Origin of the sequence: Nocardioides sp. GXQ0305, from assembly GCF_050880345.1 — a bacterium.
Classification (GTDB): domain Bacteria; phylum Actinomycetota; class Actinomycetes; order Propionibacteriales; family Nocardioidaceae; genus Nocardioides.
On the sequence record NZ_JBNYXG010000002.1, the window covers coordinates 219,798 to 275,451 of the forward strand.

The following is a 55,654-nucleotide window of genomic DNA, read 5'->3' on the forward strand; positions in this document are numbered from 1 at the left end:
CTGCCGACGATCGAGCGCGACCTCGGGGCGACCGGTTCTCAGCTGCAGTGGATGGTGGCGGCGTACCCGCTGGCGTTCGCGGTGGCGCTGGTGACCGGCGCCCGGCTCGGCGACGCGTTCGGTCGCAAGCGGCTGTTCCTCGTCGGGCTGGTGACCTTCACGCTGATGTCGGCCGTGTGCGGGCTGGCGCCCGACGCGCAGTGGCTGGTCACGGCGCGAGCCCTCCAGGGGTTCGGCGCCGCGGCCATGATCCCGCAGGTGATGTCGAGCATCCAGGTGATGTACCCGCCCGAGGAGCGGGCGAAGGCGATGGGCGCGTTCACCGGCCTCGCCGGCCTGGCCACGGTCGCCGGGCCCGTGCTCGGATCGATCCTCACCGAGGCCGACATCGCCGGCTCCGGCTGGCGCCCGATCTTCCTGGTCAACATCCCAGTCGGGATCCTCGCGATCGTGGCGGCGATCCGCTTCATCCCCGAGTCGCGCGCGGAGCGTCGCCCCGACCTCGACCCCGCCGGCGTGCTGGTCCTCGGCGGCGGCCTGCTGGCGGTCCTCTACCCGCTGACCATGGGCCGCGAGGAGGGCTGGCCGGCCTGGGTGTTCGCGATGATGGTGGTCGGCGTCGCGGTGCTCGTCGCCTTCGGACGTCGGCAGCACCGGGCCGAGCAGCGGGGCGAGGAGCCGCTCGTCGCGCTCTCCCTCTACCGCAACCGCGGCTTCGCCGGTGGCTCGCTCGTGCTGCTCGTGCTGTTCGTCTCGATGTCGGCGTACTTCATCGCCCAGACCATCTGGTTCCAGGCCGGGCTGGAGTGGTCGGTGCTCAAGGCGGGACTGGTCGGCGTGCCGTTCGCGGTCACGACAGCGGTCTGCGCCGGTGTCGGCGTGACCGTGCTGGCGCCCCGGATCGGGCGGCGGGTGCTGCAGCTGGGCGCGACCGTGCTGGCCGCGGGTGCCCTCGTCACCGCCGCGACGGTGCAGGTGGCGGACCCCTCGACGACGTGGTGGGTCTGGCTGCCGGCCCTCGTGGTCACCGGCGCCGGGTTCGGCCTGATGGTCGCGCCGATCGGCATGTTCACCATCGCGGACGTCCCGGTGGCGAAGGCCGGCGCCGCCTCCGGCCTGTTCAACACCACCACCCAGCTGGCGAACGCGATCGGCGTGGCGGTGCTCGGCACGCTGTTCTTCGAGGTCGCCGAGCGGCAGCTCCCCGCCGTCCCGGTCGACCTGTTCGGACCGGCCTACCAGGTCGTGCTGCTGGCCGTCGCGGTGCTGATGGTGACGGCGTACGCCGCGGCGCGGGCGCTCCCGCAGTCGGCGCCCGAGGAGCCGGCCGAGGTCGCCTGACCCGACGACCGCCCGCCACCCGTGCCGGGTGGCGGGCGGCGGCGCGCTCGGGGCGACGGGCCGCCACCGGTGCGTCCTGCCCCCCGGGTCGTAACGATTCGCGGACGATCCCGACCCACGCTGCGGTGAGCCGATCCTGGGAGGGGACATGCCCGCATGAGCCGGCGCGGCAGGCTCACGTCCGGCGGGAGCGACCGCCGGCTGCGCCTCCTCGCGGCAGCCGCGTGGTGGTTCTTCGCCGGCGCGCTGCTCAGCCGCGGCGTGCTCGCCCTCGCCACTCCTGGGGGCGTCGACGGTGACGCGGTCGCCGACGGCGTGGTCGTGATGCTGGTCCTGCTCGCGTTCCCGCTCGCGGGAGTGCTGATCCTGCGGCGGCAGCCGCGCAACGTCGTGGGGTGGATGCTGTCCGCCATCGGTGTCGTGTGGGCCATCGGCGGGTACGCCGACGGCTACGCGTACTACGGCCTGGTCGTCGACCCGGGCTCGCTCCCGGCCCCGACGGTCGCGGGGCTGGTCGCCAACGGCATCTGGGCGCCGGCGATCGGGTTGACCGGCACCTTCCTGTTCCTCCTCTTCCCGGACGGTCACCTCCCCGGCAGGCGCTGGCGACCGCTCGCCGTCGTCTCCGGTGCCGCGGTGGTGCTGGTCACCGCCTGCGTGTACGCCTCACCGGGCCCACTCGTCGAGGGACCAGCCGCCGGCCTCCCCAACCCGTGGGGGATCGAGTCACTGGGTCGCGCCCTCGCCGTGGCGCTCGACGTCCTGATCCCGATCTTCGCCGTGTGCATCCTGGCGAGTGCCGTCAGCCTGGTCGTCCGGTTCCGGCGATCACGGGGCACCGAGCGCCAGCAGCTCACCTGGCTCGCCGCCGCAGCCGCGACCGTGGGCACCGTGTTCCTCGCGGGCATCGCCAGCTCGCTCGCCTTCCCCGACCAGGCCGACAGTGCATGGCAGGAGACGCTGGACAACCTGGGGTTCCTGCTGCTCGGCCTGCTGCCCCTCACCATCGGCCTCGCCGTCCTGCGGTACCGGCTCTTCGACATCGACGTCGTCATCAACCGGGCGCTGGTCTACGGGTCGCTGACCGTGTGCCTCGCCGGCGTCTACCTCGGCTCCGTCCTGCTGCTGCAGCTGGCGCTGCGGCCGCTGACCGCCAGCTCGGACCTCGCCGTCGCGGCCTCCACCCTGGCCGTGGCCGCGATGTTCGGACCGGCGCGCCAGCGGATCCAGAGCGCAGTCGACCGCCGCTTCTACCGGAGCAGGTACGACGCGGCTCGTACCCTGTCGGCCTTCGGCACCAGGCTGCGTCGGGAGATCGACATCGACACGATCGGTGACGACCTGGTCCGGACCGTGCACGAGGCCGTCCAACCGACGGAAGCCACCTTGTGGCTTCGCGGCGCTCCCGGGCGGGAAAGGCGTCACAGCCGACCGTAGGGTGGCGCGGGTGGACCCGACCGAGCTGCTGCTGGTGCTGGGCGCGGGTCTCGTCGCTGGGGTGATGGCCTCGACCGTGGGCGTCGCGTCGCTCGTCAGCTTCCCGACGCTCGTGGCACTCGGGCTGCCGCCGGTCACCGCCAACGTGTCCAACACCCTCGGGCTGGTGCCCGGCGGGCTCAGCGGCGCGTACGGCTACCGCGAGGAGCTGCGGGCGCACCCGCGGCTGGGCTGGCAGATCCTGTCGTGCTGCGTCGTCGGCGCGGCGGCCGGCGCCGCGCTGCTGCTGGGGCTGCCGCCGGGTGTCTTCGAGGCCGTCGTCCCCTGGCTGATCCTCTTCACCTGCCTGCTGGTCGGTGCCCAGCCGTGGATCTCGGCGTGGCTGCGCCGCACCCACGGTGACGGCACGGAGCCGGAGCTGCGCCACCACCTGTCCCCCACGACCACCTTCTTCGCCACCGTCACCGGGGTGTACGGCGGCTACTTCGGCGCCGGGGCGGGCGTGATGATGGTCGCCGTCCTGGGCCTCGGCACCGACCTGGAGTTCAAGGTGATCAGCGGCCTGCGGACGCTGTCGCTGATGGTCGGCAACGTGGTCGCCGGACTGATCTTCGTCGTCGTCGCCGAGCCCGCGTGGGACGCCGTGGTGCTGCTCGCCGCCGGCTCGGTCGTGGGCGGCTACATCGGCGCCCGGGTCGGCCGGCGGATCCCCGACCGCCTGTTCCGGGTCCTCGTCGTGGTCGCCGGCGTCACCGCCGCCATCACGATGATGTGACCCCCGGGCGGGCGCTCACAGGGTGTCCCAGCGGAAGAGCCTCGCGGCCACGGCGGTGACGACGACCGCGAAGCCCAGCAGGATCGCGCACGGGAGCAGCACCGCGGTCCAGGGCTCGCCACGCACCATGACGTCGAGCATGCCGTCGTTGAGGTGACGCAGCGGCAGGGCCTGGGAGACTCCCTGCAGCCACGTGGGGGCCGCGTCCAGGGGGAAGAACGACCCGCTGAGGAAGGCCATCGGCAGCACGATGAAGTTGGCCATGTTGACCGCCCCCTCGGTCGTCCTGGCCACGGCACCGGCGAGCAGACCGACCGCCATGAAGCACAGCGTGCCGACGACGAGGAGGGGGATCGCGGCCGACCAGGCGCCGGTGAGCCGGAGGCCGAAGGCCGCGGCGCCGAGGCCGAGGAAGATCGCCATCTGTACCAGCGCGACGGCGACCGTCACCATGACCCGCGCCCCCACGACGGTCGAGTTCGGCACGGGCGCGAGCTGCAGCCGACGCAGCAGCTTGGACTGCCGCCACCCCTGCAGGGTCGCGGCGGCCCCGAACGCGGCACTCATCGCGACGGCCCAGCCGAGCAGCCCGGGGGTGACGAACTGGATCGTGCTGAGCGAGTCGTCCTCGACCCGCTGGGTCTCCAGGGCGAACTGCGGCTCGGTGCCGGTGGCGGCGATGTTGGCGTTGTCGACGAACGCGCGCAGCGTGCCCTGGGTGATCGCCGCCTTCACCTGGTCGGTCTGGGTGTAGTGGGCCACCAGGGTGTCGCCGTCCTGCTCGATCGCGACGTCGGCGTCGCCCCGGCGTACCTCGGCGAGCGCAGCGTCGCGGTCGTCGGTGTGCGACACCTCGAAGGTCTGCCGGAACGCCCCCTGCGCCCCGTCGGGCAGGTCGTCGACCAGCGCCACCTCGCCGACCTGGACGAGGTCGACCTTGGACTGGGTCTGGTCGCCGAAGATCCCGCCGAAGAGCACCAGGAACATCAGCGGGAACACGATCGCGAAGAAGACCGAGGCGCGGTCGCGGACGAAGCCCTTGGTGATCGCGACCGCGAGGCTGAAGAACGCCCGGCGGTTCGTGCGGGTGGTCATGCGCGGTACTCGCGGCCGGTGAGGTCCAGGAAGACGTCCTCGAGGGTGGCGGTGCGGACCGACACGCCCTCGAGCCGTCGTTCGGCCGCCAGCCGGGTCAACGCCTCCGCCGGGTCGGTGGTCTCGAGGGTCTCGCCGTCGGCGGTGGTGATCCGGGTCGGCGCGGCCAGCCTCGCGATCAGTGCGGCCGGACTGTCGAGCTCCAGGATCCGCCCGTGGTCCATGATCGCGACCCGGTCGCAGAGCGCCTCCGCCTCGTCGAGGTAGTGGGTGGTGAGCACGACGGTGCGGCCGCTGTCGTTGAGGCCGGAGAGCAGGTCCCACAGGTTGCGCCGCGCCTGCGGGTCGAGGGACGCCGTCGGCTCGTCGAGGAAGACGACGGCGGGGTCGTGGACCAGGGCGCACGCGATCGACAGCCGCTGCCCCTGACCGCCCGAGAGCTGCTCCACGCGGGTGTCGGCCTTGTCCACGAGGCCGACCCGCTCCAGCCACGCGTCGGCCGCGGCGACGGGGACGTCGTACAGCGCGGCGAAGGTGTGCAGCTGCTCGCGGGCGGTGAGCCGCTCGAAGAACGACGACGTCTGGAGCTGCACCCCGATCTGTGGCAACAGGTCCTGGTTGCGCGGCCACGGGGACGTGCCCAGGACCGTCACCGACCCTGCGTCGGGACGGCGCAGCCCCTCCACGATCTCGAGGATCGTGGTCTTGCCGGCCCCGTTGGGGCCCAGGATGCCGAAGAACTCGCCCTCGGCGACCTGGAAGCCCACCCCGTCGACGGCCCGCAGGTCGCCGTAGGACATGGTCAGGTCACGCACCTCGATCGCTGCCATGGCTTCACCCTGTCGAGCCGTCCCGGCGGCGTTCAACCGACTTTGGTCGCCGGTCCGGCGACCTTCGGACACAGTCCGCTCAGCCGGCCGAGAGCAGGCCGCGGACGACGCGCAGCCCCACCGACAGCCGGGCCAGGTCGGCCTGGTCGTCGGCGGTGATCTCCTCGAGCGTGGCGGCTGCGCGGCCCACGGCGACCTCGTCACCCTCCTCCCAGGTGGCGATCCGGGCGGGTGCCGTGTCGCTGTCGGGTGTGGCCGCGAGCACCTTGGCGGTGAGCTCGCCGTGGACGGCGTAGAGGTCGTCGCGGATCGCGGCGCGCGCCATCGTCTGCCACCGGTCCTCGCGCGGGAGCGCGAAGATGCGCTGCATCACGGTGGACAGGCCGAGCCGCTCACCGAGCGCGTAGTGGACCCGCGCGACGTCGGCCGGGTCGAGGCCGTCACGCGTGGCGGTCTCGACGATGCCGAGCAGCGAGTACGACGGGTCGAGGACGGCGACCCGCATCGCGAGGTCCTCGGGCACCCCCCGGTCGACCAGGGTGTCGCGACGGGCCAGCAGCTGCTCGGCCTCGTGTCCGGTCATCAGCTCGGGCAGCCGGGCCATCAACGCCTGCACCGGCTCGCGGAAGTGCTCGACGGTGCCCTCGCTGTCCAGGGGTGGCCGCCGGTTGGTCACCAGCCACCGGGAGGCCCGCTCGACGAGGGTGCGCATCTGGATCCGCATCCGGGTCTGCACGTGCGCGTCGATCTTGTTGTCCCAGGTCTTCAGCTGCTCACGCAGGGCGAGCGACCCGAAGATCTCGCGCGCCACGAAGTTGGCCCGGGTCAGCTCGGCGGCGGTGGCGCCCGTCTCGCCTGCCAGCCGTGGCACGAAGGTCATCCCGGCACCGTTGACCAGGTCGTTGACGACCTGGGTGACGATGATCTCGCGGCGCAGCGGGTGCTCGCGGAGCTGCCGGGCGAACCCCTCCTGCATCGGCCGAGGGAAGTACGCCGCCAGGTCGAAGTCGAGGTAGGGGTCGTCCGGCAGGTCGGAGGCGAGCAGCTCGTCGGCGAGGACGATCTTGGTCCACGACATCAGGACGGACAGCTCGGGCACCGAGAGCGCACCGCCGCGGTCGAGCCGTCGGCGTACCTGCCGGCTGGTGGGCAGCGCCTCGAGCTCCCGGTTCAGCACACCCTGCCGCTCGAGCGTCTTCATCCAGTCCTCGTGGACGTGGAGCAGCGACGGCGAGTTGACGACGGCGTTGGCCAGCGCGAGGTTCTGCTCGTAGTTGTCGCGGAGCACCAGGTCGGCGACCTCGTCGGTCATCTCCGCCAGCAGCGCGTTCCGGCGCTCACCGGTCAGGTCGCCGTCGGCCACCACCCGGTCGAGCAGGATCTTGATGTTGACCTCGTGGTCGGAGGTGTCGACACCGGCCGAGTTGTCGATGAAGTCGGTGTTGATCCGGCCCCCCTCCATCGCGTACTCGATGCGTCCGCGCTGGGTCAGCCCCAGGTTGCCGCCCTCCCCCACGCACTTCACGCGCAGGTCCCGGCCGTCGATCCGGATCGCGTCGTTGGCCTTGTCGCCGGCGTCGGCGTGGGTCTCGTCGGCGGCCTTGACGTAGGTGCCGATGCCGCCGTTCCAGAGCAGGTCGGCGGGTGCCTGCAGGATCGCCTTCATCAGCTCGGCAGGGGTCATCTTGTCGACGCCCTCGTCGATCCCGAGGGCCTCGCGGACGGCCTTGTGCACCGGCACCGACTTCTTCGAGCGGGAGAAGACCCCGCCGCCCTCGGAGATCAGGTCGCGGTCGTAGTCCTGCCAGCTCGACCGGGGCAGCTCGAAGAGCCGCTTCCGCTCGGCGTACGACGTCGCCGGGTCGGGGTCGGGGTCCAGGAAGATGTCGCGGTGGTCGAACGCGGCCACCAGGCGGGTGTGCTCGGAGCACAGCATGCCGTTGCCGAAGACGTCGCCGGACATGTCGCCGATGCCGACCGCGGTGAAGTCCTCGCTCTGGCAGTCGACGCCCATCTCTCGGAAGTGGCGCTGCACCGACACCCAGGCGCCGCGGGCGGTGATGCCCATGGCCTTGTGGTCGTAGCCGACCGACCCGCCGGAGGCGAACGCGTCCCCCAGCCAGAAGCCGTAGTCCTTGGCGACGCCGTTGGCGATGTCGGAGAACGACGCGGTGCCCTTGTCGGCGGCGACCACCAGGTAGGAGTCGTCGCCGTCGTGGCGGACCACGTCGCGGGGCGGGACGGTGCGGCCGTCGACCAGGTTGTCGGTGATGTCGAGCAGGCCCGAGATGAAGGTCGTGTAGCAGGCGATGCCCTCGGCCATCCAGGCATCACGGTCCGAGGGGTCGGGGAGGTTCTTGGCGAAGAACCCGCCCTTGGAGCCCACCGGCACGATCACGGTGTTCTTCACCATCTGCGCCTTGACCAGGCCGAGCACCTCGGTGCGGAAGTCGTCGCGGCGGTCGGACCAGCGCAGGCCACCTCGGGCGACCGGTCCGAAGCGCAGGTGGACGCCCTCGACCCGCGGGGAGTAGACGAAGATCTCGTACTTCGGGCGCGGCTCGGGCAGGTCCGGGATCGCCGACGGCTCCAGCTTGAACGACATGTAGGCGTGCTCGCTGCCGTCGCCGGTGCGCTGGAAGTAGTTGGTGCGCAGCGTCGCGCCGATGTGGGTCAGGTAGGCACGCAGGATCCGGTCGTGGTCGAGGCTGGCGACGTCGTCGAGCGCGTGCAGGATCCGCTTCTCGACCTCGGCCTGGGCGAGCTGGCGGGTGACGTCGTCGTGGTCGGCCGCCGGGTCGAACCGGGTCTCGAACATCGTCACCAGCAGGCGGGTGATGTCGACGTTGCCGGCGAGCGCGTCCTCGATGTAGTCCTGCGCGAACGGGGTGTTGCCCTGCCGCATGTACTTCGCGTACGCCCGCAGCACGGTCGCCTGCCGCCAGCTGAGTCCGGCGTCGAGCACCAGCCGGTTGAAGCCGTCGATCTCGTTGAACCCGTCCCAGACCGCGCGCAGGGCGTCCTGGAACCGGTCGGGCGAGTCGTGGTCGGCGGGCCGGTCGTAGCGCAGCCCGAACTCGTAGATGTACGCGGGGTGGTCGAGCCCGACCAGCACGTAGGGTCGCTCGTCGACGACCTCGACCCCCATCGAGGAGAGCATCGGGAGCATGTAGGACAGGGACAGCGGCGCGCCGGTGCGGAAGACCTTGAGCCGGCCCTCACCGGAGTGGACGTCGCCCTTGGGGTAGAGGCGCATCTCGATGCCCTCGGCGCCGACCGCGTCGAGCAGCTCGAGGTCGGCGGCGCCGATGGCGGCGGGGAAGTCCTCCTTGTACGCCTCCGGGAACGCCTCGACGTAGGTGCGGGCCAGCTCGGCGCCCCGGTCCTCGCCGTACTGGTCCATCGCGGCCGTGACGAAGTCGTCGCGCCAGGAGCGGGAGGCCTCGGCGAGCCGGCGCTCCACCTCGCTGCGGTCGCAGTCGATCAGCTCGCCACCCGGCGGCGGATGGACGACGAAGTGCACGTTGGCCGTGGGCGACTCGCCGAGCCGCACCGAGAACTCCACGCTCTCGCCGCACAGCTCCTCCAGCAGGATCGCGGAGAAGCGCTCGCGGACCGCGGTGTTGTAGCGGTCCCGCGGCAGGTAGACCATCGCCGAGACGTACCGGCCGTAGGTGTCGGGCCGGATGAAGATCTTGACCTGTCGGCGCTCGCGGGCCTGCATCACGGCGACGGCGATCGGTGCCAGGTCGTCGACCGGGGTGTGGAAGAGCTCGTCGCGCGGGTAGGTCTCCAGGGTATCCATCAGGGCCTTGCCGGCGTGGCTGCGCGGGTCGAAGCCGGCCCGCTTCTGCACCTCGCGGGCCTTCTCGCGCAGCAGCGGCACCCGGAGCACCGACTCGGTGTAGGCGGCGCTCGAGAAGAGGCCGAGGAAGCGCCGCTCGCCCACCACCTCGCCCTGCTCGTCGAAGGTCTTGATGCCGACGTAGTCGAGGTACGCCGGACGGTGCACCGTCGCCCGCGAGTTGGCCTTGGCCAGGACCAGCAGCGTCTTCTCGCGCGCCTTCGCTCGCACCGCGGCCGGGAGCTTGCCGAAGGACGTCGACATGTCCTGGTCGAAGCGCAGGATGCCCAGCCCGGTCCCCGGCAGCGCCCGGAGGGCCTGGTCCTCGTCGCTGCCCTCGAGGCGGTACTCGCGGTAGCCGAGGAAGGTGAAGTGGTCGCCCGCCAGCCAGCGCAGCAGGTCCTGGCCCTGCGCGATCTCGTCGCCGCGCAGCGGCGGGGGGTCGGTGTCGAGCTCGTCGACGATGGCCCGGACCTGCTCGTTCATCTTCGGCCAGTCCTCGACCGCGACCCGGACGTCGCCGAGGACCCGCTGCAACGCCTCCTCGACCTCAGCCGCCCCTTCGCGGTCACTCACCCGTGAGACCTCGACGTGCATCCACGACTCACGGATCGCGTCGCCCTCCGGCACCACCGAGCCGTCCGGGACGCCGCGGACCGACTGCAGCTCGCCCGTGATGTCGCGGACGACGTCCATCTGCGGGTGCACGACCAGGCGGACGTCGAGGTCCTGGCGCACCAGCTCCATGGTGAGCGAGTCGACGAGGAAGGGCATGTCGTCGGTGACGACCTCGACCACCGAGTGACCGCCCGCCGACCAGCCGTCGTCGGGCCCGGGCGTGAGCATGCGGACCCGGGCCGTGCCCTGGGGCCGGCTGCGGGCCAGCTCGAGGTGGGAGACCAGCGCCCCGAACAGGTCGCCGGAGGTCCGCTCGGTGACGTCCTCGGCCGCGACGTTGCGGTAGTAGGGCCGCACCAGCGGCCCGGCGGACACCGCGTCGTCCTGCGGGCCGTGTCCTTCCGGCTCGGGGTGGTCGGCAGCCTCGTCGAGGAGGGCCAGCTTCTCGTCGTCGAGCGTCATGGACACGACTCCGACACTAGGACCACCGGGCGGGGTGGACAACAGAGGGTCGGAGCTGTGTCGGGGGTCGGTGGTCCCCCGCCCGCCGGGTGTGACGTCCCCGGCACGGCGTCCGCCATGATGGCGGCATGCCGAAGCGGATCAGCTACCAGATGACCTACGACGCATCCCTCACCGACGTGGCCGCGATGCTGGCCGAGACCGACTTCCGGATCGCCGTCTGCGAGCGGCAGGGCGCGATCCGGTCGGACGCCGAGGTCACCCTCGAGGGCGAGGGCAAGCAGGTCCGGATCGAGCTGGTCCAGCCCGCCACCGGCATCCCGTCGTTCGCGCAGAAGTTCGTCGGCGACGAGATCCACATCGTGCAGGAGGAGTCGTGGGGGTCCGCCGACCGCGCCGACGTCACCGTCACCATCCCGGGCAAGCCGGGCGACATGACCGGAAGCGCCGTCCTGGTCGAGTCCGGCGGCACCACGACCGAGACGGTCGACCTCACCGTGAAGGTCGGCATCCCGCTGGTCGGCGGCAAGCTCGAGGGCCTGATCGCCGGGCTGCTGCTCAAGGCCCTCGAGAAGGAGGAGCAGGTGGGCCAGGAGTGGTTGGCGCGCCGATGACGGGGGCCGACACCCTTCCCGTCGCGTACGGCGCGCTGGCGTCCGTCGTCGGCTCGCTCGCCGACGACGCCGGCTGGGAGCCCACGGGGTGCCGGGGCTGGGCGGTCCGGGACCTGGTGTTCCACCTGCGCGCCGACTGCGTCCGCGCCCTGGTCGCGCTGCACACGCCTGTGAACCGCCCCGCCGACTGCGACGCGGTCGCCTACTGGCGGCAGTGGGGGTCCGACGCCGAGACCGACGAGGAGATGCTGAGCGGCACCCGGATCGAGGCCGGCCCCTACTCCTGGCCGGGTCTGCGGGCGAGCTACGTGGAGGCCGCCGCGGCCGCCGTCCACGCGGTCACCACGACCGACCCGGCGGTCGTGGTCGGCACCCAGGGCCACGCCCTCACGGTCGACGACCTGGCCAGCACGCTGGCCGTCGAGGCCTCGCTGCACCACCTCGACCTGGTCCGGCACCTGCCCGACGCCCCGGGGCCGACCCTCGAGGGGCTCGCCGAGGTCCGCCGGGTCACCGAGGCGCTCCTCGGCCGGGACCTCGCCGGCTGGCCCGACGAGCGGGTCGCCCGGGTGACGACGGGCCGCGCCGAGCCGACCGACGAGGAGCGCGCAGACCTCGGCGACGCCGTCGTCCCCGTCTTCACCTGACCCCAGGGCCGACCCTCAGCGGCGCAGCGGGCGACCCGGGTGCTCCTCCCCGGCCCCGGCCCGGTCCTGTCGCCGCCGGACCCAGATCACGATCCCGAGCAGCACGAAGGGCCCGAACGCCAGCAGCAGCGTGAGCCACTGCTCGACCGGGTGCAGCGGGCCGAGGTGGAGCGGGATCATCGCATCCAGTGTCTCACCGCGGTCGGGCGCGTCAGCAGGGCGCCGGCCCACGTCTCCCCGACGGTGAAGCCGCCCACGCGCGTGAACCCGCAGGACTCGTAGAACGCCACCAGCCGGCCGCCGTTGCCCGCGTAGCAGTCGACCCGGACCTGCTCGACTCCCTGCTGCCGGGCGAGGGCGACGGCGTGCTCGAGCAGCACCCGGCCGGCGCCGCGGGCGGCGGGTTCCCGGCAGGTGACCAGCGCCCGGACGTAGAGCTCGGGGACCTCGGCGGGTGGCACGTGGTCGATCGCTTCCCCGACGCCGAGGAACCCGACCGGCGTACCGTCGGCCTCCGCGAACCAGGCACCGTCACCGCCACACCACTCCGCGGCGAGGGCGCGGCGACGCGGTTGCCCCGACCACGGCTGCTCACCCCACTGACCGGTGAAGCCCTGCGAGACCAGCCACTCGACCGCCCGGTCGAAGAGCCCGAGCACGGCCCCCTCGTCGCCCGGGACGCCCCTCCGGAGCGTCAGGTCGGCCGTCACCCCATGTAGGGGTAGCGGTAGTCGGTCGGCGGGTCGAAGTTCTCCTTGACCGAGCGGGAGCTGGTCCACCGCAACAGGTTCTGCGGCGCCCCGGCCTTGTCATTGGTGCCGGACGCCCGGGCGCCGCCGAACGGCTGCTGCCCGACGACGGCGCCGGTCGGCTTGTCGTTGATGTAGAAGTTGCCGGCCGCGAACCGGAGCTCGTCGCGTGTCCACGCGATCGCCTGCCGGTCCTGGGCGATCACCGCGCCCGTGAGGGCGTACGACGCGAACGACTCCATCTGCCGCACCACCCGCTCGTAGCGGTCGTCGTCGAAGACGTGGACGGCCAGGATGGGGCCGAAGTACTCGTCCTTGAACATCTGGTCGACCGGGTCGGTCGACTCCACGATCGTCGGGCGCACGAACCAGCCCACCGAGTCGTCGAGCTGGCCGCCGGCGAGCAGGGTGAGGTGCTTGTTGGCCCGCACCCGGCCCAGCGCCTTCTTGTGCTTGGCGAAGGCGCGGTCGTCGATCACCGCACCCATGAAGTTGTGGAGGTCGGTGACGTCGCCCATCGCGATCGACTCGGTCTCGGCGATCAGCTGGTCCTTCATCTTGTTCCAGACCGACCGCGCGACGTAGGCGCGGGACGCGGCGGAGCACTTCTGCCCCTGGAACTCGAACGCGCCGCGGATCATCGCGGTGCGGAGCACGTCGGGGTCGGCGCTGCCGTGGCCGACGATGAAGTCCTTGCCGCCGGTCTCGCCGACGATCCGTGGGTAGCCGCGGTAGCCGGAGATGTTCTCGCCGACGGTGCGCCACAGGGTCTGGAACGTGGGCGTGGAACCGGTGAAGTGGATGCCGGCGAGGTCGTAGTGGCTGAGCGCCACCTTCGACACGTCGAGGCCGTCGCCGGGGAGCATGTTGATGACGCCCGGCGGCATGCCCGCCTCCTCGAGCAGCTCCATCGTGAGCGACGCGGCGAGCTGCTGGGTGGGCGAGGGCTTCCAGATCACCGTGTTGCCCATCAGCGCCGGGGCGGTCGGCAGGTTGCCGGCGATGGCGGTGAAGTTGAACGGCGTGATCGCGTAGACGAAGCCCTCGAGCGGGCGGTGGTCGGTCCGGTTCCAGATGCCGCGGCTGTTGGCGATCGGCTGGTCGGCCAGGATCTGCCGGGCGTAGTGGACGTTGAACCGCCAGAAGTCGATCAGCTCGCACGCGGCGTCGATCTCGGCCTGGAACGCCGTCTTGGACTGACCGAGCATGGTGGCGGCGTTGATCCGCTGCCGCCAGGGGCCGGCGAGCAGGTCGGCGGCCTTGAGGATGATCGCGGCCCGGTCGTCGAACGACATCGCCCGCCACATCGGCGCCGCATCGAGGGCGGCCTTGATCGCGGCCTCGGCGTCCTTGGTGGTCGAGTTCTTGAACGTCGCCAGCACGTGCTGGTGGTCGTGCGGCTGCACGACCTTCATCTCCGCTCCTCCGCCGGTGCGGCGACGGCCGTTGACGACGGCGCGCAGCGTGGGCTGCCGCCGCTCCTGTCGCTCGAGCTCGGCCTCGAGGGTCTTCCGCTCGTCCGAGCCCGGCGCGTAGGTGAGGTTCGGCTCGTTGATCGGAGCCGGAGGAGTGGTGATGGCTTCCATGTCTCGACCCTAGCCGGGCACGACGCAGGAGTGCACGGCGTGGGGCGAGAGGTTGAGCAAGCCCGCGACCGACCCTCGAGGCGATGTCCTGAGGAGGGCGCTCTGCGCCCGTCTCGAAGGGTCGCGACGGGCGCGTCGAAGCCCGGCACCTCGCTCGGGTCGGCGACTCAGAGCAGGTCCGGGATCTCCTGCGTCGCGAACCACGCCAGGTCGTCGTCCGGATCGGCGTCGGCGGGCCGGTCGTGGGGGTCGCAGTGGACCGCCACGACGTCGCCGATCGCGACCCGGCCGTCGACGTCCGCGACCTCGGCCACGACGACCACCCGCCGCCGTCCGGGTCCACCCAGGTCGGCGGACACGGCCGCGGCGGTCATCAGCGCGTCGTACTCGCTGGCCTCGTCGTCGTCGGCCGCGACCACCCGCTCGACCCCGGCCGGCACCGTGCCGGTCGCGTGGAGCTGCGTCAGGCCGTCGCGGGTGGTGGCGAGGTAGACGCGGGTCATCGCTCGTCGTCCTTCTTCGACAGCGGCCGCCGGCCGCGGGGGGCTCGGCGGCGGGTGCCACTGGTCGCGTCGACCAGCTCGTCGAGCGCGTCGCTCACGCACTGGCCCAGCACGTCGGCGTCGGGCAGCAGGTCACGGTCGGCCGTGATGCCGTAGAACACGCCGCCGTCGTACGACGTCACGCCGATCGCCAGGGCGTGCCCGGGCAGCAGCGGGTGGACCGGGTAGGTCTCGAGCATCCGGGCCCCGCCCGCGAACAGCGGGGCCTGCGGGCCGGGGACGTTGGTGACGGCGAGCTGGAAGCCGCGGCGCAGCTCCTCCACGGCGACCCGCGCGCCGACGGCGTGGAAGGTGGCCGGGGCGAAACCGGACATCCCGGCCAGCCGGTCGGCGGCCACGCCACGATGGGCCTCGAACGAGTAGGAGACCTGGTGGAGCCGGACGACGGGGCTCGGCTCCCCCACCGGCAGGTCCACCCAGTGGGGAGCGATCTGGCTGCCGAGCGAGGTGGCCTCCAGCTCCTCGTCGATCACGGAGACGGGCGCCACGGCCCGGACCCGGCGTACGCCGCCGAGCGACTCGGCCCGGGTCATCAACCAGCCGCGGAGCGCACCGGCGACCGTCGCCAGCACCACGTCGTTGACCGACCCGCCGCTCGCCTCACGGACCCGGCGGTGGTCGTCGAGCGAGGTGCGGACCGTGACCACCCGGCGCTGCTGGGACAGCTCTCCGGCGATCGGGGACTCGGGCACCGGGCGCCGGTTGGCGAGCGCACCCGCGACCCGACCCGCCCGGTCGGCCGCTCCCCCGGCGGCGCGCAGCGCGGAGGCGGTGTTGGCGCGCACCGCGTCCCAGGCGAGCCGCGGCTCCCTGGCCACGTCGGAGACAGCGGTGGACAGCACCCCCAGCGACGAGGACCGCTGGGCAGGCAGCCACTCGTCGCCTCCGAGCGGGCGCGGCTCCGGCGAGGTGTCGAGCAGCACCTGGCCGAGGTCGACGGTGTCGATCCCGTCGACCAGGGCGAGGTGCGACTTCCAGAGCACGGCGACCCGGCCGCCCTCGAGACCCTCGACGACGTACACCTCCCACAGCGGACGGCTGCGGTCGAGCGGGCGGGAGACGATGCGGGCCACCAGCTCGCGCAGCTGGTCCATGCTGCCGGGCCGCGGCAGGGCCGAGCGGCGGACGTGAAACGCGAGGTCGAAGTGCGGGTCGTCGACCCAGGCGGGTGGCGCCAGCCTCCCGGGCACCGACTGCAGGCGGCTCCGGTAGCGGGGCACGAAGGAGATCCGCTCCGCGACCAGGGCCAGCAACCGCTCGTGGTCGAACCCGGAGGCGCCCGGGTCGAAGATCTCGACGGTCGCCTGGTGCATCGGCGTCGCGGGCGACTCGTGCGCGAGCAGCGCCACGTCGCGAGGGCGCAGCCGCTGGCTCACGGTCCCCATCCCACTCCGTCGGCAGGTCGCTCGTCGCCGGGGCGCCTGCCCGCGGCCTTGGTCACCATGGGATTCTGGCAGAGGTGAGGCGCCCGCGGGTCGCCGCCCCGACAACGAGAGGACCGATCGTGCGAGGTGCCGTGCTGGCCGTGGCCGGCCTGCTGACCGTGCTCGCCCTGGGCGGGTGCAGCGAGGAGCCGAGCGAGGCGCAGGAGGGCGGTAGCGGGACCTCGGTCACCCTGACCTTCGAGGACGGCGAGGCACCCGCTCCCGAGCGTGTCGAGGCCGGCGTCGGCGAGGAGATCGAGGTGATCGTGAAGTCCGACACCGAGGGTGAGCTGCACGTCCACTCCGACCCCGAGCAGGAGCTCGACTACGGCGCCGGCACCACCACCCTCAGGCTCACCGTCGACCAGCCCGGCGTCGTCGAGGTGGAGTCGCACGAGCTCGACACCGTCGTCCTCCAGCTCGAGGTCAGCTAGATCGTCGTGGACGACCGGTCGACGCTGGCCCACGGGCTGGGCGGTCCCGCCGACCTGCCCATCCCGCCGCAGCTGGCGATCGCGGGCGCGGTCGCCGCGCTCGTGCTCTCGTTCACGGTGCTGTCGGTGGCGTGGCGCACCGCGCGGTTCGAAGGTGCGAGGTCCGGACGGCCCGCGCCGGAGTGGCTGGCACGGGTGGTGGACTCCCGGGGGTGGGCCGTGGCCCTCCGCGTCGTGGGCGTGGTCCTCGCCGGGTACGTCGCCGTGGCGGCGGTGTTCGGCCAGGACCTGCTGACGAACCCCGTCTTCGGCATCTTCTACGTGTGGTGGTGGGTCGGCCTGGTCCCCGCCTCGGTGCTGCTGGGTCCGGTGTGGCGGGCGATCAGCCCCGTGCGCACCATCAACGCAGCCGTCGCCCGGCTCACCGGCGGCGACCCGGAGCGCGGGGTCCGCGACTACCCCGAACGGCTCGGCTACTGGCCCGCCGCGATCGGCCTGTTCGCGTTCGTCTGGATGGAGCTGGTCTACCCGCACTCCACCGAGCTCGGCCCGGTCCGGCTCTGGATGGCGGTGTACGTCGCCGCGATGCTGCTCGGCGGGGCGCTGTTCGGGTCGTCGTTCTACCGGTTCGGCGACCCGTTCGAGGTGTTCTCGACGCTCTGCGGGAAGCTGTCGGTCTGGGGGCGGCGCGACGGCGTCCTGGTCGTCCGCAGCCCGCTCGCCAACCTCGCCACCACCCGGGTCGCCCCCGGGCTGGTCGCGGTCGTGTCGGTGCTGCTCGGCAGCACCGCGTTCGACTCCTTCCGCGAGTCGCTCGCGTGGATCCGCTACCTGCAGGCGGCCGAGCTGCCGGCGTCCGTCCTCGACCTCGCGGCGTTGCTGACCTTCTGCGCGGGCGTGGCGCTGATCCTCGTCGTCGGATCGGTGGCCACCGGCGTCGACGACGAGACCCCCCGCTCGACGCTGCCGGGCCTGTTCGCGCACTCGGTGGTGCCGATCGTCGTGGGCTACTTCGTCGCCCACTACCTCAACTACTTCGTCGACGTCGGGTGGCAGACCCTGATGCAGGCCAGCGACCCGCTCGGCGCCGGCGCCGACCTGCTCGGCACCGCCGACCTGGCGCCGATCAGCGCCTTGTCCGCGCAGCCCACCCTGCTGGCGTCGATCAAGGTGGGCGCCGTCATCGTCGGGCACGTCGTGGCGACGGTGGCGGCGCACGACCGCGCGCTCCAGGTGCTCCCCCCGCGCCACCAGATCACCGGCCAGCTCCCGATGCTGTTCGCGATGATCGCCTTCACCGTCGGTGGGCTCTACCTGCTGTTCGCGGCCTGACGCACGCCGAGCTCGGCGACGACGCCGGCGAGCGCACGGGTGAGCGCGGAGTCGCCGACCTCCTGGAGGGTCCGGCCGGCGAGCAGGGCCCGGTCGACCCCGGCCCTGTCGTCGGGGAGGAAGTGCACCCGCTCGGGAGGCACCAAGGTGTGGAGCATCCGGACGATGTCGCGCTCGGACCACCCGAGGGTCGGTCGCATCCGGTTGACGAGCACCCGTACCGGCGCCGGCGGGCCCACCTCGGCCAGCTCCACCAGGCCCCGCGCCAGTCGGGAGAGCCCGACCGGGTCGGCGCTGCCGACGACCACCACCTCGTCGGCCGCGGCGAGACCGGCGAGCGTCATCCGGTTGCGACCCGTGCGCCCGCCGACCGGGTCGAGCGCCAGGTCGTCCTCGAGGCAGAAGCCGGTGTCGACGACGACGTGCCCGTGCCCCTGCGCCACCTCGAGCAGGCGCTCGAGCACACCAGGGCGGATCTCCGGCCACCGGTCTGGACGGGGCAGCCCGGTGACCACGCTGAACCGGTGGTCGAGCGAGCGCGGCACTCCCGCGAACCGCTCCTCGAGCTGACCGGTCGCCACCAGCCGGGCGGCAGCGAGCAGGCCGGAGACCTCGTCGACCACGCCGAGCTGCTGGGCCACCGCCCCGCCGTAGGGGTCGGCGTCCACGAGCACGGTGCGGTGGTGGCGGCCGATCTCGGCGGCGAGGCCGACGGCGACGGTCGTCCGGCCCGGCGCCCCGGCCGGTCCCCACACCGCGACCAGCCGACCGTGGCGCGGGGGCGGGAGCGCCACCTCGGGCTGCTCGGACGGCACGTCGGGCACCCGGTCGTCGGCCGTGACCAGTTCGCCCAGCTCCTCGAGGGCGTCGTCGGCGAGCGTCGACCGGACCCCGATCCTGGTCGCCGCGAGCAGCACCGCGTCGCGGTCGGCGCCCCCGGGGAGGACCGCGACGGTGCGAACGCCGTACCCGCGCAGGTGGTCGACGGCCGCCGTGTCGAGGCCCGGGGCGTCGAGCCCCACCACGGCCACGTCGGCCTGACCTGCGGCGGCGGTCGCGATCAGGTCGGCCACGTCGACGCACCGCTTGAGGACCACCACGTCGGGACGGTCCGCGAGACCGGCGACGGCCGCCGACTCCCAGCCGGCGCCGGCGGCGAGCACCAGGACGACGACCACGGGTCAGCCCCGCGCCAGGATCGTCACCGTCGGCTGCTGGACCCGCGCCAGCCGGTCGAACCAGCGGTCGACGCCCGCCTGGTCGACGGCGAGCACCACCTGCTGGGTCCCGGTGAGGTCGTCGGGCGGCGGCACCGTGACCACGGTGACCTCGGTGAGCGCCGCGTCGGCGCACGCCGGGCAGCGACCCTCGGTCCGGAGGTAGACGTCGACGACGGACCCTGCTCCGACGCCCGGAGGGAGCCCGGCCGGGTCGACCGACACGGGGAGCTGCAGCACGCCTGCCTCCGCGGCGCTGCTGGTCGCCGAGCGCGGGAGCAGCTCGCCCGCCCCCACCTGCTGCCGCAGCCGGAGGTCGGCCGGAAGCGTCTCGTCGGCCGGGAAGTAGAGGCCGAGGTCGGCCGGGTCGACGAACCGGACCCGGCGTGCCTCGAGATCTGCTCCGGTCACCTCGTCGCCCGTCGCCATGTCGGCGGAGACCGCCCACACCGGCACGGAGTCGTCGGCGGCGGCCAGCAGCCGCGAGCCCGCGACCACGGACACCGCGACGATGAGCACGCCGATCCACAACCGTGGGTCGCGCCAGCCCGGCGTGGTCGCGCGGCCGGCGGCCGGCGGCTGGGCCGGCCCCCGCGCCGGCGCGGTGGTCGGTGTCGACGCAGGTGCCGACGAGAGGTCCCCGAGACTCGTCACCGGCACATCATGACCCGACGGGGCGTCGTCGGCCAGCCGTCTCTCCACAGCCGACGGGGTGTGCGTACCGCGCCGGCCGCCCGGAGTGCGACGATGACCCGCATGCCGGACTCGCCGCGCTTCCTGACCCTGGCCGACGTGGCCGAGGTGCTCAACACCTCCGTGGCCCAGGTCTACGCGCTCGTCCGGCGCGGCGACCTGCCCGCCATCAAGATCGGCGGCCGGGGTCAGTGGCGGGTCGAGGCCGAGCAGCTCGAGGGCTACATCACCCGGATGTACGACGAGACCCGCAGCTACGTCGACACCCACCCGTTCGTCGACCCCGAGGGACGCCCGCTCGACGGCGACGAGGTCCCGCCCGCCGACTGACCGGGCTGTCAACGCGTGCCGACGCCACTCGCGCAGCGCCCGGCTTCCCCCCGGGCCTCAGCCCGTCTCGGCTCCGAGCCGGACCTCCACCGTCTGCTCCTCACCATCGCGGGTGAGGGTGAACTCGATCGTCTCGCCGGGCTGGTAGGAGCGGATCGCGACGATCAGCGCGATGCCGTCGGTCACCCGCAGTCCGTTCACCTCGGTGATGACGTCGCCCACCTCGAGGCCGCTCTGCTCGGCCGGTGTGTCGGCCATGACCTCGTCGATCCGCGCCCCCTGGACCTCGCTGGGACCACCGGTCTGGACCTGGGCGCCGATCACCGGGTAGCGGGCCTCTCCCGTGCGCAGGATCTGGTCGGCGGTGACCCGGACCTGCTCGATGGGGATCGCGAAGCCGACGCCGATGTTGCCGCTGCGACCACCGAGGCCTCCGCCGGTGGTGGCGATGGCGCTGTTCACGCCGACCACCTGGCCCTGAAGGTCGACGAGCGGGCCGCCGGAGTTGCCCGGGTTGATCGCGGCGTCGGTCTGGACGGCGTTGATGTAGGAGGTGTCGTTGTTGGAGTCACCGGTGGTCACCGGCCGGTTCAAAGCACTGACGATGCCCGAGGTGACCGTCGAGCTCAGGCCGAGCGGGGAGCCGAACGCGACCACCGCCTCACCGACCGCGAGCCGGCGCGAGGAGCCGAGCGACGCCGGCGGCAGCCGTCGGGCGCTTCGGGAGTAGAGGACGGCGAGGTCGTAGACCGGGCTCCGGCCGACCACCTCGGCGTCGAAGGTGTTGCCGTCCTGGTCGACGAGCTGGATCGGGCCGTCGCCCTCGTCGGCCTCCTGGACGACGTGGTTGTTGGTGATCACGTGTCCCTGGCGGTCGAGCACGAACCCGGAGCCGGTGGCCCCACCCGCCTGCCCGTCGAGCTCGGCGCGGATCTGCACCGTGCTGGGCAGCAACTGGTCGGCCACCGCGACCACCGACCGGTTGCCGGCCGTGAGGGGGGCTCGCTCCCGGGTGTCGACGCCCTCCAGTCCGTCGTCGACGATCCCGGGCGCATCCGGGACGTCGCCGACGAGCATCGCTCCGCCGACGCCGCCGAGGAGGCCGACGACCAGGGCGAGCCCGACCACCACCGGCCAGACCCAACCGGCGGGCTGGGCGCGGCGGGGCGCCGCCGGCATCGGCCGGGTCTGCGGACCCCAGCCGGGCGGCGGCAGGTGGGCCGGGGGAAGCCACGCAGCACCCCCGGGACCGACCGGGGGCCGGCTCAGGGGCTGGGTGGGCTCGACGTCGCCGCGCGGCTCGCGCGACGGCGGGCCCTCGTGGTGGTCGCTCACCGCCACAGTCTCCCCCACGGCCGGTGAGATGCCCAACGGCCGGCCGGCAGCGGCCGGACCTGCACGTCAGCGCCGGTCGGTGTCCGGGGCGCGCATCGGCAGCGGCTGCGGTGCCTCGGAGCCGGAGAAGTTCGTCGCCGGCGCACGGCGGTCGGGGGCGGGCGCGTCGGCGCCGGCGACCATCCCGAGGACCACCACGCCGAGCACCGCGACCCCGGCGGCCGATCCGCCCAGGACGACCCGGCTGGGACGGCGAGCCGGTTCGACGGGGAGGGCGGGGGCCGTCGCCGGCAGCGGGCCCATCAGCGACCCCTTCAGGTGCGACGGGGCGGAGGTCCCCCCGAGCGTGGAGAGCCGGGTCTTGACCCAGCCCTCGCGCTCGACGGCGTCGCGGCAGACGTGGCACAGGTGGACGTGGGCCCACGCGCGGTCGGTCTCGACCTGCGAGAGCTGCCCGTCGAGGAGCGCGCTCACCCGGGACCCGAGGTGCCCGATCATGCGTACCCCTCCGACGCGAGGGACGGACCGGAGTAGCGCACCCGGCCGGCGACCGGTGCCCGGTGGGCCAGCGCCCGGCGCAGCATCGCCCGCCCCCGGTGGATGCGGGAGCGGACGGTGCCGAGCTTGGCGCCGAGGATGTCGGCGATCTCCTCGTAGGAGAGGCCCTCGACGTCGCAGAGCACCACGGCGGCGCGGAACTCCGGCGGCAGGGCCGCGAGGGCCCGCTCGACGTCGTCGTCGAAGAGCCGGTCGGCGACGGCGGCGTCGGGGGCCGGGCCGGGGCTGCGCAGCGTGCCTGCGCGCTCGTCGGACAGGGCGTCGAACCGGATCCGCTGACGGCGACGTGCCTGGTCGAGGAACAGGTTGGTGGTGATCCGGTGGAGCCAGCCCTCGAAGGTGCCCGGGGTGTAGGTGTGCAGGCTGCGGAAGACGCGGACGAAGACCTCCTGGGTGAGGTCCTCGGCGTCGTGCCGGTCACCGGTCAACCGGTAGGCGAGCCGGTAGACCCGGTCGGAGTGGCGCTCGACGACCTCGTCCCACGTGGGGACCGGGTCGGAGGCCGACTGAGTCGGGTCCTCGGGCTTCATCGACACTGCCTTCACGGTGTTCAGCTGCGGACCTTTCTCACGCTAGGGGAACGGGCTGAGAGGAACCTGTGAGCGGGTCCCGGATGTCCTCTGAACGACCGGCGGTCGGCGCATGTTCCCGGTCGATGAGGATAGGGTCGGAATCGCCCGACCGCCCCGGGCGCCTGACCGAGGAGGCCACCATCACCACTCCCCTCAAGCCCGCCAGCTGGTCCTACGCGGAGGACTTCGTCGGCGAGGACGAGGTCCTCACCTCGGCCCGTGCCCGCGCCGAGGAGGTCGGGGTGGTGCCGATCGGCCCCGGCGGTGGCGCGGCCCTCCGCTTCCTCGCCTCGATCCTCGAGGCGCGCGCGGTGGTCGAGGTCGGCACCGGTACCGGCGTCTCCGGCATCTGGCTGCTGCGCGGGATGCGGGCCGACGGCATCCTGACCACCGTCGACATCGAGGCCGAGCACCAGCGGCTCGCCAAGGAGTCCTTCACCGAGGCCGGCATCGCCTCGCAGCGGGCCCGCACCATCCCCGGCGCAGCGCTCGACGTGCTGCCCCGGCTCACCGACGGCCACTACGACCTGGTGTTCTGCGACGGCGACAAGGCCGAGTACGACGACTACCTCACCGAGGCGCTGCGGCTGCTGCGACCCGGCGGCGTCGTGGCCTTCGACAACGCGCTCTGGCACGACCGCGTCGCCGATCCGGCGCAGCGCGACGAGGAGACGGTCGCGATCCGCGAGCTCGGCAAGCGGGTCGCCGACGACGAGGACCTCGTCGCGGTCCTGCTGCCGGTCGGCGACGGGCTGCTGGCGGCCAAGAAGCTCTGGTCGCCCGAAGCCGGGGAGTGACGGAGTCCCGACGCTGCGCCTGGCAGGGCGGTGCCGGGTGCGTTGGACCGCAGGCCCTGTGTCCCGGCCCAGCGCGCTGGCAGCACCCGCGCCACGCTGACGACGGCCCGGCCTCGTGAGCGACTCAGTGACGATGTCCGATCCGACGTTGGAGGTCGATCTCCACTCGGAGCTTGCGGGGAAGCGGCGCCCCGAGCTGCGTGATCGCACTCGCGTACGCCTCCAGTGCCGCGATCAGATCCGCGCGCAGGTCGTAGACATCGCATCGATGAGGGACGCCCTGAGCGGCGCGCAGTTGCGCGCGGGCACGGGTGACGTCCTCCAGGCAGACGGCGAGCAGTTCACGCTCAGCCCACCCGTCAGTGACTCGTGACGGCGACATGTGTACTCCGACCCTGCTCGCAAGGCCGACGCACCACGGTGCGGAAGCGTGACGGGCACCCTCGAGACTACGCGAGGTCTGGTTGCCGTCCCGTCGACAGGGGCCGCGCACCGCGGTGCGCACACGCGACCCGACCGTCCACGCCCGTGATCAGAAGCGGCTGGCGGCGCGGAAGCCGTCCTGGCCCTCGGCGACCGCGACCACCTCGCACTCCTCGATCAGGGTCGGCGCGCTGCCGATGATCTTCGACCCGGGCGACTCCGCGGCGCCCTGCGCGAAGCTGCGCTGGAAGTCCGAGCGCTCCTCGTCGCTGGCGAAGACGTAGCAGCCCTCGAACCACTGCCCGGGACGCATCCGCCAGGTCTTGAAGTGCAGGCCCCGCATGTCGGTGAATCGGGCGTGGGAGCTGTCGGCGACGTAGGTCCGCAGCTCCTCGACCACCTCGTCGGACGCCCCCTCGAGTGACCAGCGGACGGTGAGGCCCTTCACCGGCTCCCGCCTCCCCACGGGTCCGGGCCGGTGAGCCACTCGAGCAGCAGCCGCGCACCGAACCCGGTCGGCCCCGGGCTCCACTCGTCGCGCTCGCTGGGGGCGTCGCCCACCGACGCCACGTCGAGGTGGGCCCACGGCACGTCGCCGACGAAGTGCTGGAGGAACAGCGCCGCGCTGATCGCGCCGGCGTGCTTGGGGGCGTTGTCGGCGTCGGCCACCTTCGACTCGAGGTGGTGCTCGTAGTCGGCGACCAACGGCATCCGCCACACCTGCTCACCGGAGACGTCGCCGGCGCGGCGCAGCGCGTCCGCCAGCGGCTCCCGGTTGGCGAACAGGCCCCCGATCGACTGGCCCAGCGCCACCTTGATGGCCCCGGTCAGGGTGGCCACGTCGACGACGACCGCGGGGTCGAGCTCGGCGACGGCGTACGCCAGCGCGTCGGCCATCACCAGACGGCCCTCGGCGTCGGTGTTGGTCACCTCGCTGGTGCGACCGCCGTAGTGGCGGAGCACGTCGCCGGGGCGGATCGAGTCGGCCCCGACCGCGTTCTCGGCGGCGGCCACCAGGCCGGTGACCCGCAGCGGGCAGTCGAGCGCCGACAGCGCTGCGAGGACCGAGATGACCACGGCGCCGCCCGTCATGTCGCGCTTCATCGTGGTCATCGACTCGGCCGGCTTGATGGACAGGCCACCGGTGTCGAAGGTGATGCCCTTGCCGACCAGGACGACCCGGGGCGCCCTGCGACCGCCTCGCGGGACGTAGTCGAGCCGGATCAGCCGTGGCGGCGTGGCCGAGCCCTGCCCGACGCCCACGATGCCGCCGAAACCCTCGGCCGCCAGCGCCTTCTCGTCACGGACGTCGATGCGCAACCCGGCCAGGTGGGCGACCTCCTCGGCCTGCTCGGCGAGCCACTGCGGGTTCTTGATGTTGGACGGGACCGTGGCCAGCGTCCGGGCGCGCCAGCCGGCACCGCCGATCGTCAGGCCGCGCTGGAGCGCGTCGGCGAGATCGGCGTCGTCGGCCAGCCCGGCGAGGACGACCCGGCCCACCGGCCGTTGCTGCGGCCCGTCGGACCGCATGGTGAACGAGAACGACCCCAGCACCAGCCCGACCACGAACTGGCTCAGCCCGGCGGTGTCGGAGACGGCCGGCACCGACGTGGCCACCGCGTCGCGGTCACGAGTGACCCGGGCGAGGGCAGCGCCGGCACGTCGCAGGTCGGTCGTGGTCTGCTCGCCGACGCCGACGAGCAGCACCAGGCGCAGGGCCTCGTCGCCGGGCCCGCCGGAGGGCACCGGGACCGTGGTGACCTCCGTGGCCTTGCCCGTCGCACGGCTCGCCTCGAGCACGCCGAGCAGGTCGAGGCCCAGCGCCTCGCCCAGCTCGGCCGCGCCGGGGCCGAGCACGGCCGAGCCGTCGTCGGGTCCGGGCAGCACCGGCAGGGCCACGACCTCGACGCCCGACACGGCGTGCGGGCGCAGCGTGCTCAGCGCGAAGTCGGGCGGAGAGACCTGGGCCGGGATGGTCTGGAGCTCGGGAGGCACCACGGCGTCAGCTGGTGACGCCTTCGAGAGCCTGTCGCAGCTCGGCGGCCTCGTCGGCGTTGAGCTCCACGACGAGCCGGCCGCCCCCCTCGAGGGGTACGCGCATCACCAGGCCGCGTCCCTCCTTGGTGACCTCGAGCGGACCGTCACCCGTCCGGGGCTTCATCGCCGCCATCCGCGCACCTCTTCCTTGATGTTCTTCTCGTCGACGGGCGCGGCCACAGGAGCCGCGCCGCGTCGTATGCCGGTCCATTATCCCCCATGACCGGGGTGACGCGGACCACAGGGCGCGCCGAGGCTGGCACACTCCCTCCATGCACGCTCGGTCCGCGCTGTTCGACGTCTACGGCGACCACCTGCGGAGTCGGGGGAGCCAGGCGCCCGTCGCCGGGCTGGTCCAGCTCCTCGAGCCGGTCGGCATCCAGCCGCCCGCGGTGCGGACCGCGATCTCGCGGCTCGTCGCCCAACAGTGGCTGGAGCCGGTGCAGCTCGAGGCCGGCCGCGGCTACCGGGCGACCGGCCGGGCGATCCGGTGGCTGGACGAGGCGGGGGCGCGCATCTACCGCCGGGTCGACCAGACCTGGGACGGGCACTGGGAGCTGCGGCTGGTCGACCCGCCGGTCGACCGCGCGGCCCGCAACCGGCTGCGGGCCGACCTGACCTTCATCGGGTACGCCGAGCTGGCGCCGCAGGTGTGGGTGAGCCCGTTCCCGCGGGCCGAGCTGGACGAGGTGCTGAACCGGGCCGGGGCGACCGCCCGACGCGTGCGGGCCGACACGATCGAGCCCGCACCGGTGGACGCGTGGGACCTCGACGGGCTCGCGGCGGCGTACCGCGCCTTCGTCGGGAACGCCGACGCGCTGCTCCACCGGGCGGCCGACGCGGCCGGCGACCCCGACCGGGAGGCGTTCGCAGCGCGCTTCCACCTGGTCCACGAGTGGCGCAAGTTCCTCTTCACCGACCCCGGGCTGCCGGCGGAGCTGCTCCCGCCGGACTGGCCGGGACGCATCGCCGCCGAGCTGTTCACCAGCGAGGCCGAGCGGCTCAAGCCGGCCGCCGACCGCTACGTCGCCCACTGCCTGGACTGAGCAGCCGCGTGCGGAGCACGCGGCGTGGGCGAGGGAAGGTTGAGCAAGCCCGCGACCGAGCCTGCGAGGTCGCGTCAGGCGCGTCGAAACCCGGTGACGTACCCGCTCGCCTCAACCCTGTCACGGCTTCCGGCAGACTGCTCCCATGACGTCCGAACCCGTGCTCGTCGACCACACCGACGGCGTCGCCACCCTGACGCTGAACCGACCCGACGCCATGAACAGCCTCGACGTGGCCACCAAGGAGGCGCTGCTCGAGGCGGTCACGGCCGTGGGCGAGGACCCGGCGGTCCGGTGCGTCGTGCTGACCGGCAGCGGCCGAGCGTTCTGCGTGGGACAGGACCTCAAGGAGCACATCCAGCTGCTGAGGAGCGGCGCACGGGACACCCTGTTCAACACGGTCGACGAGCACTACAACCCGATCGTCTCGACGCTGGTGGCGATGCCGAAGCCGGTCGTGGCCGCCGTCAACGGGGTCGCGGCGGGCGCGGGGGCCAGCCTGGCGTTCGCGTGCGACCTGCGGATGCTCGCCGACACCGCCGGCTTCAACCTGGCCTTCGCCGGAGTCGCGTTGTCGTGCGACACCGGGTGCAGCTACCACCTGCAGCGGCTGGTCGGGCGGGCGAAGGCCATCGAGCTGCTCTACTTCCCCCGGACCGTCTCCGCGGCGGAGTCCCTGGAGCTGGGCCTCGCGACCCAGGTGGTCCCGGCCGAGGAGCTGCCGGCGCTGGTCGCCGGGACCGCCAAGGGTCTTGCCGCCGGCCCCACGGTCGCGCTCGGCGCGATGCGTCGCTCGGTCGCGTACGCCGCCGGCCACTCCTTCGACGAGGCCGTCGCGTTCGAGAGCGAGATGATGGCCCTCACCGGCGCGACCCACGACCACGCGGCTGCGGTCGAGGCGTTCGTCGCGAAGGAGACGCCGGTCTTCGAGGGCCGCTGACCCGTCGGCTCAGCGCAGCTGGTCGAGCTTGACCCGACGGGCCGAGAACACCCGGAGCACGCGACGGGGGGCGATCTTGCGCATCATCCGGCGGGACGGGTCGGCGCCGTACTCGGCGGTGAGCGCCGCGCCGTCGAAGCGGTGGTTGTACCACATCGTCATGGTCCCGTGGCACACGCCGCCGCAGTCGAACGTCTTGCGCGGGAGCCGCAGCTCGCGGGCCACCTTGCGGGCGAACCGGCGGCTCTTGGTGTCCTGGTCGACGCCGTAGAGCGGCTGGTGGAAGCTGATGATCCGGTGCGGCTCGACGTCCTTCAGGAACCGGATGACCGCGCGGGTCTCGGGCTCCGACCTCGGCCGCGGCCCGGACTCGTAGGCGCCGTCGAGGTCGGCCCAGCGGTAGGGGAAGTTGCGGTTGAGGTCGACGCCCCGGGCGTTCTTGCGGGTGCCCCGCGCGAGCCCGTCGGGGTTGTACGTCGGCACCACCCACAGGTTGACGCCCCGGATCGGCCGGCCCTCGCGCAGCGAGACCAGGATCCGCCGGGTGCGGGGCTCGTCGCCGTGCATCGTCGAGAACAGCACCACGGTCTTCTCGTCGCGCTCTCCCAGCCGGTAGGCCATGATCGGCCGCCCCCGCACCGACTCACCCAGCTTGCGGCGTCCGACCTGGGCGTCGGGGGGCGCGACGGCCGCCACCGTCCCCGCCCCGGACGGCAGGGTCGCGGCGGCGGACCCGGCCGGCGGCACCACGGCCACCAGCACGGCGGCCACGAGCGCCGCGATCGGGACGGAGGGCCGGGTCACACCAGTGAGGCGGCGTAGGCGTAGGTGAAGACCAGCACGCCCGCGAGCATGCCGAGGTGGGCGAGCAGCGAGAGCCCCGGGCCCTCCGACCATGAGTCCTCCTTGGCCTTGGTGGCGTGCTTGCCGCGGCTCGGGAGCCAGCGGACCAGGACCAGCAGTCCGGCCAGGGCCGTCACCCACCACAGCGCGATCGCGACGATGCCCATCACCTGGCCGCCCAACGGCGTCTCCTCGTCGGCGAACAGGTAGACCACCCAGCACGCCAGCGCCAGCGTGCCGGCGACGGTGTGCAGGTTGAGCAGGGCGGAGCCGACCTCCAGGCGCCCGGCGCCCCCCTCACCCCCGAGGCGCACCCTCGTCAGCACCACCACCACGGCCGCGAGTGCGGTGAGGATGTAGACGACGACCTCGATGGACACGGGGGCAGTGTGCCCTAGCCCGCGTCACCGTCGCCACGACCCGCCCGGGGTGGGTCGCCGCCCCGTTCGGCCTCCCGCTCGCGCGCCAGCCGGTCGAGCAGCGCGTCGACCTCGGACATGCGGTAGCCCCGGAAGGCCAGCGAGAACCGCACCCGGCGCAGGTCCTCGGCCCCGAGCGGTCCCTCGGCCGGAACGTCCGCGTCGGGCCGGTCGTCCCACGCCTCCACCATGGGGGTGCCGCGGCCCGCGGCCACCACGGCGATGGTGCCGAGGAGCAGCACCAGCAGGATCGCGAGGACCCAGAGCACGGCGTCCCCTCACTCCGACCGGTGCGGCGGCGGAGCGGGCAGCTCCTCGTCGCGCGCGCGCACCATCAGCTCGACGGCCTCGTCGACGTCGTCGGTGAGCACGAGCATCTGCAGGTCGCTCTCGGTGATCTTCCCCCCGGCCAGGACGGTGCCGCGGAGCCAGTCGACCAGCCCTCGCCAGTAGTCGACGCCCATCAGCACGACCGGGAACGACGTCACCTTCCGGGTCTGCACCAGGGTCAGCGCCTCGAACAGCTCGTCGAAGGTGCCGAGCCCACCGGGGAGCACCACGAAGCCCTGGGCGTACTTCACGAACATCGTCTTGCGGGCGAAGAAGTAGCGGAAGTTGATCCCGAGGTCGACGTACGGGTTGAGGCCGGCCTCGAAGGGCAGCTCGATCCCGAGCCCGACGGAGACACCGCCGGCCTCCTGCGCGCCCTTGTTGGCAGCCTCCATCGCGCCGGGACCGCCGCCGGTGATCACGGCGAACCCCGCCTCGACCAGCCGGCGCCCGACCTCCTCGCCCACGGCGTACGCCGGCGCGTCGGCGGCGGTGCGGGCGGACCCGAAGACACCGATCGCCGGCCCCAGCTCGGCCAGCGCGCCGAACCCCTCCACGAACTCGGCCTGGATGCGCAGCACCCGCCAGTAGTCGGTGTGGGTGTTGAGGTGCGTCCCGCGATCGAGCAGGCGCTGGTCGGCAGTGCTCTCGCCGACCGCGTCGCGCCGGGCCAGCGGGCCCCTCGACTGGCTCCTCACGGCGCACCGCCGAGCCAGGCGCGCAGCTGGAGCTCGCACCGCTCGATGTGCTCGACCGGCACGTGCTCCTCCTGCTTGTGCGCCAGCATCGGGTCGCCCGGACCGAAGTTGACCGCGGGGACGCCGAGCGCGCTGAACCGGGCGACGTCGGTCCACCCGAACTTCGGGTTCACCGGGCCGCCCACGGCCTCCACGAACTCCTTCGCCGCCGGCAGTCCGAGTCCGGGCAGCGCCCCAGGGGCACTGTCGGTGACGGTCACCTCGAAGCCGTCGAAGAACTCACGCAGGAACTGCTCGGCCTCGGCCTCGGAACGGTCGGGCGCGAAGCGATGGTTGACGGTGACGACGCACTCGTCGGGCAGCACGTTGCCGGCGACGCCGCCGGTGATGAACACCGCGTTGAGGCCCTCGCGGTACTCCAGGCCGTCGATGACCGGACGGCGCGGCTCGAACGCGTTGAGCCGGGCGAGGACCTCGCCGGCGCCGTGGATCGCGTTGACGCCCTTCCAGCTGCGCGCGGCGTGGGCGCGCTCCCCGGTGGTCCGGACGTCGACGCGCATCGTGCCCTGGCAGCCCGCCTCGACCACCGCGTCGGAGGGCTCCATGAGGATCGCGAAGTCGGCCTCCATCAGGTCCGGACGGCTCTCACCGAGCCGGCGCAGCCCGTTGAACTCGTCCTCGATCTCCTCGGCGTCGTAGAGGATGAAGGTGACGTCCCGGACCGGCTCGGGGACGGTCGCGGCGAGCCGCAGGATGACGGCGTCGCCACCCTTCATGTCGCAGGACCCGAGGCCGTGGAGGACGCCGTCCTCCAGCCGCGAGGGCAGGTTGCGGTTGACGGGCACGGTGTCGAGGTGGCCCGCGATCACGACCCGTTCCGGGCGGCCCAGGTCGGTGCGCGCGACCACGGTGTGGCCGTGGCGGCTGACCGTCAGGTGGTCGAGCGTGCGGAGCGCGTCCTCCACGTCGTCGGCGATCTGCTGCTCGTCGCGGCTCACCGACTCGATGTCGACGAGCTGCCGCGTGAGCGACACGGCGTCGGCGGTCAGGTCCAGGGTCATGCCACCATCCAACCAGTCCGCCGTCGGGGCAGGGCCTCAGGACCGGACGACGCGCACCGCCGTCTCCGCGGCCTCCTCGTAGGCCACCGACGTCGCCAGCGTCTCCCCCACGACCAGCGGCTCGTGGGCCCGGGCAGCCGCCACCACGTCGTCGGGGCCGGCCACGGTGAGCGCGATCCGGTCGGAGACGTCGAGGCCCGCGTCACGACGGGCCTGCTGCACCGTGCGGACCAGGTCGCGGGCGACGCCCTCGGCCTCCAGCTCCGGCGTGAGCGCGGTGTCGAGCACCACGAACCCGCCCCGGGGCAGCACCGCGGTCGCCGAGCCGCCGGTCGCGTCGCCCGCCACCGTCTCCAGGGTGTACTCGCCCTCCTGCAGCGCGAACCCGCCCGCGGTCACGGTGCCGTCGGGGGCCACCGACCAGTCGCCCGCCTTCGAGCCCCGGATGACGGCCTGCACGTCCTGGCCCAGTCGCGGCCCAGCGGTGCGCGCGTTGACGGTCAGCCGCTGCTCCACGGCGTACGCCGCGGCGTCCTCGGACCCGGCCTGCACCAGCCGGACCTGCTTGACGTTGAGCTCGTCGGCCAGGACCGGTTCGAAGCCGCCCAGCGCGGCGACGTCGTCGACCACGACGGTGAGCGACGCCAGCGGCAGCCGGGTGCGGAGGGCGTGCGCCTTGCGGAGTGCCAGGCCGGCCGAGGCCACGTCGCGCACCTCGTCCATCGCGGCGACCAGCTTGTCGTCGCGGGGCAGCTCCTCGGGCTCCGGCCAGTCGCAGAGGTGCACCGAGCGCTCGCCCGTCAGCCCCCGCCAGACCTCCTCGGCCACCAGCGGCATCAGCGGCGCGGTCACCCGGCACACCGTCTCCAGGACCGTCCAGAGGGTGTCGAACGCCTCCGCGCCGCTCTGCCCGTCACTGGCCCAGAACCGGTCGCGCGAGCGGCGGATGTACCAGTTGGTGAGCACGTCGAGGAAGGTGCGGGTCGCGTCGCACGCGCCCGCGACCTCGTAGTCGTCGAGCAGCTGGGTCATCTCGGCGACGTACTGCCGGAGCTTGGCGAGGACGTAGCGGTCCATCACGTGCTCCGAGGCGGTGCTCCGGGTGGCGTCGTGACCAGCCGCGTTGGCGTAGAGCGCGAAGAACGACCAGCTGTTCCACAGCGGGATCAGCACCTGTCGCACCGACTCGCGGATGCCCTGCTCGGTCACGACCAGGTTGCCGCCCCGCAGGATCGGGCTCGACATCAGGAACCAGCGCATCGCGTCGGCGCCGTCGCGGTCGAAGACCTCGCGGACGTCGGGGTAGTTGCGCAGGCTCTTCGACATCTTCTGGCCGTCGGAGCCGAGCACGATGCCGTGGCTGACGCAGGTCTCGAACGCCGGCTTGTCGAAGATCGCGCCCGCCAGCACGTGCAGCGTGTAGAACCAGCCCCGGGTCTGGCCGATGTACTCGACGATGAAGTCACCCGGGAAGTGGTGCTCGAACCAGTCCTCGTTGTCGAACGGGTAGTGCACCTGGGCGAAGCTCATCGAGCCGGAGTCGAACCACACGTCGAGCACGTCGCTGACCCGGCGCATCGTCGACCGGCCCGTGGGGTCGTCGGGGTTGGGGCGGGTCAGCTCGTCGACGTACGGGCGGTGCAGGTCGGGGTGGCCGTCGCGGTCGCGCGGCAGCCGGCCGAAGTCGCGCTCGAGCTCCTCGAAGGACCCGTAGACGTCGATCCGGGGGTGGGCCGGGTCGTCGGACTTCCAGACGGGGACCGGCGAGCCCCAGAACCGGTTGCGGGTGATCGACCAGTCGCGCGCGTTTTCGAGCCACTTGCCGAACATGCCGTCGCGGATGTGGTCGGGCACCCAGCGGATCTGCTGGTTGAGCTCCACCAGCCGCTGCTTGACCGCCGTCACCTCGACGAACCAGGACGAGACGCCCTTGTAGATCAGCGGCTGCTTGCAGCGCCAGCAGTGCGGGTAGGAGTGGTCGTAGGACTCGCGACGCAGCAGCACCGTGCCGGGCGTGACGCTGCCGGCCTCCCCTGCGCCCCGGGTCGCCGCCTTGAGGTGGTCGATGATCTGCAGGTTGGCGTCGAAGACCAGCATCCCGGCGTAGTCGTCGACCGGGTGGGTGAACCGGCCGTCCTTGCCGACCGGCATCACCGCCTCGATGCCCTCGCGGTCGGTGATCTCCTTGTCCACCTCACCGAACGCGCCGGCGGTGTGGACGACCCCGGTGCCGTCGGTGGTCGTGACCGCGTGGTCGGCGGCGACGACCCGGAACGCGCGGGGCCGGCCCAGGTAGTAGGAGAACGGCGGGGTGTAGCTCCGGCCGACGAGGTCGGCGCCGCGGTAGTGGCCGACCACCCGCGGCTGCTCGCCGTCCGGCGCGAGCTCGCGGGCGTACGCCGCCAGCCGCGGCTCGGCCAGCAGGTAGCGCGCCGTCCGGTCGGTGCCGGGCACCGCGGCCTCCACGACGACGTACTCGATGTCCGAGCCGACCATCACCGCGAGGTTGGACGGCAGCGTCCAGGGCGTGGTGGTCCAGACGAGGATGTGGGCGCCGTCGAGGACGGGGTCGGGGTCGCCGTCGGGCAGCGGGTCGAGCGGGAAGCCGACGGTCACCGCGGGGTCCTGCACGACCCGGTAGGTCTCGTCGTCCATCCGCAGCTCGTGGTTGGACAGCGGCGTCTCGTCCTGCCAGCAGTAGGGCAGCACCCGGAAGCCCTCGTAGACCAGCCCCTTGTCGTGGAGCTGCTTGAAGGCCCAGATCACCGACTCCATGAAGTCGGGGTTCATGGTCTTGTAGTCGTGGTCGAAGTCGACCCAGCGCGCCTGGCGGCGTACGTAGTCGCGCCACTCGCTGGTGTAGGCCATCACGGACTGGCGGCAGGCCTCGTTGAAGGTCTCGATCCCGAGCTCGAGGATCTCGTCGGTGGTCTTGATGCCCTTCTGCCGCATCGCCTCCAGCTCGGCCGGGAGGCCGTGGGTGTCCCACCCGAACCGGCGCTCGACCCGCTGGCCGCGCATGGTGCGGTAGCGGGGGATCAGGTCCTTGACGTAGCCGGTGAGCAGGTGGCCGTAGTGGGGCAGGCCGTTCGCGAACGGCGGGCCGTCGTAGAAGACGAACTCGTTGTCGCCGTTCTCGCCCGGGTCGCGCCGGTCGATGCTGGCCCGGAACGTGTCGTCGGCGTCCCAGTAGCGGAGCACCGCCTCCTCGATCGCGGGGAAGCGTGGGCTGGAGGGGACGCCGTCGAGGCCGGCGGTCGAGACCTTCGGGTAGGGCCGGGTCATGGGCGGTGCTCCTGCGTGGTCGTCATCTCGTCTGATCACGAGGACGACGTCTCCGCCGCGGTACCACCTCGCTTGCCGTCTCGCGACGACCGCTTCGTTCCGGGCTGTGACGGGCCCACCCGTCCGGTTCTAGTCACCCCTCGCGGGGCTTTCTTCCGGAGGCTCACCGCTGATGACGGCTCCGACGCCTGTGCCCCCAGCCTACGGCGCCCCTCCTCCCACCCGCCAACCGGTTTGGGCTGTGGATGATTTCTGGTAGTTCAGTGACGAATGGCCCCAATAACGGAAGGCGGAGGGGCCACGTGCCACTGGACTACCCGAATCCCCGCCTGATTCAGGCGGCGCGACGGTGCCGCAATAGTCGATCGCGGAGGTGCGGCGACAGGTGACGGCGGGCATCCACCGTGGTCGTGTCGACCCACCATCGCGGCGGATCGATCGTCCACAGGCTGTCCCCCTCGGCGCCGTAACGCGCGTTGGCGTAGGCCGTCTCGAGCCGCGACAGGAACGAGGTGTAGTAGTCGGTCTGGTCCGAGCCGAGCATGGTGACGTGCTCCAGGCCGAGCGAGCGGAACTCGCCCTCCCTGCGGACGTCCTTCGTGCGCTGTGCTCCGACCAGGTGCAGGTCTGAGTCGTACTCGCCGACCACGCCGGCCACCGGATCCAGCAGGTCTGGGGTACCGACGTGGCGGCCCCATCGGTCGAAGACCGGCACGTTGCACAGGGGTCGGGGCCGCTCCCCTTGTCGGGTCCACACCAGCCGCATCAGGGTCTCGCGCGGTGACCAGCTGTTCTCGTCGCCCAGCGCCACTGCCTCCCGCGCCAACCCGATGCCGGTCGGAGCCATCTGCGCGGCGACGTAGGCGGCGAGCTCGTCGAGCGTGACCAGGTCCGAGTACGCCGCCATGTCGACCGCGACGACGGCTGCCGTCAGGGTGTCGGCGAACCTCGCCTCGAAGCAGACCGACCTCAGCGAGCTGGTGATCACCAGTCCGTCGACGAAGCGACGCTCGTCGGCGGCCAGGAACTCCTGGCTGATCGCGATCCCGGGCTGTTGCAGCACGTGCCGGGCCGTGACCAGCGGCACCGGCCGCAGCACCGATCCGTCTCCGCTCGTACCCGTGAACCAGCGACCACCCTCCCAGCCCAGGGCGGCCCACCCGGTCACGGCCTCACCGGCGTACAGCAGCTCGGCGGCCTCGACCGTCCGCTGCTCTGGATCGTCTGCGTCGGTCGACGACGGGACGTGCAGTCCCCACGACGTGGTCCGCCAGCGACGTCCCCGTGCTTGCTTGCGGGTCGGCCCGCGTCCACCGCTCGGGTCCACCCGAACGGGCGCCACCAACCCCGGTCGGGCAGGATGGAAGGGCGGCGGCTCGAACACAGCCCAGATCCTCGCCGCACTGACCAGTCCGTGGGTTCGTCCTCCACAGGGATGCCCCGACCGGCCGGTAGTCCAGTGACAAGTGGCCCCTCAGCGGGTCCCGGCAGGGGCCACTTACCACTGGACTACCGTCACCATCCATGACCGACAACCAGCGGGTGTACGCCGACATGTGGGTGGATCCGGACGAGGACCCGCGGGGGCAGGGGTTCACGCACGGGGAGCGGGAGACGGTGCTCGAGTACCTCGACGACTACCGCAGGACGCTGGTGATGAAGTGCGAGGGGCTCACGCCCGAGCAGCTCGCGACCGCCAGCGTCCCGCCGTCGAACCTCTCGCTGCTCGGGCTGGTGCGGCACATGGCGGCGGTCGAGCAGAGCTGGTTCCGCCGGGTGATGGGCCGCGACCTCGCGCTCCCGCGGCTCTACGGCAAGTCCGAGGACCGCGACGCCGACTTCACCCGGGTCGAGCCCACCCAGGAGTGCGTCGACGAGGCGTTCGCGTCGCTGCGCCGCGAGATCGCGTACGCCGAGGAGTACGTCGCGGGGCAGACCGACCTCGGGGTCACCGGCACCCACGCCGACGGCGAGATCGAGCTTCGCCAGGTGCTGGTCCACATGGTCGAGGAGTACGCACGCCACTGCGGGCACGCCGACCTGCTGCGCGAGTGCATCGACGGCCGCACCGGCCAGTAGCCGGCACGGCCGCCGAGACGTCGGGTCGGGTCAGGGCATCCGCTCGTACGCCGGCAGGGTGAGGAAGTCGGCGTACTCGTCGGAGAGCGCCATCTCGCTGTAGAGCGCGCGGGCGTCGGCCCACCGACCGGAGTCGAAGGCCTCCTCGCCGACCTCGTCACGGATCCGCGCCATCTCGTCCTCGATGGCCCGCTCCACCAGCTCGGCCGTGACCGTCTGGCCGTCGGCGAGCTCGACGGAGTTCATCCGCCACTGCCACACCTGGCTGCGCGAGATCTCCGCCGTGGCGGCGTCCTCCATCAGCCCGAAGATCCCGACCGCTCCGGAGCCGCGGAGCCAGGACTCGAGGTAGCGGATGCCGACGGCGACGTTGTTGCGCAGCCCCTCCTCGGTGACCTCACCGGGGGTCGACTTCACGTCGAGCAGGTCGGCGGCGGTCACGGCGACGTCCTCGCGCAGGTTGTCGCGCTGGTTCGGCCTGTCGCCGAGCACCTTGTCGAAGGCGTCGCGGCAGGCATCGACCATGCCGGGGTGGGCCACCCACGAGCCGTCGAAGCCGTCGCCGGCCTCACGGGTCTTGTCCTCGGTGAGCTTCTTGAAGGCGAACTCGTTGCGCTCCTCGTCCTTGCTCGGGATGAACGCCGCCATGCCGCCAATCGCGTGCGCGCCGCGCTTGTGGCAGGTGCGCACCAACAGCTCGGTGTAGGCCCGCATGAAGGGCACGGTCATGGTCACCGAGTTGCGGTCGGGCAGGAGGTAGTCGGTGCCGCGGGTCCGGAAGCTCTTGATGACGCTGAACATGTAGTCCCAGCGTCCGGCGTTGAGCCCGGCCGAGTGGTCGCGCAGCTCGTAGAGGATCTCCTCCATCTCGAACGCCGCGGGGTAGGTCTCGATCAGCACGGTCGCCCGGATGGTGCCGCGCGGGATCCCCAGGAAGTCCTGGGCGAGGTTGAAGGCGTCGTTCCAGAGCCGCGCCTCGAGGTGCGACTCCATCTTCGGCAGGTAGAAGTAGGGGCCCTGGCCGCGATCGATCTGCTTCTGCGCGCTCGCGACCATGTAGAGCGCGAAGTCGACGAGCCCACCGCCGGTGCGCTCGCCGTCGACGAGGATGTGCTTCTCGGGCAGGTGCCAGCCGCGCGGTCGTACGACGATCGTGGCGAGCGGCTGGTCGGTCCGCAGCGCGTAGGACTTGCCCTCCGGGCTCGTGAAGTCGATGTTGCCGTCGATGGCGTCCCTCAGGTTGAGCTGTCCCTGGACGACGTTCTCCCAGAGCGGGGTGTTGGCGTCCTCCTGGTCGGCCAGCCACACCTTGGCGCCGGAGTTGAGCGCGTTGATGGTCATCTTCCGGTCGGTCGGGCCGGTGATCTCGACCCGCCGGTCCTCCAGCCCCGGCGCGGGGTCGGCCACCCGCCACGAGTCGTCCTCCCGGACGCCGCGGGTCTCCTCGAGGAAGTCGAGGGTGCCGCCCTCGGCGAGCTGCCGGAACCGTTCGCCCCGGCGCTCCAGCAGCTCCTGCCGGGTGCGTCCCAGCTCGCGGTGGAGCACGCCGATCAGCTCCAGCGCGCGCGGGCTCAGGATCTCCTCGAACCGGTCGTGGATCGGCCCGGTGACCTCGATGCCCTCAGGGGTGTCCATGGCACTGCCTCGCTTCCGTGGATGATCGTTCTTCCGTCATGTGGAACTCAGGTGGCGATGGTGACCAGTGTAGGCGGTAGCGGGGGTTCTCGCAGTTCCGCAGTACGGAAGTCAGGCACGACGGCCCTCCCTCCCGGCCAGGCTCCGGGCGGCCGACTGGAGCACCCTCGCGAGCGACGGGACGGCCTTCCGGGTCACCCGGCTGGTCGGCCCGGACACCGAGACCGCGGTGGCGGGGTTCACCGCGACCGCGACGCAGCGCACCCCGAGCTCCTGCTCGCCGTCGTCGACGGCGTACCCCTGCTCGCGGACCCGGGCGAGCTCCTCGAGCATCCGGTCGACGTCGGTGATGGTGTGGGAGGTGGTGGCCGGCATCCCCGCGGCGGTCAGCATCCGGCGTACGTCGTCGTCGGGCAGCTCGGCCAGCAGGGCCTTGCCGACGCCGGTGCAGTGCGCGTAGACCCGACGGCCGACCTCGGTGAACATCCGCATCGTGTGACGGGTCGACGGCACCTGGGCGACGTAGACGACCCGGTCGAGGTCGAGCATGGCGAGGTTGGCGGTCTCCCCGGTCTCCTCGGCGAGCGCGTGCAGCGGCGGGCTCGCCCAGGCCTCGACCGACGCCCGGGCGCCGGAGCCGAGCCCGATCAGCCGCGGTCCCAGGACGTAGCGGCGCGACGGCATCTGCAGGACGTAGCCGCGGGCTACGAGGGTGCGCACGATCCGGTGGATGGTCGGGCCGGGGAGGCCCGACTCCTCCGCCAGCCGGCTCAGCGCGATCTCGCCCTCGGCGGCGGCCATCAGCTCCAGGACGTCGAAGGCGCGGCCCAGGGACTGCACGCCCGCCGAGGCGCGCACCGGGGAGCCGTCGGTCGGCTTGGCGTTCATCGGCCCTCCCACCGCGCGGGCTCGCCGGAGCCGAAGCCGGCGACCGCGCGGCGGAAGTCCTCGCTGCCGAAGGCGGCGCTCACCAGGTCGTCGCCGTCGGGCAGCGACGCCTGCCGGAGGCGGGCGACGGCTGCCTTGCTCGCCCACATCGTGAGCGGGGCGTGCCGGAGCAGCGTGTCGACGACGTCCTGCAGCGCCGAGTCGAGGCCGTCGTCGTCGCACACGTCCGCCACGAAGCCCGCAGCCGCCGCCTCGTCGGCCGACAGCAGACGGGCCCGCAGCAGCAGGTCGAGGGTGCGCGACGTGCCGAGGTGGGCGGCCACGACGGACACCGAGTTGATCGAGAGGCAGTTGCCCAGCGTCCGCGCGATCGGTACGCCGAACCGGGAGGAGCGGGTCGCGACCCGGAGGTCGCAGACCGCCGCGAGCGCCAGACCGCCACCGAGGCAGTAGCCCTCCACGGCGGCCACGGTGGGGACGGTGACGCTCTCGAGACGGTTGACCACCCGGGTGATCCGCGCCTCGTACGCGACGCCGTCCGCGCCGTCGTGGAAGTCGCGGAAGGCGCTGATGTCGGTGCCGGCGGCGAACGCCCGGCCCCCGGAGCCCCGGACGACGAGCGCCCGGACGTCGTCGTCGGAGTCGGCGCGCTCGCAGGCCTCGAACAGTGCCTCGTACATCTCGAAGGTGAGGGCGTTGTGCTGGTCGGGGCGGTCGAAGGTGACCGTGAGCACCGGCCCTGCCAGGTCGACGACGACGTCGTGATCGCTCATCCGGGGTCCGCCTCTCCCACCACGCCGGCCTCCACCAGCCGGTCGATCTCCGCCTGGTCGTAGCCGGCGACCTCGAGCGCCGCGCGGGTGTCGGCGCCGAGCACCGGGCCGGCGGCGCCGCGCCGGGCAGGGGTCCGCGAGAAGCGCATCGGCGATCCGACCTGCCGCACCGCGCCCGCCACCGGGTGGTCGGCGTCCCAGAAGAAGTCGCGGGCCGCGAGGTGCTCGTCGGTGAACACCTGGCCGTAGTCGGCGATCGGGGCGCAGGGGACGCCCGCCTCCTCCAGCCGCGCGACCAGGTCGTCGGTCGTGAACCGGACGGTCTGCTCCTCCACGAGTACGGCCAGCTCCTCGCGGCGGGCGTGGCGGGCGGAGGAGTCGACGAAGCGCTCGTCGTGCTCGAGGTGCTCCAGTCCGAGCACGCGGCACAGGCCCGACCAGGTGCGGGGCGTGATCGCGCCGAGCGTGGCGTGGCCGTCAGCCGTCCGGAAGGCCTGGTACGGCGCCTGGCTCTGGTGGGCCGACCCCAGCGGCCCGCCGACCTCGCCGGTGGCGAACCACCGACCGGCCTCCCACACCGCGAGCGAGACGCCCGACTCGAGCAGCGAGACGTCGACGTACTGGCCCTCGCCGGAGCGGTCGCGCTCGCGGAGCGCGGCAGTCACGGCGAGCGCGGTGTAGACGCCGCAGACCAGGTCGCACACGGGGACCCCGATCTTCGCCGGCTCACCGTCCGGGGCCCCGGTGATGCTCATCAGCCCGCCCCGCGCCTGGGCCATGATGTCCAGGCCCGGCCGGTCGGCGTGCGGGCCGTCCTGGCCGAACCCGGACGCCGAGGCGTAGACGATGCCGGGGTGGACGGCGCGCACGTCGTCGTAGCCGAGGCCCAACCGGCGCATCGCGCCGGGACGGAGGTTCTCGACGACCACGTCGCAGGCCGCCGCCAGACGCAGGAACGCCTGCCTCCCCTCGTCGGACTTGAGGTCGAGCGCGAGCGAGCGCTTGGACCGGTTCAGCCGGAGGTACGGCGAGCTGTGGCCCTCGACGAACGGGCCCGTGGTGCGGACCGGCTCGCCGCCGTCGGGGTTCTCGACCTTGAAGACCTCGGCCCCGAGGTCGGCCAGCTGCATCGTGGCGAAGGGCGCGGCCATGAACACCCCGACCTCCAGGACCCGGACGCCCGCCAGCGGCGCTCCCCCGTCCGTCATCGCCGGGCCTCCCTCATGCGGTCCCACGGTAGCGACGTGCCCGGCTCACGTACGACGCGGCGCCCGAGCGCATCCGCTCCCGCTCGGCGTCGGTGACCTCGCGCTTGACCTTGCCGGGGATGCCGGCGACCAGCGAGCCGGGGGGCACCTCGGTGCCCTCGAGCACGACGGCGCCCGCCGCCACCAGCGACCCGGCGCCGACCACGGCGCCGTTGAGGACCACCGCACCCATGCCGATCAGCGCGTCGTCGCCGACGGTGCAGCCGTGGACCACCGCCCGGTGCCCGATGGTGCACCGCTCCCCCACCCGGACCGGGAAGTCGGGATCGGAGTGCAGGACCGAGCCGTCCTGGACGTTGCTCCTTGCCCCGACGTCGATCGGGGCGCCGTCGGCGCGGATGACCGCGGAGTACCAGACGCTGGCGTCCGCGGCCAGCCGGACCGCCCCCACGAGGGTCGCCCCGTCGGCCACGAAGGCCTCCGGGTCGACCTCGGGCGTGGTGCCGTCGTACGCGACCACCCGCGCGCCGTCCGGGGCCCCCGTCACCGCAGGACCGGCAGGTCGAGCGCCTGGTTGCCGATGACGATCAGCAGCAGCCAGGTGACGAACGGCGCGATCGCGACCATGGAGAAGCCCCACTTGAGCAGGCTCTTGTAGACCTTGTCACGGTCGGCCTCGTTGGCGTTCGCCACCACCAGTGCCCCGGAGGTGGAGTACGGCGAGGAGTCGACCACCGAGGACGAGATCGCCAGCGCGGTCACCAGGGCAACGACGCCGAGCACGGCGTCGGGGCCGTCCAGGAACGGCACGGCGAGCGGGATCAGCGCGCCCAGGATGCCCGTGGTGGAGGCGAACGCGGAGACCACGCCACCGACGTACAGGATCAGCAGTGCCGCGATGGTGACGGCCCCGAGCCCGGCCGCCCAGTCGCCGAGCCAGGTGATCACGTCGCGCTCACCGGCCGGGTCCAGGGCGGGGTTCTGCAGCAGGCTGACGTAGGTCACGATGCCGCAGACCAGCAGCACGGTCGGCCAGGCGATCTCACGGACCGCGCCCCGGGTGACCGACGGGTTCACCAGGCAGAGCAGCGACCCGATGAGGAAGGAGAAGAACCCGACGTCGAGCTGCAGGAAGAACGCGCCCAGGGTCAGGACGATCATCCCGGCGAGGGTCAGGCCCCGGTGGAGGTCCAGGGTCGTGACCGGCTCGGAACCCGGCTCGGCGTTCGGAGAGGCGCTGGAGCCCGAGGTTCCCCGCTGGCCGGTCTGCTCGGCCGGGCCCTGGCGGACCCCGCCCGCGCTCACCGTGGAGCCGTCGGACGCGACCAGCACGCCTTCGCCGGCGTCGCGGACGCCCATCAGCCGCGTCCCCCCGAAGAGGACGAAGGTGACGACGCCGAGGACGACGTTGAAGACCAGCGAGGCGAGGAACAGGAAGAGCGGGCTGCCGTCGAGGCCGGCCCCGGCCACCACGTCGTTGGTGATGGAGCCGAAGATGCTCAGCGGCGAGAAGCCGCCCGCGGTGGCGCCGTTGATCACCATCAGGCCCATCAGCAGCTGCCGGATGCCGTACCTGCGCGCAAAGGTCATGCCGATCGGAGCGATGATCGCGACCGCGGCGGGCACCACGGCGCCGATGCCGGTCAGGACCGCGGTGACGCCGAAGAACACCCAGGGGATCAGGGCCACGCGGCCGCCGACCGACTGCACGGCCGCGTGGACCAGCCAGTCCACCGTGCCGTTGTTCTTGGCGATGCCGAAGAGGAAGGTGACGCCCGCCAAGGTGATGAAGAGATCACCTGGGAAGCCGTCCGCGATCGCACCGGACTTCTCGTCGAGGGCTTCCGGACTGAACCCACCCGGCAACAACCAGATCCCGAGGACGAACGCGGCCGAGATGGCCAGTGCGCCCATGTGGATCGGGAGGAACGTGGCGATCAGGAAGATCCCGCACAGGACCAGCAGCGAGATGATGGCGACAAATTCGAGCGACAAGGGGACGAGACCTCTCGTGAGCGGGGTGGCGACGGCGGCATCACGAGGGTTCCGAGACAATTCCGCGATCCGGAAAAGTGACGCCAGTCACCCCGCATCACAGCATGGGTGTCCACGCTCGTCAACCGCCGATTGCGGCTGGGTGAGACCGTGGTTAGATTTCACATGCCGAATCAACCGCCCTGGCTCCGTCGTACGAGAGGACACGCATGTCCCGGCCCACCGGTCGCCACTTCCTGCAGATCCCCGGCCCCAGCAACGTGCCCGACGAGGTGTTGCGGGCGATGTCCGCCCCGACCATCGACCACCGCGGTCCGGACTTCGCGGAGCTCGGCCGGACGGTGCTCGACGGTGTGGGTCCGGTCTTCGGAACCACCAACCCGGTGGTGATCTACCCGTCGTCGGGAACCGGCGCCTGGGAAGCCGCGCTGGTCAACACCCTGTCCCCCGGTGACCGGGTCCTCTCCTTCGAGACCGGCCACTTCGCGCTGCTGTGGCAGAAGATGGCCGGCGAGCTCGGCCTCCAGGTCGACCTGGTTCCCGGCGACTGGCGGCACGGCGTCGACCCGGACGTCGTGGAGGAGCGCCTCACGGCCGACACCGGCCACGAGGTCAAGGCGGTGTGCGTGGTCCACAACGAGACCTCGACCGGCGTGACCAGCCGGGTCGCCGAGGTCCGGGCCGCGATCGACCGCGCCGGCCACCCCGCCCTGCTGCTCGTCGACACCATCTCCTCCCTCGGATCGATCGACTACCGCCACGACGAGTGGGGCGTCGACGTCACCGTCAGCGGGTCGCAGAAGGGGCTGATGCTGCCTCCCGGCCTCGGCTTCAACGCCGTGAGCGACAAGGCGCTCGAGGCGTCCAGGAGCGCCGGCCTCAAGCGGTCCTACTGGGACTGGGAGCCGATCCTCGAGGCGAACCAGCGCGGCTTCTGGCCCTACACGCCGGCGACCAACCTGCTCTACGGGCTCCGGGAGGCGCTGCGGATCCTCGACGAGGAGGGCCTGGCGAACGTGTTCGCGCGTCACCAGCGGCACGCCGAGGCGACCCGGGCCGCCGTCCGCGGCTGGGGCCTGGAGATCCTGTGCGCCGACGAGCGCGAGCACTCCGGGGTGCTGACCGCGATCCTGCTCCCCGACGGCCACGACGCCGACCAGGTACGCCGGGTGATCCTCGAGCGCTACGACATGTCCCTCGGCGCCGGCCTCGGCAAGGTCGCGGGCACCGTGTTCCGGATCGGGCACCTCGGCCACTTCAACGACCTCACCCTGGCGGGCACCCTCGCCGGCGTGCAGATGGGGCTGCGTCTGGCCGGCGTGCCGATCGACGATCGCGGGATCGAGGCCGCGCTGGCCCGGCTGGAGCAGCCGTGACCGCCACCGAGGTCGAGGGGCAGCAGGAGGCCCTGCGGCGCCGGCTGGAGCGTGATCTCGAGGGCGAGGTCGCCTTCGACGACTACAGCCGCCACCTGTTCTCCCGCGACGCCAGCATGTACACGATGCTGCCGCTCGGCGTGGTCTACCCGCGCAGCTCCGACGACGTCGCCGCCGCCGTGGCGGCGGCCGCGGAGCTCGGCGTACCGATCACCCCCCGCGGTGCCGGGACCAGCCTCGCGGGGCAGACCGTCGGCGCCGGCCTCGTGCTCGACACCTCCCGCCACCTCGACCGCATCCACGAGCTCGACCCGTCGTCGCGCACGGCCGTCGTCGACGTGGGCGTCGTCCAGGACCAGCTCAACCAGGCAGCCGCTCCTCACGGGCTGCTGTTCGGGCCCGACACCTCGACCAGCAACCGCGCCACCATCGGCGGGATGACCGGCAACAACTCAGCCGGCAGCGGCAGCCTGCGCTACGGCATGACGATCGACCACGTGCAGGCGCTCGACGTGGTGCTCTCCGACGGGTCGACCGCGCGGCTGGAGCCGGTCGACGAGGCCGAGCGTGCCCGCCGTGCTCGCGAGGACACCCTCGAGGGCCGGATCTACGCCGGCCTGCCGGCGATCATGGAGCGGCACGCCCGCTCCATCGCCGAGGACTTCCCGCCGTTCTGGCGGCGGGCCTGCGGCTACCGGCTCGACCGGCTCGCCGATCCCGCCACGCCCTTCGACCTCGCGAGGTTCGTCGTCGGCTCGGAGGGGACCCTGGCCGTCACCACCCGCGCCGAGGTCGACCTGGTGCCCAAGCCGCGGCACACCGTCTTCGCGGTGGGCCACTTCGAGTCCATCCCCGCCGCGATCGACGCCACCACCGACGCGCTCTCGCTCGACCCGGCGCAGGTCGAGCTGATGGACAAGACGATCCTCGACCTCTCCCGCAGCAAGATCGAGTTCGCCGACCTCGGCAAGAGCCTGGAGGGCGACCCGGTCGGGCTGCTGTTCGTCTCGTTCACCGGCGACGACCTCGACGAGATCACCCACCGGCTCGACCAGCTGATCGAGCTGTGGCGGGACCACGGTCACGGCTACCACACCCTGCGCGCGGTCACCGCCCAGCAGCAGGCCGCGCTGCTCAAGGTCCGCAAGGCCAGCCTCGGCCTGCTGATGGCCAACTCGGTCGGCACCCGCCGCCCGGTCGCCTTCGTCGAGGACACCGCCGTCGACCCCGTCCACCTGAGCGAGTACACCCAGCGCTTCAAGGACGTGCTCGACCGGCACGGCCTCGAGGCCGGGTTCTACGGCCACGCGTCGGTGGGGTGCCTGCACGTCCGGCCGTTCGTCGACGTCGCCGACCCGTCGCAGGTGGTGGCGATGCGAGCGGTCGCGACCGAGGTCAAGGACCTGGTCCGCGAGTACGGCGGCGTCAACTCCAGCGAGCACGGCGACGGCCTGGTCCGCAGCGAGTTCAACCGGGAGATCTTCGGCGACGACCTCTACGAGGCGATGCGCGAGGTCAAGGCGCTCTTCGACCCCGGCAACGTGATGAACCCCGGCAAGATCGTGGACGCGCCGTCGATGACCGACCACCTGCGCGACGCCGCACTCCCCGAGGCGGGCCCCCTCCGGACCACCCTCGACTTCGAGGTGGTCGGCGGGATGCGCGGCGCGGCCGACCGGTGCATGAACATCGGGGCCTGCCGGAAGACGACCGCCGGCGTGATGTGCCCGTCGTACATCGCGACCCGGCTCGAGGAGGACTCCACCCGCGGGCGGGCGAACGCCCTGGTGAAGGCGCTGAGCCAGGCGGACCCGAAGGCCGCGCTGGCCGACGAGCGGCTGCACGAGATCCTCGACCTGTGCCTGATGTGCAAGGCGTGCAAGAGCGAGTGCCCCCTCGGCGTCGACATGGCGTCGCTCAAGAGCGAGACGCTCCACCAGCACCACCAGGTGCACGGCACCCCGCTGCGCTCCCGCGTGTTCGGCGCGATCCGGCGGCTCAACAGGCTGGGCTCGGCGACGGCGCCGTTGTCGAACCTGCCCGGCCGGGCGCCGTTCCTGCGGCGGGCGATGGGCCGTCGGGTGGGCATCGCCCCCGAGCGGCCGTTGCCGGTGTTCGCCCGCGAGACGTTGCCGCGCTGGTTCTCCCGGCGTACGCCGGCCTCGGCTGGCGGCGCCGGAGAGGTCACGTTCCTGGCGGACTCGTTCACCAGCTTCACCGAGCCCGGCGTCGGTCGCGCGGCGATCGAGCTGCTCGAAGCCGCCGGGCACACCGTCCGCCTCGAGAGCGGCGGCTGCTGCGGCCGGGCCAGCATGTCCAAGGGCCTGCTCGACGACGCCCGGAAGCAGGCCGCCGGGCTCGCGCGTCGCCTCTCGGCCGGGTCCGCCCCCGGCACCCCGATCGTCGGCTGCGAGCCGTCGTGCCTGTTCACGCTGCGTGACGAGCACCGCGCCCTGCTGCCCGACGACCCCCACGTCCGCGACGTCGGCGGACGGGTGCGGCAGGTCGAGGAGCTGCTGAGCGAGGCCGTCGACGACGGCCGGCTCCGGCTCGCGTCCGACTCCTGGCTGGCCGGGCGGAAGATCCTCTACCACGGCCACTGCCACCAGAAGGCCGAGGTCGGCACCGCTGCGACCGTCGCGCTGCTGTCCCGCATCCCGGGTGCCGAGGTCGCCGAGGTCGACGCCGGCTGCTGCGGCATGGCCGGGTCGTTCGGCTTCGAGGCCGAGCACTACGAGATCTCGATGCAGGTGGGCGAGGACCGGCTGTTCCCGGCCGTCCGCGCCGAGCCGGCGGACACGGTGGTGGCCGCGACCGGCGTCTCGTGCCGACAGCAGATCGGCCACGGGACCGAGCGCGAGGCCCGGCACCCCCTCGAGCTGGTCAGGAGCGCACTGGTGTGACCGCCCCGGTCGTCACGTTCGACCTGTTCTCGGCCCTGATCGACTCGCGCACCGGCGGGTCCGCGGCGCTGGACGAGCTGGCCCACGGCCGCGGCTGGGAGGTCGTCGGGTCACAGCTGTACGACGCCTGGGACCCGCGCAACAAGGCGGCCCAGCGCGACTGCCGCGACTGGGTGCCGTGGCGGGTGCCCGCGCGACGCGCGATGACCGGGGCCTACGAGGCGCTGGCCCTGGAGGGCGACCCGGCCGAGGCGGTCGAGGTCCTCGCCGCGTCGATGCCCGGCTGGCCGCTGTGGCCCGACGTCGCGACCGGGCTCCCGCTGGTCCGCGAGGCAGGGTGGCGACCCGGGCTGCTGTCCAGCGTCGACGACGACCTGTTCCTCAGCACCGCGGCCGCGCCGCTGGTCGACCACGAGGTCGCGCTGACCTCCGAGCGACTCGGCGTCTACAAGCCGCACGCGGCCGTCTACCAGCAGGCGGTCGACCTGCTCGGCGCGCCCGTGCACGTGCCGACGTCCGCCCGCGACGTACGCGGCGCGCTCGAGGCGGGCATCCGCGTCGTACGCCTGCGGCGGCCGGGCCACGACCTCGACCCCGACGGCCCCCGCCCCCACCACGAGGTCGACTCCACCCACGACCTCCCGGCAGCCCTCGCCACCCTCGGATGAGCTCTGCTTCCTCGGGTACTCCAGTGAGAAGTGGCCCCCACAGACGTGCACCAGGGGCCACTTGTCACTGAACTACCCCGCTTCGGCGCTGAACCCGGCGGCGGCGACGGCCCGGGAGCAGACCGCCTCGTCCTGGTCGCCGGTGCCGCCGCTGGCGCCGAGGGCGCCGAGCAGGACACCGTCGCGGTAGACCGGCACCGCGCCGGTCTGGGGCGTGAAGCGGCCGTGCGTCATCGCCGTGAGCGCGCCGGCGAAGTTCGGCATCGGCTCCATCTTGGCCTTCTGCCCCGCGCTCGGCATCCCGTACGCCGCGGACGTCCAGGCCTTCCCCTGGGCGACGTCGGCGCTGACCCAGGGCGCGCCGTCCATCCGCGCCAGGCTGACCAGGTGGCCGGCGGGGTCCATCACCGCGAAGGACATCGGCACGCCCAGCTCGGTGGCGGCCTCACGAGCGGCGGAGCAGAGGGAGGTGGCGTCGTCGAGAGTCAGCATGCTCGCCAGTCTGCCGCACGCCCCGAGCGGGTGAGAGGCTGCGGGGGTGCCCCCGGAGGACGAGGTCGTCGCGCTGTACGACGCCGCAGGTCGACCGGCCGGGACCGCCACGCGGGCGCAGGTGCGGGCGCGCAACCTGACCCACGCAGCGACTGCCGTCGTCGTGCGCGACCGGCTCGGCCGGGTCCACGTGCACCGGCGTACGACCACCAAGGACCTCTACCCCGGCCGGCACGACTTCGCGGCCGGAGGGGTCGTGGCCGCCGGCGAGGACCCCCGCGACGCCGCGTCCCGCGAGCTCGAGGAGGAGCTCGGCGTGCACGGTGTCGAGCTCGAGCCGCTGGGCGTCGCCCACTACGGCGACGACCGGACCGACTACTGGGCGCACCTGTTCACGACGAGCTGGGACGGCGCCGTACGGCTGCAGCCCGAAGAGGTCGCGTGGGGCGACTGGTGGACGCTCGATCGGCTCGTGGACGCGCTGGACACCGCCCCCGAGGAGTGGATGCCCGACACGGCCGCCCTTCTCGGCGGCTGGCTCCGCGAGCAGGCCGCCTCACCCGGAAGTGGGGGTGCGTCCGTAGGCTGGCACCCGTGACCGACACACCCTCCACTGCCTGGGGCTGGGGCCTGGCCACCCTCGACGCCGAGGACACCGTGCTCGACGTGTGGTTCCCGGCACCGGCCCTCGCTGCCCCCGACGACTCCCCCGAGCCCGGCGAGCTCACCGCCCTCACCGGCGACGACGAGACGCGCGGGATCACCCGACGCGTCACCCGCGTCGTCGTCGACGACCTCCAGCAGCCCATCACCGGGACCGAGGACGCCTGGCTGCGGCTCCACCTGCTCTCGACCCGGCGGGTCGCACCGCAGACGATCTCCATGGACGGCGTGTTCGGCGCCCTCACCAACGTGGTGTGGACCTCGGTGGGCCCGTGCGCGGTGAAGGGCTTCGAGTCCACCCGCGCCCGGCTGCGCGCGGCCGGCCACCACGTCACCGTCTTCGGCATCGACAAGTTCCCGCGGCTGGTCGACTACGTCTCGCCGGCGGGCGTGCGCATCGCCGACGGCGACCGGGTCCGTCTCGGCGCCCACCTCGCCGAGGGGACGACGGTGATGCACGAGGGATTCGTCAACTACAACGCCGGGTCGCTCGGCGCCTCGATGATCGAGGGCCGGGTCTCCGCCGGTGTCGTGGTCGGCGACGGCTCCGACGTGGGCGGCGGCGCCTCGATCATGGGCACCCTGTCCGGTGGCGGCAAGGAGGTCGTCCGGGTCGGTGAGCGCTGCCTGATCGGCGCCAACGCCGGCATCGGCATCTCCCTGGGCGACGACTGCGTCGTGGAGGCCGGCTGCTACGTCACCGCCGGCACCAAGGTCACCGTCTCCGACATGGAGGGCAAGCCGAAGGTGGTCAAGGCGCTCACCCTGTCCGGCGTCGACAACATCCTGTTCCGCCGCAACTCCGTCTCGGGCGCGATCGAGGCCGTCCCGTGGCAGGGTCAGGGGAGCGAGCTGAACGCCGCGCTCCACGCCAACTAGGACTGCGCGTGAGACGCACGCTGTGGGCGGCCGGCGTGGTCGTCGCCCTCGTCGCCGGTGGCGTGGTCACCTGGTTCGTCTTCCGCGACTCGGTCGCCCCCTTCGTCGCAGGCGACCGGTGCACCGCCACCGTGCAGGGCTCGTCGGTCCGGCTGACGCCGGAGCAGGCGGAGAACGCCGCGCTGATGTCGGCGATCTCGGTCCAGCGCGGGCTGCCCGCGCGAGCGGCGACGATCGCCATCGCGACGGCGTACCAGGAGTCGAAGCTCTACAACCTCGACTACGGCGACCGCGACTCCCTCGGGCTGTTCCAGCAGCGGCCCTCGCAGGGGTGGGGCACGTCCCGGCAGGTCCGGGACCCCGTCTACGCCATCAACGCGTTCTACGACGCGCTCGCCCGGGTCGAGGGGTTCGAGACCCTCGAGGTCACGGTCGCCGCGCAGGAGGTGCAGCGGTCCGGCTACCCGCAGGCGTACGCCGACCACGAGGCGGACGCGCGGGTGCTGGCCAGCGCGCTCACCGGTCAGTCGTGGCGCGCGTTCCACTGCACGATGACCGACGAGCCGGACCCGGCCTCGAGCCGGCTCGACGGCTCCGGGCTGACCCGCCGCGCGGCAGCAGTGCGTGACGACCTGCAGGCGGCGTTCGGGAGGCAGTCCCTCGGCGGCTTCGCCCCCGGCGGCGTCCGCGACGGCCACATGGAGGGCTCGGCGCACTACGACGGCCGGGCCGTCGACGTGTTCTTCCGGCCGGTCGACCAGGAGTCGCGCAACCGCGGGTGGGCGATGGCCCACTACCTGGTCGCTCAGGCGGCCCGGCTCGACATCCGCACCGTCATCTACGACGGCCGGATCTGGACGGCCGGCTGGCGCTCCGGCGACGGCTGGCGGCCCTACACCCCCGACACCTCCGGGGAGTCCCCCGAGACCGCCGCGATCCTCGAGCACCGCGACCACGTCCACGTCGACGTCTTCGAGTGACGGCCTGTGGACGACTTCCGGTAGTTCAGTGACAAGTGGCCCCATGCTGCCGCCGTTCAGGGGCCACTTGCCACTGGACTACCGATATCCCGCGAGGCGGGCGACCGCGGCGGCGACCCGCTCGTCGGTGGCGGTGAGGGCGACCCGGACGTGGTGGCGTCCGGCGGGCCCGTAGAACGCACCGGGGGCGACCAGGATGCCGCGCTCGGCGAACCAGGACACCAGCGACCAGCAGTCGGTGCCGTCGCGGGTCGCCCACAGGTAGAGCGCGCCCTCGGAGTGGTCGATCCGGAAGCCCGCCTGCACCAGCGCCTCGCGCAGCAGGGCGCGGCGGGCGGCGTACGTCGCGTGCTGGGCCGTCACGTGTGCGTCGTCGTCGAGCGCGGCGACCATCGCCCGCTGCTGGGGGGCGGGCATGATCAGGCCGAGGTTCTTGCGGACGGCGAGCAGCTCGGCCACCACATCGGCGTCGCCGGCGACGAAGGCGCAGCGGTAGCCCGCCAGGTTGGACCGCTTGGACAGCGAGTGGACCGCCAGGATCCCCTCGCGCGACCCGCCGCACACGTCGGGGTGCAGCACCGACACCGGCGGCGCGTCGGCCTCCCACGCCATCTCGATGTAGCACTCGTCGGAGACCAGCAGCACCCCTCGCTCACGGCACCAGTCGACGACCTTGCGCAGGTGGTCGACCGGAAGCATCCGCCCCGACGGGTTGGCGGGCGAGTTGATCCACAGCAGGGCCGGGGTCTCGGGGCCGAGTGCGGTCAACGAGTCGCTCGCCACCGCCCGGGCACCGCACAACGCCGCACCCACGGCGTACGTCGGATAGGCCACCTCCGGGTGGACGACCAGGTCACCGGGACCGAGCCCGAGCTGGCTCGGCAGCGTGGCGACCAGCTCCTTGGAGCCGATCGTCGGGAGCACGTGCTCCAGCCCCAGCCCGGTCACCCCGAGCCGGCGGGCCATCCAGCCCAGCGCGGCCTGCCGCGTCTCGGGGAGCCCGATCGTCTGCGGGTAGCCGGGGGCGTCCGCGGCGGCCGCGAGAGCCTCCTGGACGACGGCCGGGGTCGGGTCGACCGGGGTGCCGATCGAGAGGTCGACGATGCCGTCGGGGTGGGCCCGGGCGGTCGCGGCGTGCTCGGTGAGGCTGTCCCAGGGGAAGTCGGGGAGCCGATCCGAGACCCGCTGAGTCACTCGTCGTGTTCTTGCGGCGGCAGCGCGGCGACGACCTCGTGGTCGTGGTCGATCACGCCCATCTTGGCGGCCCCGCCGGGCGAGCCGAGGTCGTCGAAGAAGTGGACGTTGGCGTCGTAGTAGGCGCTCCACTCCTCCGGGGTGTCGTCCTCGTAGAAGATCGCCTCGACCGGGCAGACCGGCTCGCAGGCGCCGCAGTCGACGCACTCGTCGGGGTGGATGTAGAGCATCCGCTTGCCCTCGTAGATGCAGTCCACGGGACACTCGTCGACGCACGCGCGGTCCTTGAGGTCGACGCACGGCTGGGCGATGACGTAGGTCACCAGTACCTCCTTGGAGTGGGCGCGGAAGCAGCTGCCCCACCAGCCTAGTATCCCGACGTGCCCGATCCTCGCCCGGTCCACGCCGGGGCCCACACACTGGGCCCCCACGTCGTCGGCTCCCGGGTCGTCGTACGCCGCGTGGTGCCCGGCGAGACTGGACCGAGCGGCGGCCCGGCGATGACCGACGTCGTCGGTGTGTGCCTGCGCTGGTCGGCCCTCGAGTGCGTCGTGCAGCCCGACGACGGCCCGGCGGTGACCATCCCCCTCGCGCTCGTGGTGTCCGGCAAGCCGGTACCGCCGCGCCCGTCGGTGCGCCAGCGGGTCCCTCCCCTCGCGATCCACCGGCACGTCGCGGGGCTGTGGCCCGGCGTGGTCACCGAGCAGGTGGGCGAGTGGGTGCTCCGCGCCGGACCCCTGGTCGACGGTCGCTACCCACGACGCGGCAGCTCGGCGCTGGCGATGGGGGATCCGGGGGTCCCCCTGCCCGACGCCCTGGACCGGGTGCTCCGGTTCTCGGAGCTGCACGGCCGGCCGCCGCTGGCGGTCGTCGAGCTGGGGTCACGTCGCGAGGACGAGCTGGCCGACCTCCACTGGGTCCCGATCGACCTGGCGCCCGTCCACACCCAGCTCGCGTCCGTGGCCGCGGTCAGGCGCCGGCTCGACCCCCCGCCGGCCGACGCCACGCTCGTCGAGGACGACGCCCGGGTCGAGGTGCGGCTCGGCGACACCGCCCGCGGCCGCGCGGCGGTCGACGGCGACTGGCTCGGCGTCCACGGCGTCGTCGTCGACCCGGGGCACCGCCGTCGCGGGCTGGCGCGCACGGTCGTGTCGACGCTGCTGGAGTGGGGAGCCGAGCGCGGCGCGAGCACGGCGTGGCTGCACGTCGAGTCCGACAACGCGGCTGCGGTCGGTCTCTGGGAGGGGATCGGGTTCCGGACCCACCACGACCACCGCTACGTCGCACCCGGCGTCACGGTGTGAGGTCGCGCACCCGGGAGCTGATGACCGCGCCGTCGCGGTAGCGGAACACCCGCTCCGAGAGCCGCAGCACCTTGTCCCACAGCAACCGCTGCAGCAGCACCACGAGGCAGCCCGCCAGCACCATGCAGAGCAGGTTCACGCCGAGCTGCTGCGCCGAGCCCACCATCTCCGGTACGTCGCCCAGCGCGAGGGCGAGCGCGAAGTTGCCGGCGGCCGGGACGGTGGTGACCGAGATGAACACGCCGACCATGGCGTTGGCGCGGTCGGTGGTCATGGCCAGGACGCCGGCCGTGCCGGCGACCAGGGCGACGACGAAGGACCAGATGTCGGGGCGCCAGATGAAGCCGGTCTGGGGCCGCGGCGCCCGCAGCATGGCCGGGTCGACCAGGGTGGCCCACGAGGACAGCAGCGCGAGCAGCGCGACCACGAGGATCGCGAACACGAAGCCGCCGACGAGGAGTGCTGCTCCCCGGCCCGCGACCAGCCACTTCCCGAGCACCACCCCCACCGACACGGCGGCCACTGCGCCGAACTCGGGTCCGACGACCATCGCGCCGACCACCAGGATCGGGGAGTCGGTGAGCACCGCCACCGCGGCGAGGATCACGGCCAGCACCATGAAGACCAGGTAGGTCACGGTCGGCCGTCCCGCGGCCTCGGCCCGCTCCACCACCTCGGGCCAGATCACGGCGTCCTCGGGGTCGCCGGGGGCGAGCGCGGCGATCCGCTCCGCCTCGACGAACGGCGTGCTGTCGGGACTCATCACGAGCACGCCGCCCTTCCTGGACAGCCCGAGCCGGTGCAGGTCGTCGAGCAGGTCGCTCGCCGCCTCCCGGGCGACGTCGCACTCGATCAGGTCACCCTCGGGGACCAGGCAGACGCCCTCGTGGCGGACGACGTTGGTGACGTAGTCGTGCTCGGAGACCAGGTCGAGGACGTCCGGGACGAGATCGGGCGGCACGGTCAGCCGCAGGTGTTCCAGCATGCGCGACACCCTCCCACTCGCACCCGGCCTCCCTGTCGTCCCCCGGCGGGTCCGACCACGCAGATGTCGGGTACGACGCAGCAGCCTCAGCCGTCGGTGGGGTTGGGGTGGGTGCAGACCACGGTGTCGCTCGGGATGTACGTCGTGTGGAACTTCTCCGACCGCACGACCTCCGAGGAGCCCGGCCGCCGGAAGTCGCGCCACACGTTGATGTCGAAGCCGCCGTACCCGTCGTTGGGGTGGCACTGCCGGGTGTCGACGCGCCGCGTCTGCTCCTGGGTGAAGTTGTAGCGGTCACCGGTGCGGGCGGTGATGTCCCACGTCTTGGTCGACCACATGCTGACCGTCACGACGCCGGAGCTCGAGACGGTGCTCGGCGTCACGTCGGCGGTGACGAGCACGCCGTGCCGGGTGTCGTTGCGGAAGCGCAGGTCGACCGACCCCCACGCGACGGTGGCCTCGCGGCCGACGGGGTAGCGGTCGATGTAGAACGAGTGCGGCTTGTGCTCGACGTCCTCGAGACCGGCGAAGAACGCCGCGTTGAACGTCGTCGTGGCCATCTGCGACACCCCGCCGCCGAGGTCGGAGACCAGGATGCCGTCGGAGATGACGTAGCCCTCGGTGAACCCGTTGGCCCGGGTGCGCTCGCCGACGGTGTCGTTGAGGGAGAACGTCTCGCCGGGCTCGAGCACCGTCCCGTCGACCAGCTCGCCCGCGCGCCCGATGTTGGTGTTGCGGTAGTCGGCGTGGGGGTAGTACGTGGTGAAGGTGGAGACCCGCCGGCGGATGCCCAGCCGTTTGGCCTCGGCGGTGGTGAACTCCGGCCGGTCGGTGGTGGCCTTCACCCGCTGCGTGCGGCGGGCCTCGGGGCGGGTCACCAGGTCGAGGAACCCCTCGGCCAGGTCGGTGCGGTCGTAGGTCACGCCCGGACGCGAGGGCACGATGCGCGGCGTGCCGTCGACGATCCGGAAGCGGGCGTCGACGGGCTCGGCGTTGCTGCTGATCCGTCGGTCCATGAGCCGGGCCAGCCGGTCGCGGTCGAGCGTCGGCACCAGCACGCCACCGCGCGGCTCGGTGCCGAGAGCGCGCGCGTAGACCGACGGGGTCAGCCGGACGCGCGAGTCCTCGAACAGGATCGTCACCGGGCCCGACATGGCGGGGTTGGCGAAGCCGTCGACCGCACGGCGTACGTCGGACTGGTCGACGTCCGGCGGGGTCGCCTCCAGGTCGATCCGGGCCGGACTGTCGCCGAGGTAGCCGGCGACGATCGCGTCGGCGGCGGCGTCGGGGTCGAGGG

53 protein-coding genes (2 of these 53 only partly in view) are annotated in these 55,654 nt (G+C 72.7%); 19 read left to right on the forward strand and 34 right to left on the reverse strand.

The annotated features are described in order from the left end of the window. From ACQ1X7_RS05905 to ACQ1X7_RS05915, 3 genes are all read left to right on the forward strand, one after another. Positions 1-1,341, forward strand: the 3' portion of a protein-coding gene (locus tag ACQ1X7_RS05905) for an MFS transporter (RefSeq protein ID WP_432477239.1). It extends 147 nt beyond the left edge of the window; the window shows 1,341 of its 1,488 coding nt (coding positions 148-1,488); its start codon lies off the left edge, out of view; its stop codon occupies positions 1,339-1,341. A gap of 156 nt (positions 1,342-1,497) precedes the next feature. Next, complete coding sequence (locus ACQ1X7_RS05910; protein ID WP_432477240.1) at positions 1,498-2,778, forward strand: hypothetical protein; 1,281 nt, start codon at positions 1,498-1,500, stop codon at positions 2,776-2,778. Positions 2,779-2,788: 10 nt separating this feature from the next. After that, complete coding sequence (locus ACQ1X7_RS05915) at positions 2,789-3,553, forward strand: sulfite exporter TauE/SafE family protein (RefSeq protein WP_432477241.1); 765 nt, start codon at positions 2,789-2,791, stop codon at positions 3,551-3,553. A 15-nt stretch (positions 3,554-3,568) separates the two neighbouring features. On the opposite strand, the gene ACQ1X7_RS05920 is transcribed toward ACQ1X7_RS05915, so the two are convergent. The 3 genes from ACQ1X7_RS05920 to ACQ1X7_RS05930 form a co-directional block, all read right to left on the reverse strand. Further along, entirely contained in the window at positions 3,569-4,648 is a 1,080-nt protein-coding gene (locus tag ACQ1X7_RS05920) for an ABC transporter permease (RefSeq protein ID WP_432477242.1), read from the reverse strand. Then, complete coding sequence (locus ACQ1X7_RS05925; RefSeq protein ID WP_432477243.1) at positions 4,645-5,478, reverse strand: ABC transporter ATP-binding protein; 834 nt, start codon at positions 5,476-5,478, stop codon at positions 4,645-4,647. Before ACQ1X7_RS05925 ends, ACQ1X7_RS05920 begins: the two co-directional genes overlap by 4 nt. Positions 5,479-5,557: 79 nt before the next feature. Further along, positions 5,558-10,402 carry an NAD-glutamate dehydrogenase gene (locus tag ACQ1X7_RS05930; RefSeq protein WP_432477746.1) on the reverse strand — a complete coding sequence of 1,615 codons (4,845 nt, stop codon included), beginning with the start codon at positions 10,400-10,402 and terminating at the stop codon, positions 5,558-5,560. Between the two features lie 128 nt (positions 10,403-10,530). On the opposite strand from ACQ1X7_RS05930, the gene ACQ1X7_RS05935 reads away from it, so the two are divergent. Together ACQ1X7_RS05935 and ACQ1X7_RS05940 are read left to right on the forward strand one after the other, a co-directional pair. Next, complete coding sequence (locus ACQ1X7_RS05935) at positions 10,531-11,016, forward strand: DUF2505 domain-containing protein (RefSeq protein ID WP_432477244.1); 486 nt, start codon at positions 10,531-10,533, stop codon at positions 11,014-11,016. Then, complete coding sequence (locus ACQ1X7_RS05940; protein ID WP_432477245.1) at positions 11,013-11,663, forward strand: maleylpyruvate isomerase N-terminal domain-containing protein; 651 nt, start codon at positions 11,013-11,015, stop codon at positions 11,661-11,663. Before ACQ1X7_RS05935 ends, ACQ1X7_RS05940 begins: the two co-directional genes overlap by 4 nt. A 15-nt stretch (positions 11,664-11,678) precedes the next feature. On the opposite strand, the gene ACQ1X7_RS05945 is transcribed toward ACQ1X7_RS05940, so the two are convergent. The 5 genes from ACQ1X7_RS05945 to ACQ1X7_RS05965 form a co-directional block, all read right to left on the reverse strand. Continuing rightward, positions 11,679-11,843 (reverse strand): hypothetical protein, encoded by a 165-nt coding sequence (locus ACQ1X7_RS05945; protein WP_432477246.1) that lies wholly within the window; start codon positions 11,841-11,843, stop codon positions 11,679-11,681. Next, positions 11,840-12,373 carry a GNAT family N-acetyltransferase gene (locus tag ACQ1X7_RS05950; RefSeq protein ID WP_432477247.1) on the reverse strand — a complete coding sequence of 178 codons (534 nt, stop codon included), beginning with the start codon at positions 12,371-12,373 and terminating at the stop codon, positions 11,840-11,842. The genes ACQ1X7_RS05945 and ACQ1X7_RS05950 overlap by 4 nt, the downstream gene beginning before the upstream one ends. Continuing rightward, entirely contained in the window at positions 12,370-13,998 is a 1,629-nt protein-coding gene (pruA, locus tag ACQ1X7_RS05955; protein WP_432477248.1) for an L-glutamate gamma-semialdehyde dehydrogenase, read from the reverse strand. Before pruA ends, ACQ1X7_RS05950 begins: the two co-directional genes overlap by 4 nt. 167 nt (positions 13,999-14,165) lie before the next feature. Next, entirely contained in the window at positions 14,166-14,501 is a 336-nt protein-coding gene (locus ACQ1X7_RS05960) for a DUF6912 family protein (protein WP_432477249.1), read from the reverse strand. Then, positions 14,498-15,937, reverse strand: a complete 1,440-nt coding sequence (locus ACQ1X7_RS05965; protein ID WP_432477250.1) for a WS/DGAT/MGAT family O-acyltransferase — start codon at positions 15,935-15,937, stop codon at positions 14,498-14,500. The genes ACQ1X7_RS05960 and ACQ1X7_RS05965 overlap by 4 nt, the downstream gene beginning before the upstream one ends. Positions 15,938-16,065: 128 nt before the next feature. Between ACQ1X7_RS05965 and ACQ1X7_RS05970 the strand changes: the two genes are divergently transcribed. After that, positions 16,066-16,419 (forward strand): hypothetical protein, encoded by a 354-nt coding sequence (locus tag ACQ1X7_RS05970; RefSeq protein WP_432477251.1) that lies wholly within the window; start codon positions 16,066-16,068, stop codon positions 16,417-16,419. Positions 16,420-16,425: 6 nt separating this feature from the next. After that, a complete protein-coding gene (locus tag ACQ1X7_RS05975) occupies positions 16,426-17,751 on the forward strand; it encodes a hypothetical protein (protein WP_432477252.1) in 1,326 nt (441 codons plus the stop codon). On the opposite strand, the gene ACQ1X7_RS05980 is transcribed toward ACQ1X7_RS05975, so the two are convergent. Together ACQ1X7_RS05980 and ACQ1X7_RS05985 are read right to left on the reverse strand one after the other, a co-directional pair. Beyond that, on the reverse strand, positions 17,730-18,929 hold the full coding sequence (locus tag ACQ1X7_RS05980; protein ID WP_432477253.1) for an AAA family ATPase: 1,200 nt from the start codon (positions 18,927-18,929) through the stop codon (positions 17,730-17,732). The genes ACQ1X7_RS05975 and ACQ1X7_RS05980 overlap by 22 nt on opposite strands. Before the next feature lie 3 nt (positions 18,930-18,932). Beyond that, positions 18,933-19,622 (reverse strand): hypothetical protein, encoded by a 690-nt coding sequence (locus tag ACQ1X7_RS05985; RefSeq protein WP_432477254.1) that lies wholly within the window; start codon positions 19,620-19,622, stop codon positions 18,933-18,935. A 102-nt stretch (positions 19,623-19,724) separates the two neighbouring features. On the opposite strand from ACQ1X7_RS05985, the gene ACQ1X7_RS05990 reads away from it, so the two are divergent. Continuing rightward, complete coding sequence (locus ACQ1X7_RS05990) at positions 19,725-19,991, forward strand: helix-turn-helix domain-containing protein (RefSeq protein WP_432477255.1); 267 nt, start codon at positions 19,725-19,727, stop codon at positions 19,989-19,991. A 57-nt stretch (positions 19,992-20,048) separates the two neighbouring features. On the opposite strand, the gene ACQ1X7_RS05995 is transcribed toward ACQ1X7_RS05990, so the two are convergent. From ACQ1X7_RS05995 to sigE, 3 genes are all read right to left on the reverse strand, one after another. Beyond that, complete coding sequence (locus ACQ1X7_RS05995; RefSeq protein WP_432477256.1) at positions 20,049-21,326, reverse strand: S1C family serine protease; 1,278 nt, start codon at positions 21,324-21,326, stop codon at positions 20,049-20,051. Positions 21,327-21,392: 66 nt separating this feature from the next. Continuing rightward, a complete protein-coding gene (locus ACQ1X7_RS06000; protein WP_432477257.1) occupies positions 21,393-21,824 on the reverse strand; it encodes a hypothetical protein in 432 nt (143 codons plus the stop codon). Further along, a complete protein-coding gene (gene sigE, locus ACQ1X7_RS06005; protein ID WP_432477258.1) occupies positions 21,821-22,414 on the reverse strand; it encodes an RNA polymerase sigma factor SigE in 594 nt (197 codons plus the stop codon). The genes ACQ1X7_RS06000 and sigE overlap by 4 nt, the downstream gene beginning before the upstream one ends. Before the next feature lie 125 nt (positions 22,415-22,539). On the opposite strand from sigE, the gene ACQ1X7_RS06010 reads away from it, so the two are divergent. Further along, the gene (locus ACQ1X7_RS06010) at positions 22,540-23,253 is read left to right on the forward strand and encodes an O-methyltransferase (RefSeq protein WP_432477259.1); all 714 of its coding nucleotides are present in this window, start codon (positions 22,540-22,542) and stop codon (positions 23,251-23,253) included. Positions 23,254-23,785: 532 nt separating this feature from the next. On the opposite strand, the gene ACQ1X7_RS06015 is transcribed toward ACQ1X7_RS06010, so the two are convergent. The 3 genes from ACQ1X7_RS06015 to ACQ1X7_RS06025 are packed head-to-tail and all read right to left on the reverse strand — an operon-like array spanning position 23,786 to position 25,846. Continuing rightward, positions 23,786-24,124: a hypothetical protein gene (locus ACQ1X7_RS06015; protein WP_432477260.1), complete on the reverse strand. Its 339-nt coding sequence runs from the start codon at positions 24,122-24,124 to the stop codon at positions 23,786-23,788. After that, the gene (locus ACQ1X7_RS06020; RefSeq protein ID WP_432477261.1) at positions 24,121-25,671 is read right to left on the reverse strand and encodes a leucyl aminopeptidase family protein; all 1,551 of its coding nucleotides are present in this window, start codon (positions 25,669-25,671) and stop codon (positions 24,121-24,123) included. Before ACQ1X7_RS06020 ends, ACQ1X7_RS06015 begins: the two co-directional genes overlap by 4 nt. Before the next feature lie 7 nt (positions 25,672-25,678). Next, positions 25,679-25,846 carry a DUF3117 domain-containing protein gene (locus ACQ1X7_RS06025; protein WP_432477262.1) on the reverse strand — a complete coding sequence of 56 codons (168 nt, stop codon included), beginning with the start codon at positions 25,844-25,846 and terminating at the stop codon, positions 25,679-25,681. A gap of 139 nt (positions 25,847-25,985) precedes the next feature. Here ACQ1X7_RS06025 and ACQ1X7_RS06030 point away from each other — a divergent pair, with 139 nt between their 5' ends. Further along, the gene (locus ACQ1X7_RS06030) at positions 25,986-26,759 is read left to right on the forward strand and encodes a PaaX family transcriptional regulator (protein WP_432477263.1); all 774 of its coding nucleotides are present in this window, start codon (positions 25,986-25,988) and stop codon (positions 26,757-26,759) included. 145 nt (positions 26,760-26,904) lie between these two features. Then, on the forward strand, positions 26,905-27,699 hold the full coding sequence (locus ACQ1X7_RS06035; protein WP_432477264.1) for an enoyl-CoA hydratase-related protein: 795 nt from the start codon (positions 26,905-26,907) through the stop codon (positions 27,697-27,699). 9 nt (positions 27,700-27,708) lie between these two features. Here ACQ1X7_RS06035 and ACQ1X7_RS06040 read toward each other — a convergent pair whose 3' ends face one another. The 7 genes from ACQ1X7_RS06040 to ACQ1X7_RS06070 form a co-directional block, all read right to left on the reverse strand. Next, entirely contained in the window at positions 27,709-28,503 is a 795-nt protein-coding gene (locus ACQ1X7_RS06040; RefSeq protein WP_432477265.1) for a M14 family zinc carboxypeptidase, read from the reverse strand. Beyond that, positions 28,500-28,922, reverse strand: a complete 423-nt coding sequence (locus ACQ1X7_RS06045; protein ID WP_432477266.1) for a hypothetical protein — start codon at positions 28,920-28,922, stop codon at positions 28,500-28,502. Before ACQ1X7_RS06045 ends, ACQ1X7_RS06040 begins: the two co-directional genes overlap by 4 nt. A 14-nt stretch (positions 28,923-28,936) precedes the next feature. Further along, positions 28,937-29,230 (reverse strand): DivIVA domain-containing protein, encoded by a 294-nt coding sequence (locus tag ACQ1X7_RS06050; protein ID WP_432477267.1) that lies wholly within the window; start codon positions 29,228-29,230, stop codon positions 28,937-28,939. Positions 29,231-29,239: 9 nt separating this feature from the next. Then, positions 29,240-29,989 (reverse strand): TIGR00730 family Rossman fold protein, encoded by a 750-nt coding sequence (locus ACQ1X7_RS06055; protein ID WP_432477268.1) that lies wholly within the window; start codon positions 29,987-29,989, stop codon positions 29,240-29,242. Further along, the gene (gene dapE, locus ACQ1X7_RS06060) at positions 29,986-31,050 is read right to left on the reverse strand and encodes a succinyl-diaminopimelate desuccinylase (protein WP_432477269.1); all 1,065 of its coding nucleotides are present in this window, start codon (positions 31,048-31,050) and stop codon (positions 29,986-29,988) included. The genes ACQ1X7_RS06055 and dapE overlap by 4 nt, the downstream gene beginning before the upstream one ends. A 36-nt stretch (positions 31,051-31,086) precedes the next feature. Further along, on the reverse strand, positions 31,087-34,335 hold the full coding sequence (gene ileS, locus ACQ1X7_RS06065; RefSeq protein WP_432477270.1) for an isoleucine--tRNA ligase: 3,249 nt from the start codon (positions 34,333-34,335) through the stop codon (positions 31,087-31,089). 334 nt (positions 34,336-34,669) lie between these two features. Beyond that, positions 34,670-35,677, reverse strand: a complete 1,008-nt coding sequence (locus ACQ1X7_RS06070) for a hypothetical protein (protein WP_432477271.1) — start codon at positions 35,675-35,677, stop codon at positions 34,670-34,672. Positions 35,678-35,859: 182 nt separating this feature from the next. Between ACQ1X7_RS06070 and ACQ1X7_RS06075 the strand changes: the two genes are divergently transcribed. Next, positions 35,860-36,414: a DinB family protein gene (locus tag ACQ1X7_RS06075; RefSeq protein ID WP_432477272.1), complete on the forward strand. Its 555-nt coding sequence runs from the start codon at positions 35,860-35,862 to the stop codon at positions 36,412-36,414. Between the two features lie 30 nt (positions 36,415-36,444). Here ACQ1X7_RS06075 and aceB read toward each other — a convergent pair whose 3' ends face one another. From aceB to ACQ1X7_RS06105, 6 genes are all read right to left on the reverse strand, one after another. After that, on the reverse strand, positions 36,445-38,049 hold the full coding sequence (aceB, locus tag ACQ1X7_RS06080; protein WP_432477273.1) for a malate synthase A: 1,605 nt from the start codon (positions 38,047-38,049) through the stop codon (positions 36,445-36,447). A gap of 111 nt (positions 38,050-38,160) precedes the next feature. Then, on the reverse strand, positions 38,161-38,937 hold the full coding sequence (locus tag ACQ1X7_RS06085) for an IclR family transcriptional regulator (protein WP_432477274.1): 777 nt from the start codon (positions 38,935-38,937) through the stop codon (positions 38,161-38,163). Continuing rightward, a complete protein-coding gene (locus ACQ1X7_RS06090; protein WP_432477275.1) occupies positions 38,934-39,710 on the reverse strand; it encodes an enoyl-CoA hydratase in 777 nt (258 codons plus the stop codon). The genes ACQ1X7_RS06085 and ACQ1X7_RS06090 overlap by 4 nt, the downstream gene beginning before the upstream one ends. Further along, on the reverse strand, positions 39,707-40,918 hold the full coding sequence (locus ACQ1X7_RS06095; RefSeq protein ID WP_432477276.1) for a CaiB/BaiF CoA transferase family protein: 1,212 nt from the start codon (positions 40,916-40,918) through the stop codon (positions 39,707-39,709). The genes ACQ1X7_RS06090 and ACQ1X7_RS06095 overlap by 4 nt, the downstream gene beginning before the upstream one ends. Positions 40,919-40,931: 13 nt before the next feature. Continuing rightward, positions 40,932-41,465, reverse strand: a complete 534-nt coding sequence (locus ACQ1X7_RS06100) for a gamma carbonic anhydrase family protein (protein WP_432477277.1) — start codon at positions 41,463-41,465, stop codon at positions 40,932-40,934. After that, positions 41,462-42,913, reverse strand: coding sequence for an SLC13 family permease (locus tag ACQ1X7_RS06105; RefSeq protein ID WP_432477278.1), 1,452 nt, complete (start codon positions 42,911-42,913; stop codon positions 41,462-41,464). Before ACQ1X7_RS06105 ends, ACQ1X7_RS06100 begins: the two co-directional genes overlap by 4 nt. A 209-nt stretch (positions 42,914-43,122) precedes the next feature. Between ACQ1X7_RS06105 and ACQ1X7_RS06110 the strand changes: the two genes are divergently transcribed. From ACQ1X7_RS06110 to ACQ1X7_RS06120, 3 genes are read left to right on the forward strand one after another with little or no spacing between them, the layout of a single operon-like run. Then, positions 43,123-44,289 (forward strand): pyridoxal-phosphate-dependent aminotransferase family protein, encoded by a 1,167-nt coding sequence (locus tag ACQ1X7_RS06110; protein WP_432477279.1) that lies wholly within the window; start codon positions 43,123-43,125, stop codon positions 44,287-44,289. Continuing rightward, positions 44,286-47,192, forward strand: coding sequence for an FAD-binding and (Fe-S)-binding domain-containing protein (locus ACQ1X7_RS06115; protein ID WP_432477280.1), 2,907 nt, complete (start codon positions 44,286-44,288; stop codon positions 47,190-47,192). The genes ACQ1X7_RS06110 and ACQ1X7_RS06115 overlap by 4 nt, the downstream gene beginning before the upstream one ends. After that, on the forward strand, positions 47,189-47,860 hold the full coding sequence (locus ACQ1X7_RS06120) for an HAD family hydrolase (protein ID WP_432477281.1): 672 nt from the start codon (positions 47,189-47,191) through the stop codon (positions 47,858-47,860). The genes ACQ1X7_RS06115 and ACQ1X7_RS06120 overlap by 4 nt, the downstream gene beginning before the upstream one ends. Before the next feature lie 72 nt (positions 47,861-47,932). On the opposite strand, the gene ACQ1X7_RS06125 is transcribed toward ACQ1X7_RS06120, so the two are convergent. Then, complete coding sequence (locus ACQ1X7_RS06125; protein WP_432477282.1) at positions 47,933-48,352, reverse strand: GlcG/HbpS family heme-binding protein; 420 nt, start codon at positions 48,350-48,352, stop codon at positions 47,933-47,935. A 46-nt stretch (positions 48,353-48,398) separates the two neighbouring features. On the opposite strand from ACQ1X7_RS06125, the gene ACQ1X7_RS06130 reads away from it, so the two are divergent. Genes ACQ1X7_RS06130 through ACQ1X7_RS06140 form a run of 3 tightly spaced genes read left to right on the forward strand, consistent with a single transcriptional unit; the run spans position 48,399 to position 50,874 of the window. Continuing rightward, entirely contained in the window at positions 48,399-48,950 is a 552-nt protein-coding gene (locus tag ACQ1X7_RS06130; RefSeq protein WP_432477283.1) for an NUDIX hydrolase, read from the forward strand. After that, a complete protein-coding gene (gene dapD / locus ACQ1X7_RS06135; protein ID WP_432477284.1) occupies positions 48,947-49,894 on the forward strand; it encodes a 2,3,4,5-tetrahydropyridine-2,6-dicarboxylate N-succinyltransferase in 948 nt (315 codons plus the stop codon). Before ACQ1X7_RS06130 ends, dapD begins: the two co-directional genes overlap by 4 nt. Before the next feature lie 8 nt (positions 49,895-49,902). After that, positions 49,903-50,874, forward strand: a complete 972-nt coding sequence (locus tag ACQ1X7_RS06140; RefSeq protein WP_432477285.1) for a hypothetical protein — start codon at positions 49,903-49,905, stop codon at positions 50,872-50,874. A gap of 78 nt (positions 50,875-50,952) precedes the next feature. On the opposite strand, the gene dapC is transcribed toward ACQ1X7_RS06140, so the two are convergent. Both dapC and fdxA read right to left on the reverse strand, forming a co-directional pair. Beyond that, positions 50,953-52,068, reverse strand: coding sequence for a succinyldiaminopimelate transaminase (gene dapC, locus ACQ1X7_RS06145; protein WP_432477286.1), 1,116 nt, complete (start codon positions 52,066-52,068; stop codon positions 50,953-50,955). Next, positions 52,065-52,391: a ferredoxin gene (gene fdxA / locus ACQ1X7_RS06150; RefSeq protein ID WP_432477287.1), complete on the reverse strand. Its 327-nt coding sequence runs from the start codon at positions 52,389-52,391 to the stop codon at positions 52,065-52,067. The genes dapC and fdxA overlap by 4 nt, the downstream gene beginning before the upstream one ends. A gap of 57 nt (positions 52,392-52,448) precedes the next feature. Here fdxA and ACQ1X7_RS06155 point away from each other — a divergent pair, with 57 nt between their 5' ends. Beyond that, on the forward strand, positions 52,449-53,372 hold the full coding sequence (locus ACQ1X7_RS06155; protein WP_432477288.1) for a GNAT family N-acetyltransferase: 924 nt from the start codon (positions 52,449-52,451) through the stop codon (positions 53,370-53,372). Here the strand turns inward: ACQ1X7_RS06155 and ACQ1X7_RS06160 are convergent. Together ACQ1X7_RS06160 and ACQ1X7_RS06165 are read right to left on the reverse strand one after the other, a co-directional pair. Beyond that, the gene (locus ACQ1X7_RS06160) at positions 53,362-54,357 is read right to left on the reverse strand and encodes a DUF389 domain-containing protein (RefSeq protein WP_432477289.1); all 996 of its coding nucleotides are present in this window, start codon (positions 54,355-54,357) and stop codon (positions 53,362-53,364) included. The two genes, ACQ1X7_RS06155 and ACQ1X7_RS06160, sit on opposite strands and share 11 nt — an antisense overlap. A gap of 86 nt (positions 54,358-54,443) precedes the next feature. Then, on the reverse strand, positions 54,444-55,654 hold the 3' portion of the coding sequence (locus tag ACQ1X7_RS06165) for a VanW family protein (protein WP_432477290.1). Its footprint extends 517 nt past the window's final position; the window shows 1,211 of its 1,728 coding nt (coding positions 518-1,728); the start codon falls outside the window, past its right edge; the stop codon is at positions 54,444-54,446.

What these genes read in the sequence shown, in the direction of transcription:
- ACQ1X7_RS05910 (WP_432477240.1), top strand. Translation starts at nt 1,498, where the DNA reads ATGAGCCGGCGCGGCAGGCTCACGTCCGGCGGGAGCGACCGCCGGCTG.
- ACQ1X7_RS05920 (WP_432477242.1), bottom strand. Translation starts at nt 4,648, where the DNA reads ATGACCACCCGCACGAACCGCCGGGCGTTCTTCAGCCTCGCGGTCGCG.
- ACQ1X7_RS05925 (WP_432477243.1), bottom strand. Translation starts at nt 5,478, where the DNA reads ATGGCAGCGATCGAGGTGCGTGACCTGACCATGTCCTACGGCGACCTG.
- ACQ1X7_RS05930 (WP_432477746.1), bottom strand. Translation starts at nt 10,402, where the DNA reads ATGACGCTCGACGACGAGAAGCTGGCCCTCCTCGACGAGGCTGCCGAC.
- ACQ1X7_RS05935 (WP_432477244.1), top strand. Translation starts at nt 10,531, where the DNA reads ATGCCGAAGCGGATCAGCTACCAGATGACCTACGACGCATCCCTCACC.
- ACQ1X7_RS05940 (WP_432477245.1), top strand. Translation starts at nt 11,013, where the DNA reads ATGACGGGGGCCGACACCCTTCCCGTCGCGTACGGCGCGCTGGCGTCC.
- ACQ1X7_RS05945 (WP_432477246.1), bottom strand. Translation starts at nt 11,843, where the DNA reads ATGATCCCGCTCCACCTCGGCCCGCTGCACCCGGTCGAGCAGTGGCTC.
- pruA (WP_432477248.1), bottom strand. Translation starts at nt 13,998, where the DNA reads ATGGAAGCCATCACCACTCCTCCGGCTCCGATCAACGAGCCGAACCTC.
- ACQ1X7_RS05960 (WP_432477249.1), bottom strand. Translation starts at nt 14,501, where the DNA reads ATGACCCGCGTCTACCTCGCCACCACCCGCGACGGCCTGACGCAGCTC.
- ACQ1X7_RS05990 (WP_432477255.1), top strand. Translation starts at nt 19,725, where the DNA reads ATGCCGGACTCGCCGCGCTTCCTGACCCTGGCCGACGTGGCCGAGGTG.
- ACQ1X7_RS06000 (WP_432477257.1), bottom strand. Translation starts at nt 21,824, where the DNA reads ATGATCGGGCACCTCGGGTCCCGGGTGAGCGCGCTCCTCGACGGGCAG.
- sigE (WP_432477258.1), bottom strand. Translation starts at nt 22,414, where the DNA reads ATGAAGCCCGAGGACCCGACTCAGTCGGCCTCCGACCCGGTCCCCACG.
- ACQ1X7_RS06010 (WP_432477259.1), top strand. Translation starts at nt 22,540, where the DNA reads ATGAGGATAGGGTCGGAATCGCCCGACCGCCCCGGGCGCCTGACCGAG.
- ACQ1X7_RS06025 (WP_432477262.1), bottom strand. Translation starts at nt 25,846, where the DNA reads ATGGCGGCGATGAAGCCCCGGACGGGTGACGGTCCGCTCGAGGTCACC.
- ACQ1X7_RS06030 (WP_432477263.1), top strand. Translation starts at nt 25,986, where the DNA reads ATGCACGCTCGGTCCGCGCTGTTCGACGTCTACGGCGACCACCTGCGG.
- ACQ1X7_RS06035 (WP_432477264.1), top strand. Translation starts at nt 26,905, where the DNA reads ATGACGTCCGAACCCGTGCTCGTCGACCACACCGACGGCGTCGCCACC.
- dapE (WP_432477269.1), bottom strand. Translation starts at nt 31,050, where the DNA reads ATGACCCTGGACCTGACCGCCGACGCCGTGTCGCTCACGCGGCAGCTC.
- ileS (WP_432477270.1), bottom strand. Translation starts at nt 34,335, where the DNA reads ATGACCCGGCCCTACCCGAAGGTCTCGACCGCCGGCCTCGACGGCGTC.
- ACQ1X7_RS06075 (WP_432477272.1), top strand. Translation starts at nt 35,860, where the DNA reads ATGACCGACAACCAGCGGGTGTACGCCGACATGTGGGTGGATCCGGAC.
- aceB (WP_432477273.1), bottom strand. Translation starts at nt 38,049, where the DNA reads ATGGACACCCCTGAGGGCATCGAGGTCACCGGGCCGATCCACGACCGG.
- ACQ1X7_RS06085 (WP_432477274.1), bottom strand. Translation starts at nt 38,937, where the DNA reads ATGAACGCCAAGCCGACCGACGGCTCCCCGGTGCGCGCCTCGGCGGGC.
- ACQ1X7_RS06090 (WP_432477275.1), bottom strand. Translation starts at nt 39,710, where the DNA reads ATGAGCGATCACGACGTCGTCGTCGACCTGGCAGGGCCGGTGCTCACG.
- ACQ1X7_RS06095 (WP_432477276.1), bottom strand. Translation starts at nt 40,918, where the DNA reads ATGACGGACGGGGGAGCGCCGCTGGCGGGCGTCCGGGTCCTGGAGGTC.
- ACQ1X7_RS06110 (WP_432477279.1), top strand. Translation starts at nt 43,123, where the DNA reads ATGTCCCGGCCCACCGGTCGCCACTTCCTGCAGATCCCCGGCCCCAGC.
- ACQ1X7_RS06125 (WP_432477282.1), bottom strand. Translation starts at nt 48,352, where the DNA reads ATGCTGACTCTCGACGACGCCACCTCCCTCTGCTCCGCCGCTCGTGAG.
- ACQ1X7_RS06160 (WP_432477289.1), bottom strand. Translation starts at nt 54,357, where the DNA reads ATGCTGGAACACCTGCGGCTGACCGTGCCGCCCGATCTCGTCCCGGAC.